General features: G+C 61.0%; 59 protein-coding genes and 1 tRNA gene (2 of these 60 cut by a window edge). 32 read left to right on the top strand and 28 right to left on the bottom strand.

The features are described from left to right. Positions 1-247: the 3' portion of a DNA helicase gene (locus tag EX00_RS30630; RefSeq protein ID WP_047466351.1), read on the top strand. The gene continues 467 nt to the left of window position 1, outside the view; only the last 247 of its 714 coding nucleotides appear in the window; its start codon lies off the left edge, out of view; its stop codon occupies positions 245-247. Between the two features lie 33 nt (positions 248-280). On the opposite strand, the gene EX00_RS30625 is transcribed toward EX00_RS30630, so the two are convergent. The 4 genes from EX00_RS30625 to EX00_RS30610 form a co-directional block, all read right to left on the bottom strand. After that, positions 281-1696, bottom strand: coding sequence for a sensor histidine kinase (locus EX00_RS30625; RefSeq protein ID WP_047466349.1), 1416 nt, complete (start codon positions 1694-1696; stop codon positions 281-283). After that, positions 1686-2354, bottom strand: a complete 669-nt coding sequence (locus EX00_RS30620) for a response regulator (RefSeq protein ID WP_047466348.1) — start codon at positions 2352-2354, stop codon at positions 1686-1688. Before EX00_RS30620 ends, EX00_RS30625 begins: the two co-directional genes overlap by 11 nt. A 293-nt stretch (positions 2355-2647) precedes the next feature. Then, complete coding sequence (locus tag EX00_RS30615; protein ID WP_052211031.1) at positions 2648-4438, bottom strand: alpha/beta hydrolase family protein; 1791 nt, start codon at positions 4436-4438, stop codon at positions 2648-2650. A 10-nt stretch (positions 4439-4448) separates the two neighbouring features. Beyond that, entirely contained in the window at positions 4449-5963 is a 1515-nt protein-coding gene (locus EX00_RS30610; protein WP_047466346.1) for a lipopolysaccharide biosynthesis protein, read from the bottom strand. 188 nt (positions 5964-6151) lie between these two features. On the opposite strand from EX00_RS30610, the gene EX00_RS30605 reads away from it, so the two are divergent. Further along, positions 6152-7006, top strand: a complete 855-nt coding sequence (locus tag EX00_RS30605) for a glycosyltransferase family 2 protein (RefSeq protein WP_047466343.1) — start codon at positions 6152-6154, stop codon at positions 7004-7006. On the opposite strand, the gene EX00_RS30600 is transcribed toward EX00_RS30605, so the two are convergent. The 3 genes from EX00_RS30600 to EX00_RS30590 all read right to left on the bottom strand — a co-directional run bounded on the left by EX00_RS30600 (position 6973) and on the right by EX00_RS30590 (position 9204). After that, a complete protein-coding gene (locus EX00_RS30600) occupies positions 6973-8166 on the bottom strand; it encodes a glycosyltransferase family 4 protein (protein ID WP_047466340.1) in 1194 nt (397 codons plus the stop codon). The genes EX00_RS30605 and EX00_RS30600 overlap by 34 nt on opposite strands. 267 nt (positions 8167-8433) lie before the next feature. After that, positions 8434-8760 (bottom strand): NIPSNAP family protein, encoded by a 327-nt coding sequence (locus EX00_RS30595; protein ID WP_047466338.1) that lies wholly within the window; start codon positions 8758-8760, stop codon positions 8434-8436. A gap of 207 nt (positions 8761-8967) precedes the next feature. After that, entirely contained in the window at positions 8968-9204 is a 237-nt protein-coding gene (locus EX00_RS30590) for an Lrp/AsnC ligand binding domain-containing protein (protein ID WP_039974084.1), read from the bottom strand. Between the two features lie 253 nt (positions 9205-9457). On the opposite strand from EX00_RS30590, the gene EX00_RS30585 reads away from it, so the two are divergent. Next, positions 9458-10447 (top strand): Ldh family oxidoreductase, encoded by a 990-nt coding sequence (locus tag EX00_RS30585; RefSeq protein ID WP_047466408.1) that lies wholly within the window; start codon positions 9458-9460, stop codon positions 10445-10447. Positions 10448-10452: 5 nt separating this feature from the next. On the opposite strand, the gene EX00_RS30580 is transcribed toward EX00_RS30585, so the two are convergent. From EX00_RS30580 to EX00_RS30565, 4 genes are all read right to left on the bottom strand, one after another. Beyond that, the gene (locus EX00_RS30580) at positions 10453-11778 is read right to left on the bottom strand and encodes a glucoamylase family protein (RefSeq protein ID WP_047466336.1); all 1326 of its coding nucleotides are present in this window, start codon (positions 11776-11778) and stop codon (positions 10453-10455) included. Between the two features lie 136 nt (positions 11779-11914). Then, the gene (locus EX00_RS30575; RefSeq protein ID WP_047466334.1) at positions 11915-12487 is read right to left on the bottom strand and encodes a TetR/AcrR family transcriptional regulator; all 573 of its coding nucleotides are present in this window, start codon (positions 12485-12487) and stop codon (positions 11915-11917) included. Between the two features lie 8 nt (positions 12488-12495). Further along, positions 12496-12960: a nuclear transport factor 2 family protein gene (locus EX00_RS30570; RefSeq protein ID WP_047466331.1), complete on the bottom strand. Its 465-nt coding sequence runs from the start codon at positions 12958-12960 to the stop codon at positions 12496-12498. Between the two features lie 88 nt (positions 12961-13048). Then, complete coding sequence (locus EX00_RS30565; RefSeq protein ID WP_047466328.1) at positions 13049-13912, bottom strand: DMT family transporter; 864 nt, start codon at positions 13910-13912, stop codon at positions 13049-13051. Positions 13913-14019: 107 nt separating this feature from the next. Here EX00_RS30565 and EX00_RS30560 point away from each other — a divergent pair, with 107 nt between their 5' ends. Beyond that, a complete protein-coding gene (locus tag EX00_RS30560; RefSeq protein ID WP_047466327.1) occupies positions 14020-15438 on the top strand; it encodes an aminotransferase-like domain-containing protein in 1419 nt (472 codons plus the stop codon). Positions 15439-15440: 2 nt separating this feature from the next. Here EX00_RS30560 and EX00_RS30555 read toward each other — a convergent pair whose 3' ends face one another. Further along, entirely contained in the window at positions 15441-15869 is a 429-nt protein-coding gene (locus tag EX00_RS30555; protein ID WP_047466325.1) for a VOC family protein, read from the bottom strand. A 106-nt stretch (positions 15870-15975) separates the two neighbouring features. On the opposite strand from EX00_RS30555, the gene EX00_RS30550 reads away from it, so the two are divergent. From EX00_RS30550 to EX00_RS30495, 12 genes are all read left to right on the top strand, one after another. Further along, positions 15976-16833 (top strand): LysR family transcriptional regulator, encoded by an 858-nt coding sequence (locus EX00_RS30550; RefSeq protein WP_047466324.1) that lies wholly within the window; start codon positions 15976-15978, stop codon positions 16831-16833. 103 nt (positions 16834-16936) lie between these two features. Next, positions 16937-17593, top strand: coding sequence for a response regulator transcription factor (locus EX00_RS30545; RefSeq protein ID WP_047466322.1), 657 nt, complete (start codon positions 16937-16939; stop codon positions 17591-17593). Beyond that, a complete protein-coding gene (locus tag EX00_RS30540; protein WP_047466320.1) occupies positions 17590-18969 on the top strand; it encodes a sensor histidine kinase in 1380 nt (459 codons plus the stop codon). Before EX00_RS30545 ends, EX00_RS30540 begins: the two co-directional genes overlap by 4 nt. Positions 18970-19071: 102 nt before the next feature. Then, entirely contained in the window at positions 19072-19764 is a 693-nt protein-coding gene (locus EX00_RS30535; protein ID WP_047466317.1) for an MtnX-like HAD-IB family phosphatase, read from the top strand. Positions 19765-19784: 20 nt separating this feature from the next. Further along, the gene (locus EX00_RS30530) at positions 19785-21206 is read left to right on the top strand and encodes an aspartate aminotransferase family protein (RefSeq protein ID WP_047466405.1); all 1422 of its coding nucleotides are present in this window, start codon (positions 19785-19787) and stop codon (positions 21204-21206) included. Between the two features lie 4 nt (positions 21207-21210). After that, entirely contained in the window at positions 21211-22164 is a 954-nt protein-coding gene (locus tag EX00_RS30525) for an arginase family protein (protein WP_047466314.1), read from the top strand. Further along, positions 22161-22514 carry a DMT family transporter gene (locus EX00_RS30520; RefSeq protein WP_047466313.1) on the top strand — a complete coding sequence of 118 codons (354 nt, stop codon included), beginning with the start codon at positions 22161-22163 and terminating at the stop codon, positions 22512-22514. The genes EX00_RS30525 and EX00_RS30520 overlap by 4 nt, the downstream gene beginning before the upstream one ends. After that, positions 22511-23383 (top strand): fatty acid desaturase family protein, encoded by an 873-nt coding sequence (locus EX00_RS30515; RefSeq protein ID WP_047466311.1) that lies wholly within the window; start codon positions 22511-22513, stop codon positions 23381-23383. Before EX00_RS30520 ends, EX00_RS30515 begins: the two co-directional genes overlap by 4 nt. Next, positions 23373-24188: an alpha/beta hydrolase gene (locus tag EX00_RS30510; protein WP_047466310.1), complete on the top strand. Its 816-nt coding sequence runs from the start codon at positions 23373-23375 to the stop codon at positions 24186-24188. Before EX00_RS30515 ends, EX00_RS30510 begins: the two co-directional genes overlap by 11 nt. After that, on the top strand, positions 24169-25317 hold the full coding sequence (locus EX00_RS30505) for a GNAT family N-acetyltransferase (protein ID WP_047466309.1): 1149 nt from the start codon (positions 24169-24171) through the stop codon (positions 25315-25317). Before EX00_RS30510 ends, EX00_RS30505 begins: the two co-directional genes overlap by 20 nt. After that, the gene (locus tag EX00_RS30500; RefSeq protein ID WP_047466308.1) at positions 25317-25745 is read left to right on the top strand and encodes an EamA family transporter; all 429 of its coding nucleotides are present in this window, start codon (positions 25317-25319) and stop codon (positions 25743-25745) included. Before EX00_RS30505 ends, EX00_RS30500 begins: the two co-directional genes overlap by 1 nt. Then, positions 25745-27076 carry an SAM-dependent methyltransferase gene (locus tag EX00_RS30495; RefSeq protein ID WP_047466306.1) on the top strand — a complete coding sequence of 444 codons (1332 nt, stop codon included), beginning with the start codon at positions 25745-25747 and terminating at the stop codon, positions 27074-27076. The genes EX00_RS30500 and EX00_RS30495 overlap by 1 nt, the downstream gene beginning before the upstream one ends. Here EX00_RS30495 and EX00_RS30490 read toward each other — a convergent pair. Together EX00_RS30490 and EX00_RS30485 are read right to left on the bottom strand one after the other, a co-directional pair. Then, entirely contained in the window at positions 27017-27865 is an 849-nt protein-coding gene (locus tag EX00_RS30490) for a MipA/OmpV family protein (protein ID WP_047466304.1), read from the bottom strand. The genes EX00_RS30495 and EX00_RS30490 overlap by 60 nt on opposite strands. A gap of 239 nt (positions 27866-28104) precedes the next feature. Continuing rightward, positions 28105-28746, bottom strand: a complete 642-nt coding sequence (locus tag EX00_RS30485; RefSeq protein ID WP_047466302.1) for a DUF1007 family protein — start codon at positions 28744-28746, stop codon at positions 28105-28107. Between the two features lie 265 nt (positions 28747-29011). Between EX00_RS30485 and EX00_RS30480 the strand changes: the two genes are divergently transcribed. After that, a complete protein-coding gene (locus EX00_RS30480; protein WP_047466298.1) occupies positions 29012-30439 on the top strand; it encodes an aldehyde dehydrogenase family protein in 1428 nt (475 codons plus the stop codon). 167 nt (positions 30440-30606) lie between these two features. On the opposite strand, the gene EX00_RS30475 is transcribed toward EX00_RS30480, so the two are convergent. After that, positions 30607-30681: transfer RNA gene (locus EX00_RS30475), tRNA-Gly, on the bottom strand. Positions 30682-30926: 245 nt separating this feature from the next. Between EX00_RS30475 and EX00_RS30470 the strand changes: the two genes are divergently transcribed. From EX00_RS30470 to EX00_RS30455, 4 genes are all read left to right on the top strand, one after another. Further along, positions 30927-31436: a prolyl-tRNA synthetase associated domain-containing protein gene (locus EX00_RS30470; protein ID WP_052211034.1), complete on the top strand. Its 510-nt coding sequence runs from the start codon at positions 30927-30929 to the stop codon at positions 31434-31436. A gap of 157 nt (positions 31437-31593) precedes the next feature. Further along, positions 31594-32571 (top strand): thioredoxin, encoded by a 978-nt coding sequence (gene trxA / locus EX00_RS30465; RefSeq protein WP_047466295.1) that lies wholly within the window; start codon positions 31594-31596, stop codon positions 32569-32571. Positions 32572-32795: 224 nt separating this feature from the next. Then, positions 32796-33458, top strand: coding sequence for an LON peptidase substrate-binding domain-containing protein (locus tag EX00_RS30460; protein ID WP_047466293.1), 663 nt, complete (start codon positions 32796-32798; stop codon positions 33456-33458). Between the two features lie 8 nt (positions 33459-33466). Beyond that, positions 33467-33655 carry a Trm112 family protein gene (locus tag EX00_RS30455; RefSeq protein WP_047466290.1) on the top strand — a complete coding sequence of 63 codons (189 nt, stop codon included), beginning with the start codon at positions 33467-33469 and terminating at the stop codon, positions 33653-33655. A gap of 83 nt (positions 33656-33738) precedes the next feature. On the opposite strand, the gene EX00_RS30450 is transcribed toward EX00_RS30455, so the two are convergent. Both EX00_RS30450 and EX00_RS30445 read right to left on the bottom strand, forming a co-directional pair. After that, on the bottom strand, positions 33739-34485 hold the full coding sequence (locus EX00_RS30450) for an SDR family NAD(P)-dependent oxidoreductase (protein ID WP_047466287.1): 747 nt from the start codon (positions 34483-34485) through the stop codon (positions 33739-33741). Between the two features lie 40 nt (positions 34486-34525). Continuing rightward, positions 34526-34918 (bottom strand): DoxX family protein, encoded by a 393-nt coding sequence (locus tag EX00_RS30445; protein ID WP_047466285.1) that lies wholly within the window; start codon positions 34916-34918, stop codon positions 34526-34528. A 154-nt stretch (positions 34919-35072) separates the two neighbouring features. Here EX00_RS30445 and EX00_RS30440 point away from each other — a divergent pair, with 154 nt between their 5' ends. Continuing rightward, complete coding sequence (locus tag EX00_RS30440) at positions 35073-35453, top strand: winged helix-turn-helix transcriptional regulator (protein ID WP_047466283.1); 381 nt, start codon at positions 35073-35075, stop codon at positions 35451-35453. Between the two features lie 64 nt (positions 35454-35517). Here the strand turns inward: EX00_RS30440 and EX00_RS30435 are convergent, their stop codons facing one another. Beyond that, positions 35518-36732 carry a ubiquinone biosynthesis hydroxylase gene (locus tag EX00_RS30435; protein WP_047466281.1) on the bottom strand — a complete coding sequence of 405 codons (1215 nt, stop codon included), beginning with the start codon at positions 36730-36732 and terminating at the stop codon, positions 35518-35520. Positions 36733-36815: 83 nt separating this feature from the next. Between EX00_RS30435 and tesB the strand changes: the two genes are divergently transcribed. From tesB to EX00_RS30405, 6 genes are all read left to right on the top strand, one after another. Then, positions 36816-37700, top strand: coding sequence for an acyl-CoA thioesterase II (tesB, locus tag EX00_RS30430; protein ID WP_047466278.1), 885 nt, complete (start codon positions 36816-36818; stop codon positions 37698-37700). A gap of 212 nt (positions 37701-37912) precedes the next feature. Next, entirely contained in the window at positions 37913-38263 is a 351-nt protein-coding gene (locus tag EX00_RS30425; protein ID WP_012652738.1) for a P-II family nitrogen regulator, read from the top strand. Between the two features lie 28 nt (positions 38264-38291). Then, a complete protein-coding gene (locus EX00_RS30420) occupies positions 38292-39647 on the top strand; it encodes an ammonium transporter (RefSeq protein ID WP_047466275.1) in 1356 nt (451 codons plus the stop codon). Between the two features lie 280 nt (positions 39648-39927). Next, positions 39928-42597 carry an FtsK/SpoIIIE family DNA translocase gene (locus EX00_RS30415; RefSeq protein WP_047466273.1) on the top strand — a complete coding sequence of 890 codons (2670 nt, stop codon included), beginning with the start codon at positions 39928-39930 and terminating at the stop codon, positions 42595-42597. Positions 42598-42735: 138 nt separating this feature from the next. After that, positions 42736-43386 carry an outer-membrane lipoprotein carrier protein LolA gene (locus EX00_RS30410; RefSeq protein WP_047466402.1) on the top strand — a complete coding sequence of 217 codons (651 nt, stop codon included), beginning with the start codon at positions 42736-42738 and terminating at the stop codon, positions 43384-43386. A 195-nt stretch (positions 43387-43581) separates the two neighbouring features. Beyond that, a complete protein-coding gene (locus tag EX00_RS30405) occupies positions 43582-44385 on the top strand; it encodes an exodeoxyribonuclease III (RefSeq protein ID WP_047466271.1) in 804 nt (267 codons plus the stop codon). Positions 44386-44606: 221 nt separating this feature from the next. Here EX00_RS30405 and EX00_RS30400 read toward each other — a convergent pair whose 3' ends face one another. Beyond that, a complete protein-coding gene (locus EX00_RS30400) occupies positions 44607-45062 on the bottom strand; it encodes a cyclic nucleotide-binding domain-containing protein (protein WP_047466268.1) in 456 nt (151 codons plus the stop codon). Positions 45063-45071: 9 nt separating this feature from the next. Further along, positions 45072-45755, bottom strand: a complete 684-nt coding sequence (locus EX00_RS30395; RefSeq protein ID WP_047466265.1) for a response regulator transcription factor — start codon at positions 45753-45755, stop codon at positions 45072-45074. A gap of 148 nt (positions 45756-45903) precedes the next feature. Here EX00_RS30395 and EX00_RS30390 point away from each other — a divergent pair, with 148 nt between their 5' ends. Together EX00_RS30390 and EX00_RS30385 are read left to right on the top strand one after the other, a co-directional pair. Next, complete coding sequence (locus EX00_RS30390) at positions 45904-46452, top strand: L,D-transpeptidase family protein (protein ID WP_047466262.1); 549 nt, start codon at positions 45904-45906, stop codon at positions 46450-46452. Positions 46453-46604: 152 nt separating this feature from the next. Then, positions 46605-47435 carry an aldo/keto reductase gene (locus EX00_RS30385; protein WP_047466261.1) on the top strand — a complete coding sequence of 277 codons (831 nt, stop codon included), beginning with the start codon at positions 46605-46607 and terminating at the stop codon, positions 47433-47435. A gap of 69 nt (positions 47436-47504) precedes the next feature. Here EX00_RS30385 and EX00_RS30380 read toward each other — a convergent pair whose 3' ends face one another. After that, positions 47505-48434, bottom strand: coding sequence for a LysR family transcriptional regulator (locus tag EX00_RS30380; protein WP_047466258.1), 930 nt, complete (start codon positions 48432-48434; stop codon positions 47505-47507). Positions 48435-48547: 113 nt separating this feature from the next. Here EX00_RS30380 and EX00_RS30375 point away from each other — a divergent pair, with 113 nt between their 5' ends. Beyond that, entirely contained in the window at positions 48548-49258 is a 711-nt protein-coding gene (locus EX00_RS30375) for a glutathione S-transferase family protein (protein ID WP_047466256.1), read from the top strand. Positions 49259-49351: 93 nt separating this feature from the next. Here EX00_RS30375 and EX00_RS30370 read toward each other — a convergent pair whose 3' ends face one another. Next, positions 49352-49858: a MarR family winged helix-turn-helix transcriptional regulator gene (locus EX00_RS30370; protein WP_047466254.1), complete on the bottom strand. Its 507-nt coding sequence runs from the start codon at positions 49856-49858 to the stop codon at positions 49352-49354. An 82-nt stretch (positions 49859-49940) separates the two neighbouring features. On the opposite strand from EX00_RS30370, the gene EX00_RS30365 reads away from it, so the two are divergent. Next, the gene (locus EX00_RS30365) at positions 49941-50843 is read left to right on the top strand and encodes an EamA family transporter (RefSeq protein WP_047466252.1); all 903 of its coding nucleotides are present in this window, start codon (positions 49941-49943) and stop codon (positions 50841-50843) included. A 69-nt stretch (positions 50844-50912) separates the two neighbouring features. Here the strand turns inward: EX00_RS30365 and leuC are convergent, their stop codons facing one another. The 6 genes from leuC to EX00_RS30340 form a co-directional block, all read right to left on the bottom strand. Then, positions 50913-52322, bottom strand: coding sequence for a 3-isopropylmalate dehydratase large subunit (gene leuC, locus EX00_RS30360; protein ID WP_047466250.1), 1410 nt, complete (start codon positions 52320-52322; stop codon positions 50913-50915). 81 nt (positions 52323-52403) lie between these two features. After that, positions 52404-52538, bottom strand: a complete 135-nt coding sequence (locus EX00_RS32185; RefSeq protein ID WP_007693803.1) for a hypothetical protein — start codon at positions 52536-52538, stop codon at positions 52404-52406. Between the two features lie 65 nt (positions 52539-52603). Continuing rightward, the gene (locus EX00_RS30355; protein WP_047466247.1) at positions 52604-53428 is read right to left on the bottom strand and encodes an amino acid ABC transporter permease; all 825 of its coding nucleotides are present in this window, start codon (positions 53426-53428) and stop codon (positions 52604-52606) included. Between the two features lie 34 nt (positions 53429-53462). Beyond that, positions 53463-54260, bottom strand: a complete 798-nt coding sequence (locus tag EX00_RS30350; RefSeq protein WP_047466245.1) for a transporter substrate-binding domain-containing protein — start codon at positions 54258-54260, stop codon at positions 53463-53465. A 214-nt stretch (positions 54261-54474) separates the two neighbouring features. After that, positions 54475-55029 (bottom strand): 50S ribosomal protein L19, encoded by a 555-nt coding sequence (rplS, locus tag EX00_RS30345; protein WP_047466242.1) that lies wholly within the window; start codon positions 55027-55029, stop codon positions 54475-54477. 317 nt (positions 55030-55346) lie between these two features. Beyond that, positions 55347-55560, bottom strand: partial view of an ornithine carbamoyltransferase gene (locus EX00_RS30340; RefSeq protein ID WP_047466239.1) — the final stretch only. It continues 659 nt past the right edge of the window; 214 of the gene's 873 nt are visible here — the last part of the coding sequence; its start codon lies off the right edge, out of view; its stop codon occupies positions 55347-55349.

Raw genomic sequence — 55560 nt, 5'->3', positions numbered from 1 at the left:
GCAGATACTCGACCAGAACCGGCAGAAACCTGAATTGATGGTTCAGGTCCGGGCGTTGAAGGCTTTTGCGCGCGAGAAAGGGCTGATCATCGTCTTCATCTCGCAGATCGACCGGTCCTACGAAGCATCAGTGAAAGCCTATCCCGATCTGGATGATGTCCGCCTGCCCAATCCCCTGGATCTGGCCCTGTTCGACAAGACGTTCTTCCTGAACAAGGGTGAGGTTCAGCTTCGAGCGGCTGGATAGTATTCTTTCCGGCTGCCGGTGGTTTGGAACCAATCAGACCGCCGGCAGCTTTACGGTCACCAGCAGGCCGCCCTCGGTCGCGTCGCCAAGGGTGACGGTACCACCGGCGCCGTCGACCACTTCGCGGACGATGGCAAGCCCAAGGCCGCTGCCCTCCGGTTCCGTGCCGATGATGCGATAGAAGCGCTCGAACACCTGGGCGCGTTCGGCTTCCGGAATGCCTGGGCCATTGTCTTCCACCGTCAACACGGCGTCGTCGCCATCGCGGGCGACGCCGACCGTGACCCGGCCGTTCGCCGGAGTATAGCGCAGCGCATTGTCGACGAGATTGACCAGCATCTCGCGCAGCATCATGCCGTCGCCCTCGACATGGATCGGTGTGCTGCCAGCTTCCAGCCCGAGATCGATATTGTGTCGCAGCGCTTCCTCGGCGAGGTTTTCCAGCACGCGCCGGGCGGTGGCGGCGAGGTCTATCGTATCGCTGCGCGGCCTGCGGCTGCCTGGTTCGGCCCGTGACAAAGTGAGAAGCTGGCTTGCCAGCCGTGTTACCTGCTTGGTGCTGGAGCGTAGTGCTTGCAGCGCCTCGTCGCGCTTGGCATTATCGCTCTCGCGCGCGGCGACGCTTGCCTGTGTCGAGATCAGTGCTAGCGGTGTGCGCAGCTGATGGGCGGCGTTGGAGACGAAGCGGCGTTGCGCCGCCATCTGGTTCTGCACCCGCTCCATATGGTCATTGAGGGCGTGGACCAGTGGCCGTAACTCGCTCTGCACCATGTCGGGTTCCAGTGGATCCAGCCGCTCGCGGCCACGTTCGCGCACCGCGTCGCGCAGCCGCAGCACCGGCGCCAGACCCCGCTGCAGGCCGATGATCGTCACCAGGCCGGCGATCAGCACCAGCACGAGCTGCTTGGTGAAGTCCGACAGCCATAGCCTGCGACGTATGGCGTACTGGCTGTTGTGGGTGACCGCGACGATGACAGAGATTGTGCTGTCGGCGCCGAGCCCGACGATCGGCTGGTTCAGCAGCATCAGCCGCACCTTGTCGGCGCGAAAAGTCGTGTTCTCGCCGGTCTGCTGCCTTTTTGGCTGCGGCAGGTCGGGATAACCGGCGATGAGGTTCCCCCAGGCGGTCACCACCTGATAGAAGACGCGATCGCCGTAGCCTGTATCGAACATTTCAAGGGCCGCTGGCGGAATGTCGACCTGCACGGTGCCGCTGGGGTCGACATGCACGGCCTCTGCAATGACGCGGGCCGAGGCGAGCAGCGTGTGATCGGTGACGAGATCGGCGGTGGCATTCGCCGACCGGTAGCTAAGGTAAAGATTGACGCAGATCGCTCCGATCAGCGTCAGCACCACCCAGGCGAACAATTGCGCCCGCAGGCTGGTGGTCAGCCCCGCGATAGCGCGGCTGAGGCGTCTTTCTTGCGGGAGGCTTTCATCATTGCGCATGGCGAAGGAGATAACCGAGGCCGCGCAGCGTGGCGATCTGCACGGCACTGCCTTCGAGCTTCTTGCGAACGCGGTGCACATAGATTTCGATGGCGCTGGTATCGGCGAGATCGTCGAAGCCGAAGACGCTTTCCGAGAGCGCGGTCTTGGTCACCGTCGTGCCGACCTTCATGACCAGATGTTCGAGCACGGCATGTTCGCGCGGTGTCAGTGCCAGCGTCTCGCCGCCGAGAGAGAATTGCCGCGTGCCGCCATCAAACACCAGGTCGCCGACGGCGATTTCGGGGGCGGCGCGATCATGGCCGCGGCGGACGGCGGCGCGGATGCGGGCTTCCAGCTCGGCGATTTCAAAGGGCTTGGCGAGATAGTCGTCGGCACCGCTGTCGAGCCCGGTGATCCGGCCGTCCAGGCTGGCATTGGCCGTGAGGATGATGACCGGCACCTTGTTGCCGCCCTGGCGCAGCCGCTTCAAGAGCGTCAACCCGTCGATTTTCGGCAGGGACAGATCGAGGATGACGACAGCATAGCTTGCCACTTTCAGCATATGTTCGGCGTCCTCGCCGTCATGGGCGATGTCGACCGCGTATTGCGCCTGACGCAGCGCCTTGCCGAGCCAGGACGCCAGTTCGCGGTTGTCTTCGACGATCAGGAGCCTCATGCGGCGAGTATACAGCAAGTGCCGGATGTTGCGAGTGTTTTGGCTATCCCGCCCCTTGCGGGCGGGAAAGCAAAATCAGCATTTAGCCGCAAGGCTAAGTGCTAGATTTTGCAAGGGCGGGGGTAGGCAGGGACGCACTTTCCTGCCGGAAGTAGCATGAGCAAGAAAAGACCCCCTCTCTTGCAATTTCAATGGCTTAGAAATTGCGCCGGGTTTTGAGTATGTGAACCTTCCTGTGCCGCAATTCCTAAACCAATGAAATTGCTTTCTCGCCCGCCAGGGGCGAGATGGCTTCACCGCCTGCCCAGCCTCAATCCCATCTCCCTCACCTCCCGCAAATACACCTTGCGCGCATAGGGCGGCGTCAGATTGTGGTCGGCGCCGGGGATGATGGTGAGGCGGATGTCGGGGAAGTTCCTGAGTGCTGAGGCGTCCTCGCCGAAGTGCTCGTGGAAATGATCGAGGCCGATATCGTGGGCGCTGTAGATCAGCGATATGTCGACCCGACGCTTGGCAAGTGTGCGGAAACCACCCATGACGATTTCGTGCTCGCCGGCGAAGAAGGGCAGGACGCCCAGCAGGGGGCGACCAAGCCGGACGGCGCGTCGCGCCAGCGCCGTGACGATGTTGCGTGCGGCACTTTTGGCGTCGATCTGGCCGCCATAGAGCCGCTTCAACGTTTCCAGTTGCAGGAATTTGTGGCCATAGGTCTCCAGCGAGCGCGGCACGAAGCGCAGGCCTTCGTCGACCGACTGGGTTTCATCCCAGAAGAAGGCGTAGGGGTTGACGGTGATCAGGCCATGGCATCTGTCATCGCGAATGGCGGTCTGGAAGGCGAGATAGCCGCCGCTGCAGCGGCCAACGGCAAAGGCCGGCAGCAGATCTCTGGTCTCCAGCAGGTCGAGCGCGGTGCTGACATCCAGGTGCTGGTCGCGTGAATAGAGCACCTGGTCGGGAGCGTCTGGCAGGGGTGGGCTGTCGGCGACGTTGGCGGTGTCAAATCGCAGTGAGGCGATGCCGTCGCGGGCGAGCGCGCGCGCCATGGTGACCGACGTCCGGCCCCAGCCGGCGTGCCGGTCGTAGGCTGTGGTCAGGAGCAGCGCGGTCGCGCCTGTCCGCTCGCCCATGGGTTCGCAGAGAATGCCGAAGAGGCGATCCCCTTCGCCGAAGCGCAGAGGCGTCTCGCGAAAGCCGTCGCCCTCAAGCGCTTCGGCGCGCGGTGCGTGGACAATCTTGCGTGTCGTCGTGACGGGCTTCGTTGCGATCGACTCTACCCAATCCAGAATCTTGCGGCCGGCGTCGAGCGGCATGGCGGCGATGGTTGGGTTCGACAGCAGCTCGTCATAACCGTCATAGGCGGCTTGTTCGATGCGTGGTCCGAGAGTCCCGAGATGGGTCGCGAAGTCGGCATCGCCCGGCCGGCCGGGCCGGGTCAGGACAAGGCAGTCCGGCGCGCTGATATGGTCGCGCGTCATCAGGTTGAGTGTCTTGACCGCGGCGGCAATGGCGTCCGGCATGCGCAGGCTGGCGACGGTGACGCCTTCGGTCTGGCGCTGTGCCTCGTCGAGCCCCATGCTCTCGTCGATCATTTTCGACCAGATGGTCAATTCGCGCAGATAGGCGCGGCCGGAAATGGTTGGTGCGAGAAGAGCAATGCCGTCTACGGCGGTGAGCCGCTCGGCAATATCAAGGGCAACCACGCTTCCGAGCCCCTGGCTCACCAGGATGAGCCGTTCGCAGCCCGACAGCGACCGTAGCGTTGCGGCGGCAGTCAGTGCTGTATCTTCCCAGAGCGCCAATCCTTGCTCCTGATCGGCAACGTCGAGCGCGTCACCGGTTCCGGCATAGTCGAAGCGCAGGCTGGCGATGCCGGCCTTGGCAAAATCCTCGGCGAGGATGCGCCAGAACTTGCGGGTGCACATTTCCTCGAAGCCCCAGGGGCTGAGGAACAGGACGGCCGTGCGGCTGGGCGGCGCGGCGGCGGGCATGAACAGGCCGACGGTGCCGGCGAAGGTCACCGGCACGGCGGCGGCCGTGATCTCTTTGACTGTGTCCACGTATTCGGCGGCTCCCCAACCAGCCATGATCGTCTCCTCACATTCGGCGCGGCGCCAGTAGCGCCAGTGCGTGAGCGGCTATCGGATGGGCGCGCCGTGGCAGGCGCGCGGCAATCTGCTGCATAACGGCGATATCCTCCGTCGGCACGGCATTCAGGAGCCGGAGTGCAAGGCCGTAGACCAGCGCGCCGGCGATGATGGCGCCGGCAAGGCCCGGAATGCCCGGCAGGACATGAAGAAAGCCATAGGCAGCAGCCGCGCAGAGCATGGCGGCGGCAGTGATCTTGGCGAGGCTGACGAACATGCCGCGCGTCGAGCCTTCGAATTCCATCAGGCGTACCATCAGCAGGCCCATGGCGGTGAAAGCCAGAAGCCGCACCAGGGCGGCGCCCTCGCCGCCATAGAGAGGCACGGCGATGAAGCAGCCGACGACCATGATGACGCTGGCGACGCCGCCGATGATCGTGCGTTCGCGCGTGCGGTCGATCGAATAGAGATATTGCGTGCAGATCTGCATGAAGACGTAAGGTACGGCCGTCAGCGACAAGAGCGCCACCATGCCGCCGCTGGGGCCGAAGGGCTTGCCGAAGATTGTCACCACCAGCTCGGGCGCGATCGCCGCAAGGCCAAAGCTCATCGGCAGGGTGATATAGGCAATGCTGCGCGCCACGCCCTCGAAGACGCGGATCGGCAGCTTGCCGGATGGCTGCGCGTGCATTTGTTCGGAATAATAGGGCAACAGGCTGCCGCTCAACTGCACCGGAAGCTGCAGCGCGAGATTGGCGAGCGACAGGCCGACGGCATAGAAACCGACCGCTTCGATGCCCCAGTAATGCTGAAGGAAAAGCAGCTCGATGCGGTTGAGGAAGATCGAGCTGTTGATGAGTTCGATTGAGAGAATGAGCGAGGAACTGACGAGCGCGCCGAGGCCAACGCCGCAGCTGTTGCGGCGGGCGATGGCGATCTTCAGGGTCGCGAAGAACATCGGCAGCTGGCCGATGGCATAGCCGGCAAGCGCACCGCTGACGCCGAAGAAGATCGCGCCTAACAGCACAGTGACAAGCTGTAGCGCCGAGCTTGTCAGGGTGATGCGCAGGAAGGTGCCGAGCTGCTGTTCGCCAATCAGGTAATTCTTGCTATAGGCGCCGAGCGACTGAAGAACGAAAAACGCGCCGGTGATGGCGATGACGGCGGATGCGTCGCCGGCCCAATGCAGTCGCTCCGTATCCCAGTAATAGGCGGTGTAGCCGACGAGCAGGATTACGGTTGCGAGGATCGTCGGCTGCAAGAGATAGGCGGCAAAGCCTAGTCGTTCCTCTGTCGAATAGCCCCGTCCCTTCAGCTGCGGCAGGATGCGCAGCAGCGTGACACCGGCGCCAAGCTCGGCGATGAGTGCGCCCGTTGTCGTCAGCCACAGCGAAAAAGCAATGATGCCGTTGGCCTCGGGGCCGAGCAGGCGGGCGGCGACGATCGAGCAGGCAAAGCCGGTCGCGAGCAGGGTCAGCCCCGCCACCGCGTTCAACGCCGAATTCGCCATGATGCTCTTCGTCATGAAGATTACCGTTCTCATAGTCGCAGAATGTGGCCGAGACTATTCGGCTCTTCATGGAGATAGCCTCTGCTCTATTTCATATGCCTTAATATTTACCGTCTATTCCTAATGTAAATTTTGTTTTTACTTCAGCTAATATTCAATTTCCCTGATATTGGCTGCTTTGCCGCTTGCCCAGAGGAACTTCATTGTTCAGCCTTATCGTCTGTACGATCGATCGCTTCGACCAGCTGGAACGGCTGTTCCTGTCGTTGAGGAATCAGCGATACGGGGATTTCGAAGTCATCCTCGTCGATCAGAACCCGGACGACAGGCTATCCCAGCTGGTCGGGCGGTTTTCACCCCTTTTCACCATCCGGCATATCCGCTCGGCCAAGGGGCTTTCGCGGGCGCGCAACAATGGAATGGCGGCTGCAGGCGGCGACTATGTCTGCTTTCCCGATGATGATTGCTGGTACGAGCCGGATACACTCGAGATGGCCGAGCGGCTGTTCGCCGCGCATCCGGAGCTTATCATCGTCACCGGCCGCACGCTTGACGCCGGCGGCGTGGCTTCCGTCAGCCCGACGGGCGAGGTCCCGCTTGCGGTGACGCGCTGGAATTATCTGAAGTGCGGCAACTCAAACGGCATCTTCGTCCGCCGCGCGGCGCTGGCCGACATCGGCGGCTTTGACGAAAACCTCGGGGTCGGCTCGGACACGCCGTTCCAGAGCGGCGAGGAGGCGGATTTTCTGCTGCGGGCGCTGGCGACAGGCAAGCGGCTGATGTTCTTTCCGGAATTGATCGTCCACCACGATCAGGTCACCGACGAATATGGTCCGCGACAGGTCGAGCGGGCACGCAAATATGGGCGCGGTTTCGGCGCACTGATGCGCAAGCAGCGCTTTCCGCTCGTTTATGTGGGTTATCGACTGTTGCGGCCCATCGGCGGCTGGCTGGCGGCGCTCGTCCGGTTCAATGCCGATGCGGCGCGCTACAAGCGCGCCTGGCTCATGGGAATTCTCGAGGGTTATGCCACCTGGCCGCGCTGGCGCAACGGTTGATGCCGTTCGCCCCTCGGGGTCATCGCGTCTGCATAGGCGTCCACATAGCGCTGTGCGACTTCGTCCCATGCATAGGCGCGAGCATCGCGGATCAACTCCTCGCGCAAGCTGAGGCCGTCGGTCTCAAGGCGCTCGAAAGCAGCGGTTAGGGTATCGGCGGCAGCTTGCGGATCTGAGAAGTCGGAGAGCATCAGCGCCGGATGTGTCTCGGCCAGCGCGACATAGGCGTCGTTCGTGTGCAGCACCGGCAGCAGGCCGGCGCTCATCGCCTCGATCGCTACCAGGCCGAAACCCTCATACTCCGAGGCGGAAGCGAAGAGAGAGGCGCGGGCGATGATATTGCGGATTGCGCTGTTGTCGATCGACACATGCAGCGTCACATGGTGGCCGAGATCGCGGGCGGCAATTTCCTGTTCCAGCGTCGGCTGGTCGAGATCGGAGGCGGCGCCGATGATGTCGAGATGCCAGTCCGGATCGCGGGCGGCAAGCTTCGTCATGACATCAAGCATGCGGTCGAGCCGCTTGTTGACGGAGAAACGGCCGATGGTGACGATGCGGCGACGGGCTTCGAGTGCGGCGCAATTGGCGAATTTGGCGACGTCGGCGCCGTTCTCGATCAGGCGGGTCCGGCGTCCGGCAATGCTCGAAAACAGCCGTTCGTCCGACTGGCTGCAACAGATCAGCTCGGCATAGGCAAGCGCCGAGAGCCGGGTCGCGGTGTTGAACCAGAGCTTCTTGATGGCTGCGAATTTCGGCGTGTGGAAGAAGCCGCCATGGGTGGTGGCGACCATCGGACGGCCATGAAGCAGCTTGCCCCAGGCGAGCGCGTCGAAGAAGAAATCGACGGCATGGACATGGATGAGGTCGGCGTCGGCGATATGCTTGAACACCTTCGGCGCCAGCGGGTAGCGGCTGGAGCCGGACCAGGGGATGCGGACGATCTCGATGCCGTCGATGGTTTCGCTCGACGCCAGCTCGCGGGCGGGATCGGAAAACAGGCTGTTGCAGGTCACGACGCGGACGCGATAGCCACGGCCGATCAGCTGCCGGCAGAGATTGGCGACCACATCTTCCAGCCCGCCCTTGTTGGGCAGGAACTGGCGCACGACATGCACAATCAGCGGTCCGCCCGGCTTCTGTGCCTGAATATCTGATGTCATCGATCTCGCCCTCGATCCTTGCTCCGCGCACCACTGCGGCGATCAGGCGCACGAAAGCGCCATCCGTTGATCAGCACGCAACGCTGCTCAGCGGACGGTTAAAAAGACCTTAATCGCGGGCGAAATGCCAAGCGGTTTCGGGCAAGAGGGTTAATATCATTCCGGCGGTTCGTTGGCGATAACCCAAGAGCCGCCGTTCTTCATCGCTTCCGCAAATGACCAAATCGGGTGGAATTCCAACTGGCGGCAAGCGGGATCGGTGGTGTCTTATTGTACCGCCGAAAAGGCGGTCGGTGACAACAGCTGGTTAGAGATATTGGAGAGGATTTGCCCGTCGCGCTCAGACTCGTCGCGGGCCTTAAGCCATGCAGGATCAGTGGTGAAAGCTTTCCATTTCACCTCGCGATCGGCTAGCGATTCCCAGGCGATGAGATAGGTGAGACGCTGGCTGTTTTCGTCCACGATCGTGGTGAAGAAACCCGCCTGCTTGATGCCGTGCTTGTCCCATATTGCCAGCGTATGTTCGGCAAAGCGTTTGAGCAGCGCGGGCAATCGGCCGGGCAGGCAGTCGTAAATTCTGATCTCGTAGATCACAGTCTTGCTTCCCTATGTCCCTTGAGAGCGACAGGTGTTTGGAACTTGCTCCCCTGCGCCTACAAACGTCAATATCCCTATTAGAACAGGCCCTGCAGGTATGTGCGAACCGCTATTCTTCTGTCAAGCTGATCGCCTGTGTTTAGGCGCGGAATCCCGCTGATTGGCCATGACGTTACAGCGATGCCCGTCCATCTTCTGGGCCCTTTAGAACGCCCTGAATGTTAGCGTCGTCAGCGAGCGGACGATGCCGGGGATATTGGCGATGTTGTCGTTGATGAACTTGCCGATCTCCTGCTCGTCCTTGATATAGACCTTCAGCAGCAGGTCGTAGTCGCCGCTGGTGGAATAGAGTTCCGAGACCAGCTCCGTCTGGTAGATGGCGTCGGCGACCTCGTAGGTCTTGCCGGGGGCGCATTGGAGCTGAACGAAAATGGGCTTCATGAGACGATCCTGCTTCTGTCCGCGGCCGCGATATCGGCCGGCGCTTTGCTCTATAATGGTCGAAAGCGCCATGGCCATGCAAGTTTTTCTCTGTCCACCGGATGTCGCTCTTATGATTTCCGCAGTCGGGCGACGGCGCCCGCCGGCAGGTTCGTCGTCGCGCGGGGCGAAGCCGGTCATTGTTGCATTGCGATAGGGACGGTCAGGGCGTAGGAATATCTTGCCCTCCTCATTCATTCCAAGGTCTCTCATCATGCATCTGTCGCTAGCCGAAGCCGAAACGCTGGTTGTGGAGGCCTTGCTGCGAAATCGGGTCAGCCCGGAGAATGCCCGCTCGGTCGCCATCGCGCTTGTTGCGGCGGAGGCCGCCGGGCAGGGTGGCCATGGCCTGCGCCGCGTGCCGGCTTATGCTTTACAGGCGAAGGCCGGCAAGACGGATGGTTTCGCCAAGCCGCAACTCACGCGTCCTTATCCCGCCGTGCTGCGCATCGATGCCGGCAACGGCTATGCCTATCCGGCGCTCGATCTCGCCGTTGCCGAGCTTTCCACCGTCGCCCGTGAACAGGGGATTGCGCTTGCCGCCATCAGCCGCTCGCATCATGCCGGCGTCATGGGGCTGACGGTCGAGCGCTTCGCTGATCAGGGGCTGGTGGCGCTGATGGTTGCCAATGCGCCGGCCTCGATGGCGCCCTGGGGCGGCAAGACGCCGGTCTTCGGCACCAATCCGATCGCCTTTGCCGCACCTTTGCCGGATGCCGATCCCATCGTCATCGATCTGGCACTGTCTAGGGTGGCGCGCGGCAAGGTCATGGCCGCGCGCCAGAAGGGCGTGGCGATCCCGGACGACTGGGCCTTCGACCGCGACGGCAAGCCGACCACCGATGCCGAGGAGGCGCTGGCCGGCACGATGATCCCCGCCGGCGAGGCGAAAGGCGCTGCACTGGCGTTGATGGTGGAGATTCTGTCGGCTGGCCTAACCGGCGCCAATTACGCCTTCGAAGCCTCGTCGCTCTTCGACGACAAAGGCCCGCCGCCCGGGCTCGGCCACACGATCATCGCCATCAATCCGGCCGCGATGAGCGCCGCCGACACGGCAAAGCGGCTGGCCTTGCTCGCGAGCGAGATCACCAGCGACCCCAATGTCCGCCTGCCCGGACGTCGCGGCCAGACCGCGCGGCGCGAAGCGCTGGCAAACGGGATTTCCATCGAAGACGATGTGATCGCCGCGATTGGAGCGCTTTAGAGCGCTCAGGCAATCGCGGGCTTTGCCTGTTTTTCGTCCAGCCAGCCGCCGGTGAAGCCGGCGCGGTCCAGGCCGCGGCGCAGGATCGGCGATTGGCGCATCAGGTTCCAGATCATCCCGCTGCGTTCGTTCTCGATCATCATCACGAGCAGGCCCTGGTCGATGGCGACGGAGCGGTCGTCGACCCAGCCTTCCGGACCGGAGCCCTTGACGCTCGGATTGAAGCCGCCGGGAAAGCGGCCGTCCAGGAGCAGGTTCGGATAGGTTGATAGCAGTGCCCTGGTGCCGTCGAGTGCTGCCTGGCGGTCGAAGGGCAGGCAGGAGAGCGGCCCCCAGGGCGCGATCGTGCCGTCATCGGGACCGAGCGGGGCGCCGCGTGCTGCATAGCCCAGAACTTTCGGGCTGTAGCGCCGGCTATGCTTGGTGCCGGTCGGGTTCGGGCCGTCGCAGGCTGACAGGCCCCAGATGTCCTTGTTGTAGCCGACGAAATGGCCGGGGTTGCGGTCGGTGTAATCGCGCTGAACGGCGATTGCTGTCTGCGTATTGCGGAAATAATCGATTTCCTTGTCGGCGATATGCCGGTCGCTGATACCGCGAAAGTCGATCCAGGCATGCGAGAACAGATGGATGAACAGCGGTCCCGCATAGAGAAACGGTGTGTCCTTGAACATCATCCAGGTGTAGGTCGAGGCGAAGGCGTCGTAGCTGGACGAGGGCATGGGGTGCGTGGGTGAGGCGAGCGCCAGCACATAGAGGAAGATCGCCTCGTCATAGCCCTGATAGCGCCAGCGCAGGAAACCGCTGCTCGGCTTCCAGCCCATGCTGATTGTCTGGCCTTTGTTCAGCGCCCAATGCCAGTCGCAACGTTCATAGAGGAACGTCGCCTGCGCGCGAATGTCCTTCTCAGCCTGGCTGGAGCCATTAAAATAGGCGGCCGCCGTCAAGACGCCGATCAAAAGAAGGCCGGTGTCGATGGTCGAGAGCTCGCTGTTCCAGGCGCGATTGCCGGTCTCCATGTAGAGGAAGTGATAATAGAAGCCGCGATGGCCGGTGGCGCCGCGCTCCTCGCCCTGCTGGCTCTCGGCGAAGAAATTGAGCGCGGTCAGTACACGCCTTGCCGCGTCCGCGCGGCTGATCCAGCCGCGTTCGACAGCGACCGGATAGCTCGATAGCGCGAAGCCGACCGCGGCAATGCTGCAATGGCTCGTCTTGATCGAGGTGTCCGCCACCAGCCCGTTTTCCGGATTGGTGTGCAGCATGAAATAGTCGAAGGCCGACCGTTGCAGTCGGTCGATCAGCGCATCGTCAGTGTCGTTGGTTTGTTGCAGCATCTCTATCCATCTCCTCGGCGCTCCCGTTTTCTGATGAGCACAGGAGCTTGGACAGTTGCAAATCAAAGATGATTGATGCTGCCATGCTTTTGTGGATGATTGCTTAAGATTTTAAGATGATGAGCGCCCGCGGGATTTATCGGCGGGCGCGAAGTCTAGCCTCCACCTGCTCTCTCAACCGCTCCAATGTCCTCCCGAAAACGCCGTCGTCGCCGAGCGCTCGCGCAAGCATCAATGCGCCCTGGATGCCCACGATCGTCTCTTCCGCGAGTGCGTGTGCCTCAGCGGCCCCGACACCGGCTCTCATCAGAGCACCGGCGAGCGCTTCGATCCAGCGTTTGAAATAGCCCTTTATCGCACCCGCGAAACGATCGCGTGTTTCATCGAGCGCGAAGGCGCCGATGAGGCAGATGCGGCGGCCGGAGCGGAAATAGGTGTTGGTGGTTTCCCACATTTGGGCAATGGCAGCGCGGGGTTCGTCCTCCTCGAGCGGCCTGAACATGTGCGTGACGAACCAGGCATCGATATTGGCCATGATTTCCGCCGCCATCTCCTCCTTGCCGCCGGGGAAGAAGTGATAGAGGCTGCCTTTCGACAGCTTGGTGCGGGCCGTGATGCTGCTCATCGACGCGCCCTCATAGCCGAGTTCGCGAAAGACTTCGGCGACGAGGGCAATAGCATCCGATTTTTCAAAGACAGTGCGTGTCATGACCCGCCTCAGAGGCCGAGATCGGACAGACCGGGATGCTCGTCGGGGCGGCGGCCGAGCGGCCAGTGGAATTTCCGGTCTTCCTGCTTGATCGGCATGTCGTTGATCGAGGCGAAGCGGCGCTGCATCAGGCCGTCGGCGTCGAATTCCCAATTCTCGTTGCCATAGGAGCGGAACCAGTGGCCGCTGTCGTCGTGCCATTCATAGGCAAAGCGCACGGCGATGCGGTTGCCGTCGAAGGCCCATAATTCCTTGATCAGCCGGTAGTCGATTTCTCTCGCCCATTTGCGGGCGAGGAACTCGACGATTTCCTTGCGGCCGCGCGGAAATTCGGCGCGGTTCCGCCATTGGCTGTCTTCGGTATAGACCTTCGAGACGCGCTCCGGATCACGGCTGTTCCAGCCATCCTCGGCCATGCGGACTTTGGCGATGGCGGTTTCGCGGGTGAATGGCGGTATGAGTGGAGTGACCATGGTTTGCTCCTGGTTAGACTAATCGGATTATAATAGACCGATCAGTCTAGTTGCGCAAGGCCGCTCCTCGCGCTTCCGTATGCGTGCTCTATCGCGCGAATTTCTTCGCGCCCACCACGCAGGCGACGACGCCAATGGTCACGACAAACATGGACCAGCTGACGCTCTCCTTCAGCAGCGTGGCGGCAAGCGCCAGGCCGAAGAAGGGCTGGAGCAGCTGCAGTTGCCCGACAGCGGCGATGCCGCCTTGCGCCAGCCCGCGATACCAGAAAATGAAGCCGATCAGCATGCTGAAGAGCGAGACGTAGATCAGGCCGATCCAGGCCGGCTCGCCGATGTTGTCGACGGTCTGCGGCATGGTGAAGAGAGAAAGTGCAATCATGGCCGGCAGCGACAGCACCAGCGCCCAGCAAATCACCTGCCAGCCGCCCAGCCGGCGCGACAGCACTGCGCCTTCGGCATAGCCGAGGCCGCAGACCAGGATTGCCGCAAGCATCAAGAGGTCGCCGACCGGCGAGGCGGAGATACCCTGCGCGAGCGCATAGCCGCAGACGATGGCGCTGCCAATCACCGAAAATATCCAGAAGGCCAGCCGTGGCCGCTCGCCGCCGCGCAAGACGCCGAAGATGGCCGTCGCCAGCGGTAGCAATCCGATGAAGACGATCGAATGGGCCGAGGTGACATGCTTGAGCGCTAGAGCCGTCAGCAGCGGAAAGCCGACGACGCAGCCGATTGCGACGATGATCAGGGAGAGGAGATCGCCTCGAACGGGGCGCTTCTCCCGAAAGGCGAACAGCAGGCAGAGCGACAGGATGCCGGCGATCGCGGCGCGGGCGACGGTCAGGAAGACGGGATCGAAATCCATCACCGCCACCCGCGTTGCCGGCAGCGAGGCGCTGAAGATCAGCACGCCCGTCAGTCCATAGATCCAGCCACTCGTCGTCTTGTCCATGCTCATGCTCCTGGTTGTCGTCCGCGATATCAACGAACTCGGCTGGTTATTCCAGAGACGGTGCAGTACAATTGGTATGAACTGTTATGGTATGAGGTATGGTACGGATGAGCGACTTAATTGCGGCGAGCGGGAGCGGCGGCACCCGCATCGAGGGCGTGATGGCGGCGATTTCGGAGCGTATCGCCGCGCGGAGCCTGGCGCCCGGCGCGCGGCTTCCTTCGGTGCGCAGCTTTGCCAAGACAATGCAGGTGTCGGTTTCCACCGTGGTCGAGGCCTATGAGCGGCTGGCGGCCGAGGGCGTGATCCGCTCGCGGCCTGGTTCCGGCTTTTATGTCTGCGGACCGCTTGCGCCGCTTTCTCTCTCCGAAATTGGCCCGAGGCTTGACCGCGACGTCGATCCGCTCTGGATTTCACGGCAATCGCTGGAGGTGGGTGAGGATGTGCTGAAGCCCGGCTGTGGCTGGCTTCCGCCCTCCTGGATGCCGCAGGCGGCGCTGCGCCGGGCGATGCGCAGCCTGGCGCGCGCCGAAGGCGGTGTTCTCACCGATTACGGAACGCAGCTCGGCTTGCCGCCCTTGCGCCAGCTTCTGGCACGGCGCATGGCCGAACACGGCATTGCCGCCTCGCCCGATCAGATCATGCTGACGGAGTCCGGCACGCAGGCGATCGACCTCATCTGCCGGTTCCTGCTCGAGCCCGGCGACACCGTATTGGTCGACGATCCCTGCTATTTCAATTTCCACGCCCTGCTGCGCGCCCATCGAGCCAATGTCGTCGGCGTACCCTTCACGCCGACAGGGCCTGATATTGCGCTGTTCGGCGAGGCGCTCGAAAAGCACAGGCCGCGCCTCTACATCACCAATTCCGCAGTCCACAATCCGACGGGCGCGACCTTGTCGCCGGTAACGGCGCATCGCCTGCTGAAGCTCGCGGATGCTTCCGACCTGATTATCGTCGAGGACGATATCTTTGCCGATTTCGAGCAGACGTCGGCGCCGCGCCTTGCCGCCTATGACGGGCTTGACCGGGTGATCCACATTGGCAGCTTCTCCAAGACCCTGTCGGCGTCGGTGCGTTGCGGTTTCATCGCCGCGCGGCCGGACTGGATCGACGGCCTTGTCGACCTGAAGGTGGCCACCAGCTTCAGCTGCGGCCAGCTTTCGGCGGAACTGTTGTTTTCAGCGTTGAAGGACGGCAATTACCGCAAGCATATGGAGGGGCTTCGGACCCGGCTTGCCAAGGCGATGGGCGAAACCGCCTCGCGCCTGGAGGCGATCGGCATTATCCCCTGGCTGAGGCCGCAGGCGGGCATGTTTCTCTGGTGCCGGTTGCCGGAGGGGATCGAGGCGGCCGATCTCGCCCGCGCCTGCCTTGCCGAGGGCGTCATCCTCGCGCCCGGCAATGCTTTCAGCCTGATGGACACGGCCGGCAGCTTCCTGCGTTTCAACGTCGCGCAATCGACCGACCCAAGGATTTTCGATGTGCTGGCGGCGGCGATGCGGACGTTGCGTCGCCGCGCCTAGCCCTATTTGGCAAACAGGCTGTTGATGTCGGCAAACGCCTTCAACTCGACGGCATTGCCGCTCGGGTCCTTGAAGAACATGGTTGCCTGTTCGCCGGGTTCGCCCCGGAAACGGATATAGGGCTTGATGACGAAGTCGATGTTCGCCTTGGTCAGCCTCTCCGCCGCGGCTTCCCATTCTTCCATCGACAGAACGACACCGAAATGGCGTACCGGAACGCCGTGACCGTCGACCGCGTTTGCTGCGACTTCACCGGTTTCCCGAGGGGCCAGATGGGCGACGACCTGATGACCATAAAAGTTGAAATCGATCCAGTCGGGAGAGCTTCTGCCCTCCGAACAGCCGAGAAGGCCGCCATAGAAGGTACGCGCGGCCGCGAGGTCATTGACGGGGAAGGCAAGATGGAAAGGGTGAAGGGGTGTTGCAGTCATCGTTCATCTCCATGGGGTGAAATCCAATGCCGCGATTTATAAGAAACATTTATTCTTATGAAAAACGATATATAATTATCGTGAGAAACAGGAAAAATTATCAATCGTGATTCCGGAACTCAAAACGCTGGTGGCGGTCGCCCGCTTCGGAACCTTTGCCGCCGCCGGCGATTGGATCGGACTGACGCAGGCGGCGGTCAGCGGCCAGATGAAGCGGCTGGAGGAAAAGCTCGGTGTCCAGCTGTTCGAGCGGACAGGCCGCTCGGCCACGCTGAATGCCGCCGGGCTGAGAACGCTCGAGCGGGCGAAAGACATTATCGCGAAGTTTGATGCGATCGCCGATCCATCGGATGAGAATAGGGGCGGGCGCCTCAGAATCGGTGCCATCGCCTCCGTCCAGTCAACCGTTCTTGCCCGCGCACTTGTGCTGTTTCGCGATCGATTTCCGAAACATCATATTCATATCGTGCCGGGGATTTCCCTTCATTTGCTCGATCTGCTCGATACAGGAGAACTGGACCTCACCGTGATCATCAAGCCCTCTTTCGGCATACCGAAGGATTTCGTTTGGCAACCCTTGATGCGTGAGCCGTATGTGCTGGCGGTCCCGAGCTGGATCGAAGGCGACGACTGGCTGGCCTTGCTGCAGGAGCAACCGTTCATTCGCTATGAGCGCAGCTCGTTCGGCGGCCGGCAGGTCGAACGGTTCCTGCGATCCTTGTCAATTACTGCCAGGGAATCGGTGGAGATCGATGACATCTCCGCGATGGTGGCCTTGGTGGGACAGGGACTTGGCGTGGCGCTGTTGCCGATGACCGAGGGGAATCTGCCTCTTCCGCCATCGGTCCGCCTGGTGTCGCTGGCTGACAGGACCTTTTACCGGGAGATCGGCATATTGAAACCGCAGGGAGATCAGCCGGAGATCGCGCATTTCGTCGATTACCTGGTCGGAGCTTTACGTTGAGATACCGTGGGGAACACGGTCGGCTCGACGGCTTTGCCACACGGCCGCTCCAATTGCGGTTCACATCGGTTGCATAATTCCCATCGGCGAAGTGAGATCGACCGTGCGTGTTCTGCTAGTTGAAGACGATAATATCCTCGGGTCATCCCTGAAGAAGGCCCTGGAGAAACATGCTTACGGCGTCGACTGGATGCGCGATGGCGAGTCCGGTCTCGAAGCTGCCCGGCATTCGGATTTCGCGGCAATCGTGCTTGATATCAACCTGCCCCGGCTCAGCGGCATGGAGGTCTTGAGAGGCATCCGGCAGAGGGGCAATTCGGTGCCGGTCCTGCTGCTGACGGCGCTTGATGCCGTGCGCCAGAAGGTCGAGGGGCTCGACGAGGGCGCCGATGATTATCTGGTCAAGCCGTTCGATCTCGATGAGCTGCTTGCCCGCATGCGCGCGCTGATCCGCCGTCGTGACGGACGAGTCGAGAGCGTCATCCGCTGTGGCGATATCGAGGTCGACCCTTCGGCGATGGTTGCCCGCAAAGGTGATGTCCAGGTTCACACCACGGCCAAGGAGTTTCATCTTCTGAAGCTTCTGATGGAGCGCAGCGGCCGATATGTGACCAAGAACGATATCGAATATGCGCTTTACGATGCCGAAAGCACGGTCGAGAGCAACACGATCGAGGTGACGATCTACAATCTGCGCAAGAAGCTCGGCAGCGATTTCATCAAGTCGATCCGTGGCGTTGGTTACATGATCGAGCGATGAACAATTCCACGCTCACCCGTAAACTCTTCCTAAGAATAGCGCCGGTCGTGGTGATAACGATCGGGGTGATTGCCGCTTTCGCGTTTAACAGTGCGACGCGCGAAATCGACAATATCTACGATGCCCAGTTGATCAATGACGCAAATGTGCTGTGGAGCTTGCTGCGTCACCCTCTGGAGAGGTCGCCCGATCGCGCTCCGAGGCAGGTCGACGACATCGACTTCAACATGGACAATCAGCTCGCCTTCAACGAGGACGCTGATGATTACGCCGATGCGCATATGTTCCGCGCCTGGGACGACGGCAATATCCGTTTCTACAGCAGCACGGCGTTCCTGTCGGACGTGCCGCAGCAGAAGGTCGGCTTCACCACCATCACCTATCGCGGCGAGGAGTGGCGCGTCTATTCGCTGCCGATACCGAATTCGACGATCGTGATGGAGGTCGGCGAAAAGATCGCCCTTCGCGAAACGCTGGTTTCCAACATCCTCCTCAACCTCTTCTTTCCGCTGCTGGTGCTGGTGCCGGTCATCGGCTTTCTCATCTGGCTCGGCATCAATAGTGGCCTTCGGACGATCCACGGGCTGGTGCGCCAGATCCGCACCCGATCGCCGGACGATCTCTCGGCTATCCCTGTCGAAGGCCTGCCACGGGACCTTTTGCCGCTCGGCCGCTCGATCAACCAGCTTCTCGAGAAGCTCGGCCATTCCCTGACGCTCGAGCGGCGCTTCTCCGATCTGGCGGCACATCAACTGCGCACCCCGCAGGCCAGCGTGAAGCTGTTGCTGCAGATGCTGGGCAGCAGCGACAGCGAGCAGGAGCGGCAGGCGATCGTCGCCGATCTCGTGGCCAGCAACAACCGCGCCATCCATCTGATCGAGCAATTGCTGCGACTGGCAAGGGTCAGCCATCATCCCCTCAACCCAACGCCGGTGCCGCTCTATCATATGGTGGCGTCGGTGCTGGCGGAGTTCGGCAACATCATCAACAGCCGGCAGCTCGATGTCGTGCTCGAGGGTGACGAGGCGGCGCAGGTCAAGACGGATGAATCGCTGCTGCGCATGACGGTCAGCAACCTCCTGGACAACGCTATCAAATACACACCGGTCGCCGGCAGGATCGAGGTCATGATCGCGGCTGGAAGCGGGCTCTGGCTGATATCGATCAGCGATAGCGGGCCGGGTATTCCGCCCGACGAACGCGAGGCCGTCTTCCAGCGTTTCTATCGGCTCGATACGCTGCACACCGAAGGCGCGGGGCTTGGCCTGGCCATCGTCGCCGATACGGCGGACCGGCTCGCCGCCGCGATAGAGTTATCGACGCCGCGCTGGGGCTCGGGCCTGCGTGTCGACCTGCGATTGCCTAAGGTGGAATAGAGTCAACTTTACCACGATTTCATCTTCGCATCATTCTCCCCTCATGCCTGGCTCATCCACGGTTGTTAAACACAACCCAAGGACAAGGCGAAAGGGCGGTTCATGCAGGTGTTTTGCGATTTTGATGGGACCATCTCCATCGAAGACGCGACGGATATGGTGTTATCCCGTTTCGCCGATCCAGAGTGGGAAGACATAGAGCGCCAGTGGAAACAGGGGCTGATGGGGTCGGGCGAGTGCATGCGCCGCCAGATCGCTCTGCTCCAGGCGAGCCGGCAGGATCTCGACGCCCTGCTGGACACCGCGTCCATCGATCCCGGCTTTGAAGAATTCCTGTCCTATTGCCGTAGCAGTGATCTGCCCGTTACCATCGTCAGCGACGGTGTCGACTACTTCATTCGTCGTATCCTTACGCGCCATGGCATCGACGACATGGCGATCGTCGCCAACGTGCTGACCTATTGCTTCGCCGATGGTCGCGAATCCTATTCCCTCTTCCCGTCGCCGACGGCAAACGGCTGCATGTCCGGGTCCGGCGTCTGCAAGTGCCGGGTCGTCAAGAACCCCGATCTGCAGATCTATATCGGCGATGGACGAAGCGATTTCTGCGTTTCCGACAAGGTCGATCTCGTCTTCGCGAAGGCCAAGCTCATCGACTACTGCGAAGACCGCGGCATTCCCCATGTCGCCTTCGAAACCTTCACCGACCTGCTTCCAAAGATGAAAGCCGTTCTTCCCGGCGTCACGCGCGGACAGCGCGGACAGCGCGCGCTGCTGCATTCAAAGACCGCATGAACAAGACCAAGAGGCATCTTATGAAAACCAATGTAGCCGAAGCCTTCAGTGGCGAGACGCAATTGCCGATCAAATCCGAAGAGGAATTGCGTATCCTCGAGGAGGCCTATTGCTCCCACGGCGATACCGTCCACTACACGGCAAAACCGAAATTCTTCGAAGAATGCGAAGGCTCCTTCGTCTACGACCGGACTGGGACGCCGTTCCTCGATCTGCAGATGTGGTATTCGGCCGTCAATTTCGGCTATCGCAATGAGCGCCTGAACAACGCCGCCCATCGCCAGCTCGACCGGCTGCCGCAGGTCGCCTCGCAGTATCTGCACCGCGAAAAGGTGGAGCTGGCGGCGATGATTGCTCAGGATGCCGAGCGCAAGTTTGGGCACAAGGGCCGCGTTCACTTCAACGTCGGCGGCTCGCAGGCGGTTGAAGATTCGCTGAAGCTGGTGCGCAATTACACCGGCGGCAAGAGCCTGATGTTCGCCTTCGAGGGCGGCTATCACGGCCGTACCCTCGGCGCTTCGGCGATCACCTCGAGCTACCGCTATCGCCGTCGCTACGGCCATTTCGGCGACCGGGCACAGTTCGTCGAGTTCCCCTATCACTTCCGCGGCCCGAAGGGCATGTCGAAGGAAGAGTATGGGCATTACTGCGTCCAGAAATTCGCCCGGCTGTTCGAGAGCGAATATAACGGCGTCTGGGATCCGAAGGCCGGCAAGTCGGAATATGCCGCCTTCTATATCGAGCCGATCCAGGGCACGGGCGGCTATGTCATTCCGCCGATGAACTTCTTCGCCGAGCTGAAGAAGGTGCTGGACGAACACGGTATTCTGCTTGTCGTCGACGAAATCCAGATGGGCGTCTACCGCACCGGCAAGCTCTGGTCGATCGAGCATTTCGGCGTCTCGCCCGACATTCTCGTCTTTGGCAAGGCGATCACCAACGGGCTCAACCCACTTTCAGGCGTCTGGGCACGGGAAGAAATGATCAACCCGACCATCTTCCCGCCCGGCTCGACGCATTCCACTTTCGCCAGCAATCCGATGGGGACCGCCGTGGCTCTCGAAGCGATGAAAATGTTGGAAGAGGAGGATTTCGGCACCGCCATCATGGCCAAGGGCGCCTATTTCCTCGACGGGCTGAAACAGTTGCAGAAGCGTCATGTGATCGTCGGCGAAGTCGACGGGCTTGGCCTCGCGCTCAGGATGGAGATCTGCAAGGACGACAGCTACACGCCGGACAAGGCGACGATGGACTGGCTTTGCGATGAAGGCATGAAGGGCGATCTTCAGGTCGGCGCCAAGATGTACGGCCTCGTGCTGGACGTCGGCGGCTACCACAAGAACGTCATTACCTTCGCGCCCAACCTGCTCATCACCCGCGAGGAGATTGATCTGGCGCTTTCCCTGCTCGATCAGCTTTTGACGCGCGCGGTCCGGAGATAAGACGGTGCAGCTCCTTCTTCTTCATCTCGATGATGCTTTGGAGCTGCAACCGGATTTCGTGCGCGCCTGCAAGCTTGCCGGCGCGCACCAGTATTTCGACAAGGGAGCCGGAAAAGCAGTCCGGCTCTGGGGCAAGCAGAATGCGCTTGCCGAACTCGCCCGCGATATTGCCAAGAGCACCCCCACGCTCGGCAAGGATCCTCAGCTCTGCTTCATGGGCTCGGGCGATTTTCATCATGTGACAGCCCTGCTTCTCGATGGAGCTCTGGAACGACAGCCTGTTGCGACGACGCTCATTCATTTCGATAATCATCCGGACTGGGTCACCTTCGAAGGCGGCATGCATTGCGGGTCCTGGGTCAACAGCGCTCTTGCCCATCGCAACATCCAGAAGGTCATCACCATCGGCGTTTGCAGCCGGGATCTCCGCAGCCCCGAGCGCAAGGGCGCCAATCTGCACTGGCTCGGTGAAGGCAAGCTGGAACTCTACCCTTACGAACATCCGCCGAGCCGGGTGCTGGCCGATTACGGAAGCGGCGCCAGCTACCGGCAGGACAAGGGCGCGCTGCACTGGAAATCCATCGCCGAGATCGGCGAGGACAATTTCATCGACCGGATGCTGAGCCGGATTCGTACCGAGGCGGTTTACCTGACGATCGACAAGGATGTGCTTGCCGCCGATGATGCGGTCACCAACTGGGATCAGGGCCGCATGCGGCTGCCCTATCTCCTGGCGCTGATCAGCGAAATCGGTAGCCGGCATCGTATCATCGGCGCGGATGTCATCGGCGACTATTCCGCGCCAAGCTATGCCGGCGATCTTCGCACCAAGCTGATGAAGCGGGCCGAGATCTTCATCGATCAGCCGCGCATCCGGCCGAAGGTCGAGACGACCAGAAACATCAACAGCGCCGCAAATCACGCGCTGCTCGAAGTGCTGGCGGAGTACATGGCATGAGCGGCAGCCTGACCCTTCCGATGCTTGGTCTCATCCTATTCTGCGTGCTGGCGGAAACGGCGCGCGAGGTCTGCTTCAAACAATCGGCGAACGAAAGCGCATTGCTTGTCGCGTTGACAAAGCCGGTCACATGGCTCGGCATCCTCTTCTGGGCGGTCGAGCTATTCGCCTGGACCGCCGTGCTCGAACGCGTTCCCCTCACCATCGCCTTTCCGCTGATGGCGCTGAGCTATGTCGTCGTCGTGCTCGCCGGGGGCGTGATCTTCAAGGAAAACATCAATCTCCGCCACGCGATGGGCGTGTTCCTGGTGACCGCCGGCGTGGCCTGTGTGGGAGTAACCGGACTATGAAAATCTTTGCTCATACCAGATGGGACGCGGCGCCGGTTCTGGCCGCCGTGGCGCATCTCGCCTTCGACGTCTACCTGATCGTCGGTTTCGAAAGCCGACCGCTATGGCTTTCGGCTGTTCTCGGCTGCCTCTATGCCGTGTCGATCTCGTGGAACATCAACAGCATATCCCATAATTTCATCCACACGCCCTACTTCAAGCCGCGCTGGATGAACTATGCCTTCAGCCTGCTGGAATCGGTCGCGATCGGTTTCTCGCAGACCTATTATCATTGGGTGCATATGCGCCATCACTCCGGCAACAGTGACCGGCCGGACGACAAGGGCGAGACGATCGACATGTTGTCGATCTATCGTCACGGCCGCAACGGCGAGCCGGAGAATGTGTGGTCCTACACCTTCCTGAGCTTTTTCCGCGATAGCCTCGGTGACATCCACAAGGCCATCGCCCGTCGCCGTCCCTTCGATGCGAAGTGGGGCCGGTTCGAGCTGTTCTTCTTCCTCGGTCTCGCCGCGCTGGCGTTGATCTATGACTGGAAGGCGGTGCTGTTCTTCGTGCCCTTCTATTATCTGGGCAACTGCCTGTCGTCGCTGAACGGCTACTACGAGCATCTGCACGGCGACCCGGATGAGCCGATCGCCTGGGGCGTTTCCAGCCACAAGCCGTTCTACAACTGGCTGTGGTTCGGCAATGGCTATCATGCCGAACATCATTACCGCCCGAAGACGCACTGGACGAAACTGCCGACGCTGCACGAGCAGATCAAGGACGAGCAGGAAAAGGCTGGTACGCATGTGATCAGCACCTGCCATGCGCTTGGCTTCATGGCCAAGGAGAACCGGCAGTCGGAGCTTTCTCATGAAAGCTGACGGGCTGAGCTTTTATCTGGAGGGCACCAATGGAAAAGGCGTCCTCCTGATCCACGGGCTGACAGGGGCTCCGGCCGAGATGAAGCTGGTTGCCCGCCAGCTCAATCGCAAAGGCTATAGCGTCTATGCACCGCTTCTGGCCGGCCATGGGGTGGATGCCGGCACGCTGCGGCGCTCGCGATGGGAGGACTGGCTGGACAGCGTCGTGCAGGCATCGTCGGTGCTTGCCGAGAGAACGCAGCAGGTCTTTGCGGCCGGTATCTGCGTTGGCGGCAAGCTTTCGATGCTGGCGGCCGAACGCCAGCCGGAAACGATCCGTGCCGTGGCGATCTATTCTCCCTGCTTTCATTATGACGGCTGGGATGTCCCCTTCTATTATCCGCTTTTGTCCTCGCAGATCAGCTGGTTGTCGCGCATTCCTTTTCTCGATCGTCTCAATTTCCGCGAGACCGCATCCCTCGGGATCAAGGACGAGCGCATGCGTCGGCTGATCGGGACTATGGCCGGGGAAGGCGTTCTCGAAACATTCCCCGGCAAGGGGCTGGTCGAAATGCATCGGCTGGGCAAGACCCTGCGCGGTCGGCTGCCGCAGATGAAGACGCCGACCCTGATCCTGCATGCCGAGGACGACGACCTCAGCAGCCCCAAACATGCGCGTTACATTTCCGATCACATCGGCGGTCCGCACGAGCTCAGATGGATCAAGGACAGTTACCACATGATCCATGTCGACCGTCAGCATCGGCAGGTGGCGGACTTCACCGCCGACTTTTTCGAGGCCAGCCATGCTCAAGCCCTTGCCTAGATATTTGCCCGCGCCGGACCGGGATCCTGTCGCCGAGGTGCATTTCAGCATCCGCGCCGTCGGCCGCGATGCCTGGAATGCCTGCTTTCGCGGTCAGGTCGAGGACTACGACTGCCTGCTGGCCATCGAGGGGGCCGGTTTCGACGGTTTCGACTGGCGCTACATCACCATCGTCGAGGACGGACGGGTCAGTGCCGCCATGCCGGTTTTCCTCTGTCCGTATGCGCTGGACACGACATTGGAGGACGGCCGGCTCCGCAAGGCCGTGCGCCGCGCGCGGCGGCGCTTCCCGGGCTTCCTGACGCTGCGCCTCGCCTGCCTTGGTTCTCCCTGCACGGAAACAGGCACGGTCGGCTTTCATCCCGATGTGCCGCTAGAGCGTCGCGCGGTGCTGTTTGCCGAGTTGTTGTCGTTCTTCGAGGAGCTTGCAGCAACGGAAGAATGCTCGCTGATGGGCATCAAGGACATTCCAGCGCCGGTCACTGCCGAATTCGGCGGCCTGCTCTCAGGCCGCGGCTATGCCTCGATCGGTGGCTTGCCGACCGCCTGGCTCGACGTGGATTTCAAGACGATCGACGAATATCTCGCCAGGCTTTCCTCCGGCACCCGCAAGGACATGCGCCGCAAGCTGAAATCCTTCGAGCAGGTCAGGGTCGAAATGCGGACGGATTTCGGCGATTTCCTGCCGGAGGTCATGGCGCTCTATCACGACACGCGCAATCGCAGCGAATGGCAGTTCGAGGAGCTCACGCCGGACTATTTCGAGGGCATCCTCGCCCGCATGCGCGGCCACTCCTTCTGTGCCTTCTATTTCCTCGAAGACAGGCTGCTGGCCGCCAATCTGATCGTGCATGACGAACACATCGCCATCGACAAGTTTTTCTGCATGGATGGCGAGGCGGGGCGGCCGTACAATCTCTATTTCCTGAGCTGGTTCACCAATCTGCGCTATTGCCTCGAACACGGGATCGGCCGCTATCAGAGCGGCCAGGCCTATTATGAAAACAAGGTGCGGCTTGGCAGCAAGCTGACGGCCAACACGATGTTCTTCCGGCATCGCAATCCTGTTCTCCAGAAGATATTGCGGCTGGTTTCGCCACTGCTTTCCACAGACGAGGCGGGCCAGTGATGTCGTCGATGCGTCTATCCTGGCTTGCCGTGCCGGTGTTGAACACGCTGTTCCAGTTCTTCATCAAGCACGGCGCCGAGCAATTGGGCGATGCGAGCGGGGTCGGCTGGTTATGGCAGGCGCTCGGTTCGCATTGGATCCTGGCGGCGATCGCCGTCGAGATCGGCTGCTTTTTCATCTGGATGAACGTGCTTTCCGAACTCGACCTCAGTCGGGCCTTCCCGCTTTCCGGCGTCAGCTACGTGCTGATCATCGCCACCGGCTGGTTCGTCTTCGGGGAGCCGGTCGTCGCACTGCAGGTGATCGGCAGCGGCTTGATCTTGACGGGTGTCTGGCTGATCGCGGGCGCTTCCGGCGAGGCGACGAGCGCGGACGACTGGCACACGAAGCGCGGTTCGCTGCGCCCCCACAGCAATGAGGATCGATAATGTCCGGATTGCCAGCGGAAGACCATCGTCAAAATACAATGGCATCCAGCCTTGCGGATTGGAGCCTGAAGCGAGCGCTCTCGAGCATCGTATCGCGGGGATCGCTGATCGTGATGACGGCGGGCGGTCGAGCGCTGACATTCGGCGATGGCACCGGCGAGCTCGTGTGTGTCCGCTTTACCGACAATCGCGCGCAATGGGCTTTCCTGATCGATGCCGATGCAAGGCTCGGCGAGCTTTACATGGATGGCCGCTTTCTCGTCGAACATGGCTCGCTCTACGATTTCGTAGCGATGATGCTGCGGGAGGCGCAGAACAGCACGCATCCGCTGATCGCCCGCCTCATCGATCATATCCGCACGAAGCTGCGGATTTTCCGTCATCGCAACCTGCCGAGACGCTCGAAGACCAATGTCGCGCATCACTACGATCTCGACGGCCGCCTCTACGAACTTTTCCTGGACGCGGACCGGCAATATTCCTGCGCCTATTTCGAGCATGCCGATCAATCGCTTGAAGAGGCGCAACTGGCCAAGAAGCGGCATCTCGCCGCCAAGCTGTCGATCGAACCCGACAACAGCATTCTCGACATCGGCTGCGGCTGGGGCGGCCTTGCGCTGCATCTGGCCGAGCAGGCGCCGGGCGGCTACGTGCTTGGTGTCACCCTGTCGGAAGAGCAGCATGATTATGCCTCGAAACGGGTGCCGGCCAGCCTCGGTGGAACGCCGGCGGAAGTACAATTCGCACTCAGGGACTATCGCAGCCTGACGGGCCGCTTCGACAGGATCGTCTCCGTCGGCATGTTCGAGCATGTCGGCCTGTCATCCTACCGGACCTTCTTCCGCAAATGCGCCGAGCTGCTGGAGGACGACGGCGTCATGGTCCTCCACACCATCGGCTGCTCGGCGACACCCGGCTTCACCACGCCCTGGCTCGACAAATACATCTTCCCCGGCGGCTACATTCCGGCACTTTCGGAGATCGTGCCCGAGATCGAGGCGGCGGGATTGTCGATCACCGACGTCGAGGTGCTGCGCCTCCATTATGCCTACACGCTCGAAAGCTGGCGTGAGCGTTTCATGGCGCATTGGGATGAGGTGGCGAAGCTCTATGACGAGCGCTTCTGTCGCATGTGGGAGTATTATCTTTCGACCGCCGAAGCCGCTTTCCGCTACGAGGATCTCGTCGTCTTCCAGATCCAGATCACCAAGCGCAACGACGTGCTGCCGCTGACGCGGAACTACATCGCCGATCATGAAGCGCACAGTGCCTCAAAAATCGATGTTGAAGGTTCTGTTGAGGGTAAAGCCGATCATATTCTGGTTGGGTGAGCCGAACTGCGAGGTGATTGGGCTGTCGGCGGCGTCGCCCACCAGGCGGTTATATTTCTCATAGACCTGCACGCTCCATGCGGGCGTGATCGTATAGGTCGCGGCCACCGTGAAGCCGACCGATTTCAGGCCGCCGTTGGCGTCGAAGGCGCTGACGTGGCCGTTTCTCGCGGCTTGACCCGCAGAGATGCCAAAATTGCTGCGCATATAGGTGGAGTTCGCCAGCGACAGGCGAGGCCCGGCGGACAGGACCAGCTTGTCGCCAACCGGCTGAAACCAATCGAGCGAGAGATCGGCGACCAGGCCGTCGCCGCCCCAAAGGGACTGGCGCACTTCCGTCCGCAGCCGGAGTTGATTTTCCATCAGCCAATATTGTGCGAAGCCGCCGGCGTCGAAATTCCAGCGCACCCTGCGCTCGCTCTGCAGATGCAGATTGTTGAGATCCAGGCGGTCATCCCTCAAGCCGACCACTGGACCGATTTCAAGGCTACCGAGGTCGAAGAGCGTATAGTCGAAATTGTCGTCCGGGGCGCTGTATTCAGGGGTATCACCAAGGCGGTAAAAGTCGAAAGACGGCATGGCGCTAAAGGAATAATGCTTCGAACCTTCATAAGTGGGGCCGTATTCCACCGTGGCGCCGAGCGTCACGACCCAGGTGCTGGAGGTGGACTTTGTGACTTCCTGCGCCATGGATGATGCGGGAAACGCGCCGATTGCACATATGGTCACCAGACCAATCCTGGTCAGCGCCAGCAACCGGGCGGAGAAAGATGTCTCAACTACCAACACTCTGACAACATCCGATCCCTGGGTGCCGCTGCGGCATTGTTAGCGCAGCTTACGGTTCCCAAAACAGCAAAAGTTCAAAAGCAACCGGTTATGGACGAATTGATCCTTTCCGGCGTCGCGATTGCGAAGGTACGGGCGAGAATAGCGGCGCAACATTTCATGAGCCTGAAAAAATCGGCGCCAAACACGGCGCTATCGTTTTTTCATCGTGACGGCATTCCCCGGTCCTTCGCATGGGATCAACACTGGACTTCCAGCCTTGTCGCGACGAGCAGCGAGTAGTCCGTTCCCTTGGGATCGCTGAAGAACATGCTGGTCAGCGCCGCCTGGTTCTCCGCCATGACTTCCTTGGGATTGGGCCTGATAACCTTGCGCTTGCAACGGCCGGAGGCCGGCCCCGATATGGTCATATCGTCGTCGGTGGCGAAGTCGACCGCTGTGTAGAGCGTCTTGTCATAGATCCCGAAGGACGTGGTTCCCTTGAGGAAGGTCTTCTGCTCGGGTCTCAGCGAAAAGGTCAGGGTTAGCGCCCCGTCCTTGTAATCGGCCTGGACCGCATCAGGCTTGGCCATCGGCACCGCTTTGCCGTTGCTGGTGACGTTCGTATAATAATTGTACTGCGCAAGCGAATCCCTGACCGTCTTGCCGACCGCCTTGAGTTCGCTCGCATTCAGGGTCTGATTGTCGCCCTTGTCGAAATCCATGACGACCGAGGAGGAAAACACCTCGTCAAAGTGCCAGATGTTGCGCAGTTCGCTGATCGAGCCGTCGGGCGCGGCGACAACCTCGAACTTTGCGTCGACGAAGATATGCGGATGGGCGAGAGCCGGGACGGGCAGGAGCGACAGCATCGCGAGCAGCAGGATTGTTTGTCGTTTCATGCAGGCTCTACCGTGATCTGTCCGCAGCTTGGATATCAAGACCTGAACGTCAATTGAGACTGATTTGAGACCCGGAAACGTTGAGCCACACGTCGCTCCTGCAAGCCCTCTGAATTCAACAGGATCTGCCAGAGAATAATGAACCGCGTGGTCCTGTAACGGTGGAATCTTCTGCCGGCAACGGACAATATGCGGCAGCGACCTCGGGATTGGCTCGCTATTCTGCTAATCGATCCGGGAAATACGAAAAGCGATGGAGACAGGCATGGAACACGCCCACAAATTCTATATCGACGGCAAATGGGTCGATCCCGAGGTGCTGCGGACGCTCGAGGTCATCGATCCGGCGACCGAGCAGTCCATGGGAACGATCGCCTTGGGTTCGGCCGCCGATGCCGAAAAAGCCATCAAGGCCGCCCGCGCCGCCTTCGACAGCTTCTCGCGCACGACGCGGGACGAGCGGCTGTCGCTGCTGAAGCGCATTCTCGAGATCCTGAGACGCCGCAACGACGAGATCGGCGACATCATTTCCCGGGAGATGGGCGCGCCGCTCGCCATGGCGCGGTCGGACCAGGCCGGTATCGGCATTGCCCATTTCGAAAAGACGATCGAAGCCTTCGAGGCTTTCCAGTTCGACTATATGCAGGGCTCCACCCGGATCGTGCACGAGCCGATCGGCGTCGTCGGCATGATCACGCCCTGGAACTGGCCGATGAACCAGATCGCCTGCAAGGTCGCGCCGGCGCTGGCGGCGGGCTGCACCATGGTGCTGAAGCCCTCCGAGATCGCGCCGTTCAACGCCATCATCTTCGCAGAGATTCTTGACGAGGCAGGCGTCCCCAAGGGCGTCTTCAACCTCGTGCAGGGCGATGGCCCAACCGTCGGTGCGGTGCTGTCGAGCCACCCGGATATCGACATGGTGTCCTTCACGGGCTCGACCCGCGCCGGCATTGCGGTTGCGCAGGCCGCCGCCCCGACCGTCAAGCGCGTCCATCAGGAGCTCGGCGGCAAGTCCCCGAATATCGTGCTGCGCAGCGCCGATCTGGAGGCAGCGGTTAGCGGTGGCGTGCGCCGCTGCTTCAACAATTCCGGCCAGTCCTGCAATGCGCCGACGCGCATGCTGGTGCCGGCGGAGCATATCGACGAGGCTGGTGCGATCGCCGCACGCGAGGCGGCATCGCTGGTCGTCGGTGCTCCCTCGGATCCGCGCACGGCACTCGGGCCGGTCGTCAGTGCTCTCCAGTTCGAAAAGATCCAGGCGCTGATCGCCAAGGGGATCGAAGAGGGCGCGGAACTGGTGGCGGGTGGACTTGGACGGCCGTCGCATCTCAACGCAGGTTACTACGTGCGCCCGACAGTGTTTACGCGCGTAACCAATTCCATGACCATCGCCCGCGAGGAGATCTTCGGGCCGGTGCTGTCGATCATCGGCTATGAGACTGAGGATGAGGCCGTGGCGATCGCCAATGACACGCCCTATGGCCTTGCCGCCTATATCCAGGGCGATCCACGGGAGGCGCGGGCGCTTGCCGGACGGCTGCGCGCGGGCACTGTCCGGCTCAACAACGCGGCTTGGGACGGAATGGCACCCTTCGGCGGCTACAAGCAGTCCGGAAACGGCCGCGAATACGGCAAGTTCGGCCTGCATGAGTTTACGGAAATCAAGGGTATCGTTGGTTACGACGAGGCCTGAGCGGGTTTAACAGCGATGGCCCTGGCGTCAGGCGACGTCAGGGTCGGCGGTCGTTGTGCTATTGTTCCACGACACATTTACGCCAAGCGTGGATGCTGGCCGTAACAGAGACGACACGACCGCCGAAAGGCGGTCATCATCCAACGAATTGTCATCTTGAAGAAAAATGGAGCGGGCGAAGGGATTCGAACCCTCGACCCCAACCTTGGCAAGGTTGTGCTCTACCCCTGAGCTACACCCGCTCATATCCACAACAGTCCGGGGTAGTGTGTTGGACCGTTCGGCGTCGTCTTGCGGCGACGGGCGCTATATGGCCCAATCGTTTTTTAAATGCAACAGGGAAATGACGGGGTCGCGAAGAAAAATTCGCGGTTTTTTTCAATGCCTACCGGAAAGGCCGGAAACGCCGGGCTTTGCCATCTCAAAGATTGCAAAGGAATTGTGGGCGACGTATCAGGAGCGCGTCAAATTTTCTTTGCGAGACGCCATGACTGAGAACAGCCCGAAAACCCGCGACGATCTTTTCCGTTTTCTGGACGGGTTGGGCATTTCCCATAGCACGAGGGATCATGCGCCGGTGTTTACCGTTGCCGAATCGGTATCGCTGCGCGACGAGATTCCCGGCGGGCATACGAAAAACCTCTTCGTGAAGGACAAGAAGGATAATTTCTTCCTTCTGACCGTCGAGGAGAACGCGACGGTCGATCTGAAGACGGTGCACACGCTGATCGGCGCCGCCAGCAAGGTCTCTTTCGGCAAGCCGGAAAAGCTCATGGAATACCTCGGCGTCATTCCGGGTTCGGTGACGGCATTCGGCGCGATCAACGACACGGGTGGCAATGTCACCTTCGTGCTCGATGCCGAATTGATGGCGCACGACATCGTCAATTGCCATCCCTTGTCGAACGATGCGACGACGTCGATTGCCGGCGGCGACCTGCTGCGTTTCATGGAAGCGACGGGTCATATGCCGCTAGTCTTGAAAGTGACGGGCTAACGCACGATTTTAGCGCTACAATGCGAGCGATATGACATATCTTCGAAGTGTGCTGTCGCTATGGCTATTTCATTGAGCAGGATCTGATCCAAAGCGACGCCCCGTTTTTGGGGCTCATGTTTTAAAAGTCCGGAATGCCGGCAGGCGGGAGACATCTATGAGCGGTTCGAACAATCCCTATAATGCGTCCTTCGGTGGCCAGATGTCGGCCTCTGCTTCCTTTGGTGCTGCACCTGTCGCGTCGGGCGGCGCTTCGCCGATCAAGGACACCACGACAGCGAATTTCGCCAAGGACGTTATCGAGGAATCGCGCAACCAGCCGGTGCTGGTGGATTTCTGGGCGCCCTGGTGCGGACCGTGCAAGCAACTGACGCCGGTGCTGGAAAAGGTGATCAATGAGGCCAACGGCCGCGTCAAGCTGGTCAAGATGAACATCGACGATCATCCCTCCGTTGCCGGCCAGCTCGGCATCCAGTCGATCCCGGCGGTCATTGCCTTCGTCGACGGCCGTCCGGCCGATGGCTTCATGGGCGCTGTGCCCGAGAGTCAGGTCCGTGAGTTCATCGACCGCCTCGGCGGTCCGGCTGGTGGCGAGGGCGATCCGGCAGCCGAGATCGCAGCGGTCCTGGAAGAGGCAGCCGGTCTTCTCGCCGGAGGTGATATCAATGGCGCCGCCGAGCTGTTCGGCGCGGTGCTGCAGGCCGATCCGGAAAATGCCAAGGCGCTTGCCGGCATGGCCGAATGCATGATCGCCGCCGGCCAGAGCCAGCGCGCCCGCGAGGCGTTGACGGATCTGCCGGAAACGCTCGCCAACGATGCCGGTATCCAGGCCGTGGTGAAAAAGCTCGATCAGATCGAGGAAGCCCGCAAGCTCGGCGATCCCGTGGCGCTGGAGCAGGAGCTGGCGGCCAATCCCGACAATCATGAGCAGCGCGTCAAGCTTGCCAAGATCCGTAATGTCGAGGGTAAGCACGACGAGGCTGCCGAGCATCTTTTGACGGTCATGCGCCGCGACCGTGCCTTCGATGATGACGGCGCGCGCCGGCAATTGCTGGAATTCTTCGAAGTCTGGGGGCCGAAGGACCCGGCGACGATCGCCGCGCGGCGCAAGCTGTCCTCGATCCTGTTTTCCTGACGCGTGGTTTGAGCGAGGGCATTCTCCCGGGAGCCCTTGCTTGCCTCGGCGATTGAATGGGAAAGCGAAACGCTTCGGCCTTTTGCCCGGAAAGGCTCTTGTGTTTTCGCGAGAGGAGGCCACATTGTTCTGTGGTGCGGCGTGGGATGGAGCAATCGCCGCCGAATATCGTTCCTGCGTATCTCAAGGGATACGCGGCAGAGTGATGTAGCGGGACGGAAATCATGCAAGTCGGTAATGCCAGATACCTGAAACCGAGCGACCTGCCGGAATCGGTGGTCATTTTTCCTCTCTCGGGCGCCTTGCTTCTGCCCACCGGGCAATTGCCGCTCAACATCTTCGAGCCGCGCTATCTCGCCATGTTCGACGCCGCCATCGCCGGCAACCGGCTGGTCGGCATCGTGCAGCCGGCGCTCGGCGAACCGTCGGAAACTCCCAATCTTTCGCATGTCGGCTGCCTCGGGCGCATCACCTCCTTCGCCGAGACCGGCGATGGCCGTTATATCACCTCGCTCACCGGCATCTGCCGCTTCCGGCTGATGGATGAGGTCACCACCGGTCACCAGCCCTACCGCACCTTCCGCATCGCCCCCTTTATGGCCGATCTCAAGTCGGCTGACGAAGAGCATAGCGTCGATCGCGCCGCGCTGCTGTCAGCCTTCCACGCCTATCTCGATGCCAACAAGCTGGAGGCGGACTGGCAGAGCGTCGAGCGCGCCAGCAATATGACTTTGGTGAATTCGCTGGCGATGATGGCGCCCTTCGAGCCCGCCGAGAAGCAGGCGCTTCTGGAGGCGCCCGACCTGAAGACCAGGGCGGAGACCTTCATCGCCATCATCGAAATCGTGCTCGCCCGCTTCGGCGACACCGATTCCGTGCTGCAATAGGATCTGCGATGGACATCACTGTCAGCAAGGTCGATCCGAAACTGCTCGACCTGCTCGTCTGCCCGCTCACCAAGGGGTCGCTGAGCTATGACCGCGAGAAGAACGAGCTGGTCTCGGAAAAAGCCCGGCTCGCCTATCCGATCCGCGACGGCATTCCGATCATGCTGATCTCGGAGGCGCGGCGCATCGAGGATTGAGGCCAGCTCTCTCTGGGAATGAACATGTGACCGGAATGACTGAAGAGGCGCGGCCTACGCTACGCCTCTTCTGCTGCTGAGGATCAGCGAGCGGTGTCGATGATTGCGCCGCCGTCGGGTGTAAGGCTGTATCCCGTGATAAACCGCGAGTCCTTGCTGGCGAGAAACAGGACGACCGGAGCGATGTCATCTTCCGGGGAGCCGAAACGGGCGAGCGCGTTGGTCGGCGCAGGAATATCCTTTGCCGCCGCTCCCCATGTATCCGCTATCGGCAGAACATTGTTCACCGTGATGTTGTCAACGCCCCATTCGCGCGCCGCGGTACGAGTAAGGGCACGCACGGCCTCCTTCGCCATGTTGTACGGGCCGTAGCCAGCGAGCCCGAGGGTGCCAGCCATGGAGCCGAAATTGATGATCCGGCCCTCTCCGCTTTTCTTGAGGTGAGGGTAGCAGGCCTGCATGAAGCGTAGATACGCGATCGGTCCTGTGTCGAAGTTCCGCTGTAGTTGCTCCACTGATAGGTCGATGACCGAAGACAGGACAGCAGAGCCATCGAATGCATTGTTCATGAGAATGTCGATGCGACCGTAGGCGGCCACGATCTTGTCGGCCGCAGCCTTAATCTGATCCGCCTCGCCAACGTCGCAGACAACACCGAGCGCGGTGCCGCCTGCTTCAAGGATGTCCGCAACGACATGTTCGACGCCTTCGGCTGTGCGCGAAAGGACAGCAACCTTTGCCCCTTCGGCCGCAAAAAGTTTCGCGGTGGCGCGGCCTATGCCACGGCTTGCGCCCGTGACGATCGCGACTTTTCCATCGAGTCGACCCATATTCATCTCCATTTGGTTGAGGCTTGTGATTGTCGCTGTCTCAACGCATCGCGGCGTGGACATAAGGGGACGGCACATCTCGGGCGTCATTCTGCGTAACGAACGAGATTACGAGGAGGGCCAGGCCAATTGCCGCGGGCAGAGCGCCGGTGGGCTTGCGAGCACCGAGATTTGCGAGGCCGGACAGCAGCAGATGATAGAAAATGCCGGCATAAGCGAGATCGCTGAGCGGCACACTGATGCGTGAAAGGATTGCGAGTGGACCGAGAACCTTTACGACGATCATGAACGGCACGAGAAAGGCAGCATTGTACCCGAGCTCTGCTAGAACCCGGCGAACCCAGTCTGCCCTGGTCGCGTACATGAAGGCTGAAGTCAGATAAAGCAGGGACAATAGTGCCGTGCTGATCCAGTAAGCGTAATATTCAGTCATGATTTCATCCTTGTCGCTGGTCGCCCAGCAACATTCTCATCCGTTGAGTATATCGTTTGATGCTGGAGGCTTTTTACAGCTCTCCTTGGTGCATGAATGGAAAATGTCGTCTAAGATCGATATTTGCAAGTAGGATGAATTACTTGCTGTTAGTATGGAAAAGCAGACTATGGCCGATGAAGAAGTCAATATGCATGAGGAAATGCGGCGCGCCTTCGCTCTGCTTTCCGGCAAGTGGAAGCTCGAAATCATGTGGCTGCTCAATCAGCGGATGTACAGGTTTGGAGAGCTGCGAAAGGCTATTCCCGGCATCACTCAACACATGCTGACGGCACAGCTTCGCGAGCTCGAAGCGGACGGACTTGTGTCGCGCACGGTCTTTGCGGAAGTTCCTCCACGCGTCGAATATGAGATCACGCAGAAGGCACGGGGACTCGGCCCTACGATGGAAGCGCTGACTGCCTGGTGGAGCGAGCATGGAAAGAGCGTTCCGGCAAAACCGAGCGCGCGTGGTCGGAAAGCCAGAAACGGTTGAGCGATCGTCGAGTCGATTGGCGGCGTGTTCCTACAGAAGCATGCTCTTCTTCGGCTCTAACCGTTCAGATCGCCTCGCCCGCCAGCAGCCGCGGATTGTCCTTGGCTTCCGTGCCGGCGGCCTGGCTGATGAAGAAGGATTTCAGCTTCGGCAGGCGATCGACGAGGCCGAGGCCGAAATCGCGGGCGACGCGCACGGGGGTGATGTCGTTGGAAAACAGCCGGTTCAGCACATCGGTGGTGACCCCCATGCGGAAGGTGTCGAAGCGCCGCCAGGTCTGGTAGCGCTCGAGAATGTTGATCGAGCCGATATCGAGGCCGAGCCGGTCGGCTTCGACCAGGGTCTCAGCGAGAGCCGCCACATCCTTGAAGCCGAGATTGAGGCCCTGGCCGGAGATCGGATGGATGCCATGGGCCGCGTCGCCGGCGAGCGCGAAGCGCGGCGCGACGAAGGCGCGGGCAAGGGTCAGGCCGAGCGGGAAGGCGCGGCGGTCGCCGACCGTGCGCAGTGCGCCGAGCTTGTGGCCGAAGCGGCGCTCCAGTTCCTCCTCGAACAGCAGGTCGTCGGAGGCGACCAGCCGGTCGGCGTCGGCGGTGCGCTCGGTCCAGACGAGCGAGGAACGGTTGTTCTTCAAGGGCAGGATGGCGAAGGGGCCGGAGGGCAGGAAATGTTCTTCCGCGCAGCCATTGTGCGGTCGTTCGTGCTCAACGGTGACGACGATGCCGGACTGGCCGTAGTTCCAGTTCACCGTCTTGATGCCGGCCATGTCGCGCAGTTTCGAGCGCACGCCGTCGCAGGCGACCAGCAGCCGCGTTTCCAGCACGCTGCCGTCCGAGAGTGTCAGCGTCACACCGGCGTCTTCCGTCTTGAAGTCCGTTGCGCTGACGCCGTGGCGGATCGTGATGCCGAGGCGCTCGCAGGCGCCGCGCAGGGCGCCGACCATGGCGACATTCGGGATCATGTGTGCGAAGGGCTGACCTTCCGTCACTTCGCCGTCGAAAGTGAGGAACACCGGGCGCACGGGATCGCTGGTGCGCGAATCGGTGACGATCATGCGGGTAATCGGCTGTGCTTCCGGTTCGATCTCGTCCCAGACACCGAAGACCTCCAGCATCTTCGAGGCGGCGGCGATGATCGCCGAGGCGCGGGTGTCCTTCTTCCAGGCGGCTTCAGAGGCTGCCTCGACGACCATGACGTCGAGATGGGGGGCTGCCTGCTTGACGGCGACTGCGGCGGCCAGACCCACATAACCGCCACCCACTACCAGCATGTCCAACATAGCGCTTCCCTGTGTCCTACTCTCACGTCCTGTTCTATATAGAACATCCCGTTCGTGGTTCCTACCGTTGGAGTTCATTCAAAATGTCGCGTGAGAACGAGAAACCGACCGCCATGCAAGTCATGCTCGCGACGCTGGATCTGGAAACGATCGAGATGAACCTGTTTCGCGGCAACAGCCCGCAGGTCGGCTGGCAGCGTGTCTTCGGCGGCCAGGTCATCGGCCAGGCGCTGATGGCGGCGCAGCGGACGGTGGCGGACGACCGTTTTGCCCATTCCCTGCATGCCTATTTCATGCTTCCCGGCGATCCCGCCGTCCCTATCCTTTATCAGGTCGACCGGCTGCGCGACGGCTCGAGCTTCAACACGCGCCGCGTGCTGGCGATCCAGCATGGCAAGGCGATCTTCGCGCTGACGGCCTCCTTCCAGATCGACGAGCCCGGTTTCGAACATCAGAGCGAAATGCCGAAGGTGCCGGCTCCGGAAGAACTGATGGACGAAGAGCAGATCAAGGAGCGTTTTATCGCCAACGCGCCGGAGACTGTGCGCCGCTATTGGGAGCGTAAGCGCGCGATCGAAATCCGGCCCGTCTCCATAGAGGATTATTTTTCCCGCTCGCGGCCGAGCCAACGGCAGGATATCTGGGTGCGCCTGACCGGACCGGTGCCGGATGACCGACTCTATCAGAATGCGGTGCTCGCCTATCTCTCGGACATGACGCTGCTCGACGCGGCATTGCATGTGCATGGAACCTCGGTGTTCGATCCGCGCCTGCAGGTCGCGAGCCTCGACCATGCCATGTGGTTTCACCACCCGTGCAAGCTCGACGACTGGTTGCTCTATAGCCAGGACAGCCCCAGCGCCTCGGGAGCGCGCGGCTTCACCCGCGGCAGTCTTTTTACGCGGGATGGTGTCCTGATTGCGTCGGTGGCGCAGGAGGGGCTGATTCGTAAAAAGGCAAATGATTAAATAAAGTGCAAAATTATAAAATTGCACTTTATTTGGGCGACAACTGCGCCGCGAACTGCCGCTTTATTAGGTTCCTAAAGTAATTACCTTATATATCAATGGGTTATAATTGTGTCACGAATCTGGCACGTCCTTTGAATGTGTATCTCCGGTCGCTGCTGAAATATGTCGGCGGCAAGGAGAGTCGGCTCCGTGCCGAGGGTAAACAAAGGATGGGAAACCAGATGAAAATTGTGATGGCCATTATCAAGCCGTTCAAGCTCGATGAGGTCCGTGAGGCCCTCACGGCTGTCGGCATCCAGGGCCTGACTGTGACCGAAGTGAAGGGTTACGGGCGCCAGAAGGGGCATACCGAAATCTACCGCGGCACGGAATATGCCGTCAGCTTCCTGCCGAAATTGAAGATCGAGGTCGCGGTCGCAACCGAAATCGTCGACAAGGCTGTCGAGGCCATCGCATCGTCCGCCAAGACCGGCCAAATCGGCGACGGCAAGATTTTTGTGTTTTCGATTGACCATGCCGTGCGCATCCGTACGGGCGAAACCGATTCAGAAGCGCTGTAAGACACGGCCGATCAGGGAGTTATTTGCAATGACGTTTTCTAAGCTTTCCTCCACTCTGGCACGGGTGGGTACGCTTTCTGCGGCCCTGCTTGCGCCGGCGATCGCTTTCGCGCAGGACGCAACGACCGCTGCTGCCGCGGCGCCAGTTCCGGACAAGGGCGACACGGCCTTCATGTTCATCTCCACCATTCTCGTCCTCTTCATGCTCGTGCCGGGCCTTGCTCTGTTCTACGGCGGCCTCGTTCGTTCGAAGAACATGCTGTCCGTACTGATGCAGTGCACGATGATCGGCGCGGTCGTCATGCTTCTCTGGGTATTCTACGGCTATTCCTTCGCCTTCGGCGGCGGCACCAGCCCGTATTGGGGCGGCACCGCCAAGATGTTCCTGTCCGGTGTCTCGACATCGACGACGGCGGCAACCTTCTCCAAGGGCGTCGTCATTCCGGAATTCATCTTCATGCTGTTCCAGATGACCTTCGCGGCCATCACGCCTGCCCTGATCATCGGCGCCTTTGCCGAGCGCATCAAGTTCGGCGCATCCGTTCTCTTCTGCGCGCTCTGGGCGACATTCGTCTATTTCCCGATCGCGCACATGGTCTGGGACTCCAACGGCATGCTGTTCAAGATGGGCGCGCTTGATTTCGCAGGCGGCACGGTCGTTCACATCAATGCCGGTATCGCCGGTCTTGTCGGCGCCATCCTCGTCGGCAAGCGCGTCGGTTTCGGCAAGGACATGATGGCTCCGCATTCCATGACGCTGACCATGGTCGGCGCTTCCATGCTCTGGGTCGGCTGGTTCGGCTTCAATGCCGGTTCGAACCTCGAAGCTTCCGGCGGCGCGATGCTCGCCACCGTCAATACCTTCGTCGCGACGGCAGCCGCCATCATCTCCTGGTCGGTTGTTGAAACCTTCACCCGTGGTAAAGCCTCCATGCTCGGCGGCGCTTCTGGCATGGTTGCCGGTCTCGTTGCCATCACGCCTGCCGCCGGTATTGCCGGCCCGATGGGCGCGGTCGTCATGGGCCTGATCGTTTCGCCGCTGTGCTACTTCTTCGTCTCCGTGGTGAAGAACAAGTTCGGCTACGACGACACGGCTGACGTTTTCGGCGTACATTGCATCGGCGGTATTTTCGGCGCTCTGGCGACCGGTATTTTCGCCAGCGCATCGCTCGGCGGCATCGGCTATGCTGAAGGCGTCACGATGAGCAGCCAGCTCATGGTTCAGCTCACCGCAGTCGTCACCACCATCCTGTGGTCCGGCATCGGTTCGGCCATCCTCTACAAGGTCGTGGACATCATCATCGGCCTGCGTGTAGCGCCGGAAGCCGAACGCGAAGGTCTCGACCTCGCGTCCCACGGCGAAGCTGCTTACCACAACTCCTAATCCAAGAGCTTGCGGCGGCGGGTAAATCCCGGCGCCGCTGAACTTCCCGTCGCGGCCTATTTCATCAAAAATAAGTCGCTCTTGGCCCGGACCTTGGTTCGGGCCTTTTTTTGTGCCGGTCAGCCTTCGCCGCACAGCCATAAATTTGCGGATAAGCCCGCCGCTGCATGCATGGTTAACATGCCATTAACCCTCCTCTGATTAGGTAGAGGTGACGTACTGGGTGAGTGGGCATGACGCCGATTCGCGCGTGCTTTCGACAACGAACGGGCTGGATATCATGGGCAGAAGCAATTCGGCAGCGCTGGGCGGTCCCCCCGACCGTTTCTCGCTTTCGGGGGTGGTTTGGCGGCAGGTGAGGGGTCTTATCGGCTTCGCGCTGCTGTTCCTGCTGGCGCTCGCGGTCGCTGCGCTCGCCACCTGGAACGTCATGGACCCCAGCTATTCCTATGCAACGAGCAACGCGCCGACCAATATATTGGGTTTTCCGGGTGCCGCCTTCGCCGACATCCTGATGCAGGCGCTCGGCCTTGCCTGCGTCGTGGTGATGCTGCCGGTCGTTGCCTGGGCTTTCGCGCTGATTTCCAACCGCAAGATCCATCGTCTGCCGGCCCGTCTCGGTGCCTGGGTCGGCGGTTCCATCGTTGCCGCCGGTTCCATCGCCTGCTTCCCCGCCCCTCCGACCTGGCCGATCCCCAATGGTATCGGCGGCGTCATCGGTGATATTCTCCTGCGCTTCCCGGCCCTTTTCATCGGCACCTATCCGAGCGGCGTCTTCGCCGCCGTGTTCGGCACGGTTCTCGCCATCCCGGCTGCCTGGCTCATGCTGTTTGCCGCCGGCCTGGTCGGCCGCAGTCTTCCGGAAGACGAGGAGAGCGAAGAGGATTACGAGGAAACACAGAGCCGCGCCCGCAGTGTCGGCGAGGATGATGAGGATGACGACCGCGGCGGCTTCCTGGCCTTCGGTGCGCTCATGCATTCCTGGTACAATGCGCAGGCCCGCCTTCGGCGCCTGTTCGGCATGGGTCCGCGCAAGCGCCGCGACCATGCCTTCGATGCGCCCTACGACTTTAACGATGACGAATTCGGCACGCTGAACGAGCCGGCGCGCGCCAAGGCGCCGGTTGTCCGGGGCGAGCGCGTCGAGCCGTCGCTCGATGGCGGCCCCACCCCGCGCCGCGTGGTATCCCCGCCGTCGATCAGCATGGGCGACGACGACGACGAGGATGATGATGCGTCCTACGAGCGCGATCCGCCACGTCCGGCGGGCATCCTGCCGGATGACGAGGAAGACGAGTGGGCGTTGCGCGCCGCTTCGTCAAAGGGCCTGGGCGGCCAGGCCGGCCCGCGTGTCATTCCAGCCGCCCCGCGGCCGAAGCCCGGCGCGCGCGCAGAGCGCGAAGCACAGACCTCCTTCATCCGCTCCTACGGCTTTCAGCTTCCCGCCGTGCACCTGCTTGCCGAGCCGAAGACCATCGTTCGGGATGCGACGCTATCCTCCGATGCACTGGAGCAGAATGCCCGCATGCTGGAAGGCGTGCTTGAGGACTTCGGCGTCAAGGGCGAGATTATCCACGTCCGTCCCGGCCCGGTGGTCACGCTTTACGAACTGGAGCCGGCGCCCGGCATCAAATCCTCGCGTGTCATCGGCCTTGCCGACGATATCGCCCGCTCGATGAGCGCGATTGCCGCTCGCGTCGCCGTCGTTCCCGGCCGCAATGCCATCGGCATCGAATTGCCGAATTCCACGCGCGAAACCGTCTATCTGCGCGAGCTTATCGCCAGCCGTGATTTTGAGACGTCCAAGGCCAGGCTTGCCATGGCGCTTGGCAAAACCATCGGCGGCGAGCCCGTCATCGCCGATCTTGCCAAGATGCCGCATCTGCTCGTCGCCGGCACGACCGGCTCGGGCAAATCCGTTGCCATCAATACGATGATCCTGTCGCTGCTCTACCGGCTGACGCCGGAACAATGCCGCCTGATCATGATCGACCCGAAGATGCTGGAACTGTCCGTCTATGACGGCATCCCGCATCTGCTTTCCCCGGTCGTTACCGATCCGAAGAAGGCCGTCGTCGCGCTGAAATGGACCGTCCGAGAGATGGAAGAGCGCTACAAGAAGATGTCGAAGATCGGCGTGCGAAACATCGACGGCTTCAACACCCGCGTCGAGCAGGCCGTCGCCAAGGGCGAAGCGATCAGCCGTACCGTCCAGACCGGTTTTGACCGGCAGACCGGCGAGGCGATCTATGAGACCGAGGAATTCGACCTGAAGCCCATGCCCTATATCGTCGTCATCATCGACGAAATGGCCGACCTGATGATGGTCGCCGGCAAGGATATCGAAGGCGCGGTGCAGCGCCTGGCGCAGATGGCGCGCGCCGCCGGCATCCACGTCATCATGGCGACGCAGCGGCCCTCCGTCGACGTCATCACCGGCACGATCAAGGCGAACTTCCCGACGCGTATCTCCTTCCAGGTGACCTCGAAGATCGACAGCCGCACGATCCTTGGCGAGCAGGGTGCCGAACAGCTCCTCGGCATGGGTGACATGCTCTATATGGCAGGTGGCGGGCGCATCCAGCGCGTTCACGGCCCGTTCGTCGCCGATGGCGAGGTCGAGGACATCGTCTCCTATCTGAAGACGCAAGGGTCGCCGCAATATCTCGAGGCGATCACCGCCGACGACGAGGACGACGAAGACGGTCACGGCCCGGCGGGCACGGCCAATCTTGCCGATTCGGACGACCCTTACGATCAGGCGGTTGCGATCGTTCTTAGCGACGGCAAGGCCTCGACCTCCTACATCCAGCGACGCCTCGGCATCGGCTACAACCGTGCCGCCTCGCTGATCGAGCGCATGGAGGAAGAAGGCGTGATCGGCCCGGCCAACCATGCCGGCAAGCGCGAAATTCTCGTTCCTACCAAGGCGGATATTCTGGATCGCTGAGGCCATGGGCCTCTTTTCCCGTCGTATATCCCGGCTATGTTCAGGGAAATTTGATTGCGGCCCACAACCGAGCATGGGCCGCTGCGCCATGAAGACGCCGATTTTGCGCGCCATGGACAAAGCATGAAGGAGAATTCGATGAAAAAGACCGATGCGCTGCCCTCGTCCCGCGTGACCCTGACCCGCCGCCATTTCCTTGGCGCTGTCGTGGCCGCGGGGGCGGCAAGCGTGGCGCCTGTCGCCGTCTTCGCGCAGGCGCAGGCCGCGTCCCTCAATCCCGGCGTGGCGCAGCAGATCGCTGATCACTTCTCGTCGATCAAGAGCATGAAGGGCGGCTTCCTGCAGATCGGGCCGCGCGGCGACCAGATGAGTGGCAGCTTCTTCATCCAGCGTCCCGGCAAGATGCGCTTCAACTACGACCCGCCGTCGCGCATGCGCGTCATCTGCGACGGCAACAACGTCCAGGTCATCAACGACCAGACGCGGACGAAGAACATGTATCAGCTGTCGAAGACGCCGCTGAGCCTGCTGCTTGCCAACAAGATCGATCTTTCCGCCGACATGGTGCGCAATGTCGAGGCGCAATCGGATCTCACCAAGATCACGCTCGGCAACCGCACCGTCTTCGGTGATTCGACCATCGCGATGATCTTCGATTCCAAGACCTACGACCTGCGTCAGTGGACGGTGATCGACCCCCAGGGCAAGACCACCGATGTCATCATCAACAATGTGAAGACCAATGTCTCGTTCGACGACAGCGTCTTCCGCATCGACTACACGCGCTGATCGCCGTCTCTGACTTCGGCAACAGGGGAAGCGCCGAATGGCGCTTTCCTTTCACTCAAAGCCGGTCTAAAGCCTTATCCTGACTAGAGCGTTTCACGGAATCGCTGAACTACTCTAGCTGTCTGTTTTGACGCAATCCCGGACGGAAAACCGCTGCGCACTTTTCCTGGAATTGCTCTAAGGAAAGGGCTTGGCATGGGATTTTCGATAGCGACCTGGAACATCAACTCGGTGCGGTTGCGCATGCCGATCGTCGAGCAATTCCTGATGCAGTCCCGGCCCGATATTCTCTGCCTGCAGGAAACCAAGGTTCCGAATGAGCTCTTTCCCTATGCGCCGCTGCGGGCGCTCGGCTATGAGCACATCATCGTCCACGGTCAGAAGGGCTATCATGGCGTCGCCATCGCCTCGCGGTTTCCGCTGACCGAGGATCATCGGCAGGATTATTGCAATGTCGGTGACAGTCGGCATATCTCGGCGATCTTTGAGCGCGGCGGTCGGCGCGTGCGGGTGCATAATTTCTACGTTCCGGCTGGTGGCGACGAGCCCGACCGGACGATCAATCCGAAGTTCGGCCACAAGCTCGACTTCATCGAGGAGATGAAGCGCCTGCATGCCAATGCCGAGCAGAATACGTCCGCCATTCTCGTCGGCGATCTCAACATTGCGCCGTTCGAGCACGACGTCTGGTCACACAAGCAGCTGCTGAAGATCGTCAGCCATACGCCGGTCGAGACCGATGGCCTGCTTGAGGTCATGAAGCGCGGCGCCTGGCTCGATCTGATGCGCCAGAATGTGCCGGAGAGCGAGAAGCTTTATACATGGTGGAGCTACCGCGCCAAGGATTGGGAAGCGGCCGATCGTGGCCGACGCCTCGACCACATCTGGTCGTCCTCCGACCTCGGCCCGCTGCTGCAGCGCATCGATATCCTGAAGGCCGCACGCGGCTGGGATCGCCCATCCGACCATGTTCCGGTGACCGCGCATTTCAATCTTTGAGACATTGGGGCCACCTCGATCCTTCGAGGCTCCAGCCTTCGGCCTCCGCTCCTCAGGATGAGGTGGTGAGAATCTCGCGGCTGGGCGAGACCATCGGCCCTGATGATAAGGATGTAGCTCGCCCCGCCCTCATGGTGAGGTGCGCAGGCTCCTGAGCCTGTCGAAGGGGCCGGAGCCTCGAACCACGAGGGTCGGCCTCGGCAGCCGCCAAGGCCGGAGTCTCAGGAAAAGCGCCCGAGCAGCGCTGCCGTTTGCCTGGCGAGGGCAGCGAAACTTTCTCGGATGCGATTCTGGATCAGCAGGCCGGCGTCGGGATATTCCTCGATCAGCCGGTGAAACAGCGCCCGCGTGATACGCATGACATCGGATTCCTCCAGCGCCACGGCTGTGTATTTGCGCTCCACGAGGGTGACCAGCGCCAGCTCGGAGAGCATGGTGCCGGCCTGCACCGTGGCTTCGACGTTCGACTGTCCGGAGGCATCGACGGTGGTGAGCTCGAAGCTGCCCTTGGCGACGACGTAGGCGCATTCGGCCGGGGATTTCTCCCTAAACAGGGTCTGGCCCGGCGAGACATGGCGACGGTCGGCGCCGAAGGCGATCAGCCGCAACGGCTCTTCGCCCATGCCGTGGAACAGCGGCAGTTGCGACAGCAGGCGGATATCGTCGGTCAGCGCCATGTTGAATGCCTATGGAATAATCTTGTAGCCGCCGTTTTCCGTCACCAGAATTTCAGCGTTGGAGGGATCGCGCTCAATCTTCTGGCGCAGGCGGTAGACATGGGTTTCGAGCGTGTGGGTGGTGACGCCGGAATTATAGCCCCAGACCTCTTCAAGAAGGATATCGCGGGTGACGACCTTCTGGTCGGCGCGATAGAGATAGCGGATGATTGCCGCTTCCTTCTCGGTCAAGCGGATCTTCTGGCCGTCTTCCGTGGTCAGGAGTTTCTGGCTCGGCTTGAAGAGATAGCGGCCGACGGTGAAGGTCGCGTCCTCGCTCTGTTCGTGCTGACGCAGCTGCGCGCGGATGCGGGCGAGCAGCACGGCGAAGCGGAACGGCTTGGTGACATAATCGTTGGCGCCGGCTTCGAGGCCAAGGATGGTGTCGGAATCGGTGTCATGGCCGGTCAGCATGATGATCGGCGACTTGAAGCCGTTCTTGCGCAGGAGCTTCACGGCTTCGCGGCCATCCATATCGGGCAGGCCGACATCCATGATCAGGAGATCCACGGGTGTGGCGCGCGCGGTCTGTACGCCCTTGCCGGCGTTCACTTCCTGCAGAACCGTGAATTCCTCGTAAAGCGACAATTGCTCGACCAACATTTCGCGCAGGTCGTTATCATCATCCACCAGTAGAATGGTGCGTGCGGTCATGCCGTTCCGGTCCTCGTTCGTTTGCCTCCCAAGTCCTACGCCAAATTGCGTTTTTAGCAAGTCGGGAGGCGGCTCAGGCTTGGTCGTCCAGTTGAAACTGCTATGATTTCAAATCAAATCACGCGCAAAGCAAAAACTTGTGAGAAAATTGGAAAAGACAAGGGTAGGCGGTAGGCGGACCGCTTCTGCAATCGTCGTTCGCCCCGCGCCGGGAAAGCCGACGCGTGCGTTGGTGCAGTTCGGGCCGCTGACGATCAGGGCGGCGATCGGCCGTTCCGGGCGCAGCACGCTGAAGCGCGAGGGTGATGGGGCGACGCCGATTGCGTCCATGAAGCTGCTTTATGGCTTCACGCGGGGCGATCATGTCCGCTTCCTGCGTACCCCCTTGCCGATGCGGCGCATCCACAAGGATATGCTCTGGTGCGACGAGCCGGAGGACGCCAATTACAATAGGCTCGTCAAGGCGCCGTTCAAACCGAGCCATGAGGAGATGCGGCGGCACGACGGGCTCTATGACATCTGCCTGGTGCTCGACTGGAACATAGGTTCGCGCCGGCGCCATCGGGGCTCGGCCATTTTCTTCCATCTGATCAAGCCCGGCTATGAGCCCACCGCCGGCTGTATCGCCGTCGATCTCAGGGACATGCGGCGCATCATCGGCTTTTTGCGGAAGGGCACGACAGTTCGCGTCCTTTGATGGTCATGCCGGGGTGATAATCGGGCAGTCTCGCCTTATATAGGTTTCCGGAGGGCGCATCGGTTGCGGTGCGCGGGGAAATCCCAGGCTTGTCGTTCGGGTTCGTTCGCGCCGTCACTCCATCCACGCCCAAGTCATTTTGGAGAGATATTGTGACCAATCAATCGACAATCACTTTCAACGACGGCAATTCCATTCCGCAGGTCGGCCTCGGTGTCTGGCAGACGCCGGAAAACGTCGCGCCCTCGGCCGTCAGCACCGCATTGAAGGCTGGCTATCGTCATGTCGACACCGCCGCCATCTATGAGAATGAAGACGGCGTCGGCGAGGGCATGCGCCAGTCCGGCGTCGCCCGCAAGGACATCTTCCTCACCACCAAGCTCTGGAACGAAGCCCAGGGGTTCGATACGACCTTGAAGGCTTTCGACGAGAGCCTGAAGCGGCTCGGCACCGACTATGTCGATCTCTATCTCATCCACTGGCCGGCGCCGCGCCGCGACCGCTACGCCGATACCTGGAAGGCTTTCCTGCGTCTCAAGGAAGAGGGCCGTGCCCGCTCGATCGGCGTTTCCAACTTCGCCAAGGAGCATCTCGACCGCATCATCGGCGAAACCGGCGTGACGCCGGTGCTGAACCAGATCGAGCTGCATCCGACCTTCCAGCAGAAGGCACTGCGCGAGGTGCATGACAAGCTCGGCATCAAGACGGAGTCCTGGAGCCCGCTCGGCCAGGGTAAGCTCTTGACCAACGCCGTGATCGGCAAGGTCGCCGCCAAGCACGGCCGCACGCCAGCCCAGGTGATCATCCGTTGGCACATCGACAACGGCCTGATCGTCATCCCGAAATCAGTGACCCCGAGCCGTATCGAGGAAAACCTCAAGGTGTTCGACTTCAAGCTCGATGCCGAGGATCTGGCGGAGATTGCCAAGCTGGATTCGGCTGGCGGACGTATCGGCCCTGATCCGCTGACGGCGACGTTCTGAACGGGCCATAGGGTTCGATTTCTGTTTGTTTTCAGAGGCCCGGGGCGTCAGCTCCGGGCTTTCGTCGTTTCATGAAGTGGTTTCCAGCATGTTGTTCGTCGCCGGCCGCTCGGCCTGCAATCCCTTTGCCAGAAACTCGACGACGGCGCGAACCCCCGGCAGTTGTCCGCGCCGGTGTGTGGTCAGGATCGAGGTGGCGACCGTGCCCGCCGTCCAAACAGGCAGCAGGCGAATGACCTGTCCGAGATCCATTGCCGTCTTGCAGCTGGCTTGCGGCAAACAGGCGATGCCGAGGCCAGCGACCGCCGCTCGTAGCAGCACCAGCGTCTCATCGGCGACGAAACGGCAGCGCGGCGATACGCTGATCGCGCCCTTATCGACGTGCTGGAGACGCCAGGCCTTCGCCGTTTGGGAGACAAGCAAACCGTCGTGATTTTTCAGCTCATGCGGATCGGCGGGACGTCCATGTTTATCGAGATAGCCGGGTGCCGCCACCAGGATCAGATCGTCCATCGAAACCTGTCTTTGCAGCAGCTCCGAATCCGGCAGCGGCGCAAAATGATTGCGCACGGCAATATCGAAACCTTCCTGAACCAGATCGACGAAACGATCGGTTGCATGGATCTGCAATGTGAGTTTCGGGTAAGCCGCGGCAAGGGCAGGGAGATGATCGGCCAGGAAGAATTGGGCAGCGGGAACCGACGCCGTGATCCTGACGATGCCGCTGGGCTCCACATGGCGCTGACGCACCGCGCTCTCGGCGGCTTCGGCCTCTATCAATGCCGCGAGCGCGTGTTCATAGAAGTCGCGTCCCGGATCGGTGAGCATGAAGCTGCGAGACGTCCGGTGCAGCAGACGTGTCTCGAGATTGGTCTCCAGCGCGGCGACGCGTTTGCTGATCGTCGATTTCGGCATGCCCAACCGCCGCGCCGCGGCAGCGAAGCCGCCACTGTCGACTGCCTGAACAAAGATCTGCAGATCATTGAGGTTGAGCGCCATCAGCAATGTCCATAAATAGAGACTTTTGGTTCGAATTTACCAGCCTACTCAATCAAAGTCTACAAATCCATATCTCCGATATCGAGGTTTGGCCTCGCTACAGGAGATGAAATATGGAACCGGTACTTTTCTACGGCGTCCCTTCGGGATGCTCCTTCGGATCGATCGTCGCGCTCGAATGGCTGGGCAAGCCCTACCGACTGTCCCGCATCGAGATGGTCAAGGATGACTTCATGAGCGGTGACTACCGCTTCATCAATCCCGTCGGCGAAACGCCCGCCTTGATCACAGGCGAGGGCGCCGTGCTGACCGAGAGCATAGCCATTCTCAATCATCTGGGTGTCGGCGGCATCGAGACCGGATTGGCATTTGCGCAGGGCACACCGGAATTCGACAGGCTCAACCGGATGCTGGCCTTTCTCAATACCGCGTTTTTTACCTCCTTCGGCCCGCTTTGGTATGTCTACGAACATGGCGGCGAAGAGGCTGCAAAAGCGGCATTGACAGACTATGGCCGCTTCAAGGTGCGCAAGGCGCATGCCGATCTCGAGGCGATGCTGGGTGACAAGCAATGGCTATTGGGTGACCATAAGACCCTGGCCGACGCCTATTTCATCGGTATCGGCAGATGGACCGACTATCATGATGTGGTCGATCGCGAAGACTATCCCAATCTGGCGCGGCTCTATCGGCAGCTTGAAGACGATCCGGCCGTGGTGTTCGCGCATGCCATGGAAGACGGAAGGTCGGCACAGTCGGCCGGCGGCTATCTCGGAGATATCAGTGTCACCGATGCGCTGAAGCGCGTCCGCCGAGAGGTTTAGAATCCGGCACGGATCTGGTCAGGATGGTGGCTGCTGACAGCGGTGGTTTGATCGTCTGGAATTCAAGCGGAAGTGACACCTTCCGCTTTTCATCTATCGATCTGGAGTTGCTAGCGAAGCTTCAAAGCCGGCTAAATACTTTCCAAGCAAGTTATTCAGGGCGTCCTTCTCCTCTTCCGTGAGGCTCGACACCAGCCGGGCCTGCGTCTCGACATGGGCAGTCACCGCAGCGTCGATCAATGCAAAGCCTTTTTCGGTCAACGACACCAGAAAGCTCCGGCCGTCATCGGGATTGGGGCTGCGGGCAACGAGGCCGGCTTTTTCCAGTTGATCGATGCGGTTGGTCATCGTGCCGGAGGTCACCATCATGGTGGCGATCAGGTCGTTGGGGGAGAGGGAGTAAGGCGCGCCGGAGCGGCGCAGGGTCGCCAGAACGTCGAAATTCGCCCTGTTCAGATCAAACTGTGCAAAGGTCTTGCCCATCTCGCGACCAAGGTGGTGGGCAAGGTTTCCGATGCGGCCGATCAGGCCCATCGGGGCGACGTCAAGGTCGGGCCGTTCCCGGTGCCATTGAGCGAGAATTTTGTCGATGCGATCCATGCGCAGACATCGCCACGGAACTATCTTGACGTCAAGGTATTTTCAGTTATCTTGAGATCAAGATAAATTTAAGGCTCGTGCCATGACCCGCAATTCCGACCTGCTGCTGACCGCGATCGCGCCGGCGATCTGGGGGAGCACCTATCTGGTAACGACCGAACTCCTGCCGGCCGGCTATCCGCTGACGGTCGCCATGCTGCGTGCCTTGCCGGCGGGGTTGCTGCTGCTTGTCATCGTGCGGCGGTTGCCGCATGGCATCTGGTGGGTGAGGTCGCTCGTTCTTGGGGCGCTGAATTTCTCGATTTTCTGGTGGATGCTGTTCATCTCGGCCTATCGGCTGCCGGGCGGGGTGGCGGCCACCGTCGGCGCGGTCCAGCCGCTGATCGTCATCGTACTCGCGCGCCTGCTGCTCGGTTCGCCGATCCGTGGTCTTTCCGTTGTCGCGGCGATTGCCGGTATTGTCGGTGTCGCGCTCCTCATTTTGACGCCGCAGGCAACGCTCGATTCGATCGGCATCCTGGCGGGCATTGGCGGCGCTTTCTCCATGGCGGCGGGCACGGTGCTCAGCCGCCGCTGGCGGCCGCCTGTCTCCCCACTCACCTTCACCGCATGGCAGCTGACGGCCGGCGGCCTGCTATTGCTGCCCTTCGCCCTGATGCTTGAGCCGCAGCTTCCGCATCTGACGGGCGCCAATATTCTGGGCTTTGCCTATCTCGGCCTGATCGGCGCGGCACTCACCTATATTCTCTGGTTTCGCGGCCTGTCGCGGCTGGAGCCGTCCGCCATCTCGCCGCTCGGCTTCCTCAGCCCGACGACCGCCGTGATCCTCGGCTGGTGGGTACTGGGCCAGCAGCTCAGCCCGATACAGATATTCGGTATCGTCATCGTGCTTGGCAGCGTCTGGCTCAGTCAGCGGGCGCAGCTGGCTCTGTCGGCTGAGAGACCAGCGCTCGCTGAACCCTCGACACTCACGTCGAAGCAATAGGGGCGGCATAAGGCAAACGAAAAAGGCGGCCCGGAGGCCGCCTTTTTGCATTCAATCAGCTGAAGCCGATCAGTTCCATTCGCGGATATCGACGAAGTGGCCGGCGATTGCCGCTGCCGCTGCCATGGCCGGCGAGACCAGATGGGTGCGGCCCTTGAAGCCCTGGCGGCCTTCAAAGTTACGGTTCGAGGTCGAGGCGCAACGTTCGCCCGGCTTCAGGCGGTCGTCGTTCATGGCAAGACACATCGAACAGCCCGGTTCGCGCCAGTCAAAGCCGGCTGCCTTGAAGATCTTGTCGAGGCCTTCGGCTTCCGCCTGCTCCTTGACCAGACCGGAGCCCGGAACGATCATCGCATCGACGGTCGAGGCAACAGTCTTGCCTTCGACGACCTTTGCGACGGCGCGCAGGTCTTCGATGCGGCCGTTGGTGCAGGAGCCGATAAAGACGCGGTCGATGTTGATCTCGGTCATCGGCGTGCCCGGCTTCAGGCCCATATAGTCGAGCGCGCGCCACTTGGAGGTGCGCTTGTTCTCGTCCTGGATCTCGTCCGGGTTCGGAACGATGCCCTGGATGGAGACGACGTCTTCCGGCGAGGAGCCCCAGGAAACGATCGGCGGCAGGGCGGCGGCGTCGAGTACGACGACGCGGTCGTAGTGAGCGCCTTCATCTGTCTGCAGCGTCTTCCAGTAGGCGATCGCCTGTTCAAGCGCTTCGCCCGTCGGCGAGCGCGGCTTGCCCTTGATATATTCGAAGGTGGTTTCGTCGGGGGCGATGAGGCCGGCGCGGGCGCCGCCTTCGATCGACATGTTGCAGATCGTCATGCGGCCTTCCATCGACAACGCGCGGATGGCTTCACCGGCATATTCGATGACGTAGCCGGTGCCGCCGGCTGTGCCGATTTCGCCGATGATGGCAAGGATGATGTCCTTGGCGGTGACGCCGGCCGGCAGCTGGCCGTCGACGCGCACCAGCATGTTCTTCGCCTTCTTCTGGATCAGCGTCTGGGTCGCCAGAACGTGTTCCACTTCGGACGTGCCGATGCCATGCGCCAGCGAGCCGAAGGCGCCGTGGGTCGAGGTGTGGCTGTCGCCGCAGACGATGGTCATGCCAGGCAGGGTGAAGCCCTGTTCCGGGCCGATGATGTGAACGATGCCCTGGCGCTTGTCGCTTGCCGAATAATATTCGACACCGAATTCGGCGGCATTGGTGGCGAGCGCCTCGACCTGGATACGACTTTCCTCGTTCTTGATGCCGAGATGGCGATCGGGCGAGGTCGGAACGTTGTGGTCGACGACGGCAAGCGTCTTTTCCGGGGCACGGACCTTGCGGCCGGTCATGCGCAGGCCTTCGAACGCCTGCGGCGACGTCACTTCATGAACGAGGTGACGGTCGATGTAGAGAAGACAGGTGCCGTCGGCCTGGCTGTCGACGAGATGGTCATCCCAGATTTTATCGTAAAGGGTACGTGGAGCGCTCATGGCTACAGATCCATATTGGCATTGTCGAAACGGGGGTCGAAATGGGGGTTGACGGCTCAGGACCGCCGGCCTTGGGCTTGATCAGCGAAGTCGGCTGTTGAGCGCGCCCGAAATCATCGCAAAGAATCGTGCCGGCAGGCGCTTGTGGTCCTGCAGCACAAAAATCGTGACGAATTGTCCGTCTTTGCTCATGATCCTAGTCATGGCGTTGCTCATATCAATTTTCCGATGTCTCGGCAATGCTGACGTTTGGCCGTAGAGGATTGTGATGACGCTCCACGTCAGCGCACATGCCGTTCCCGCATCCGCTTCTCGAACTTGCGCAGTACCAGCGACAGGCCGATCGTCAGGATCAGGTAAATATAGGCGAGGATCGAGTAACTTTCAAAGTAGCGGAAGGAGCCGGACGAATAGATCTTGGCGAACTGGGTGATGTCGGCGACGCCGAGCACCGAGACCAGCGAACTGTCCTTCACCATCGCAATGAAATCGTTGGAGAGCGGCGGGAAGATGACGCGAAAGGCCTGCGGCGCGACGACATGACGGAAGCGCCGGTAGCGTGACAGGCCGAGCGCCTTTGCCGCCTCGATCTGGCCGGGATCGACAGACTGGATGCCGGCGCGAAAAATCTCGGCGATGAAGGAGGCATAGGCGATCATCAGCGCCGCGATCGCCCGCCACATCAACGGCACATCGCGCACCACGAGAGGTTCGGTCCAACCGGCGGAGATGAGAGGAGAGGTGACGGTGTTATAGAGCGCGACGAAGGCGGGGGCGCCGACGAAGGCGATATAGGACAGCAACACCAGGATCGGGATGCCGCGAATGACCTCGACATAGAAGCGGGCGATCTGGCGCAGGATCACGCTGTCGGAGATGCCCAGCAGCGCAATGCCAAGACCGAGTGCCATCGCCAGCGAGAAGGCGACGAGCGTGACGAAGATGGTGGTGCCGATGCCCTGAACAATGGTCGTAAAGACTTGGGCGTAGAGGCCGCTGGTGACGATGGCGATTGCAGTGGCAATGCCGATGAGAATAAGGACGACCAACCACCAGGGAAAGTCGTCCTTGCCATGGTTCCCGCTCGGGCCTGCTTGCAGGGCCATCAGAGCGGGCTTCCGATTTCAGATTGCATCCGGCTTACTGGCCCATCTTGTAGTCGAGGAACCACTTCTTGTTCAGCGTCTCGAAGGTGCCGTCAGCCTTCAGGCTGGCGATGGCGGCATTGATCGGGACAACAAGATCGGAACCCTTCGGGAAGATGAAGCCGAAATCTTCGGTGCCGAGCGGGCCGCCGATCAGCTTCAATCCGCCATTCGAGGTGTCGACATAGCCCTTGCCGGCGGTGCCGTCGGTCAGAACCACGTCGACGTCGCCGGTCTTCAGCGCCTGCACGGTGGCGCCGAAGGTTTCGAACAGTTTGATGCGTGGGTTCTGCTCATTGCCGTCAAGCACTTCGTAGACGGCGGTGTAGAAGGGGGTCGTGCCCGGCTGCGCGCCGACCAGGCCGTCCTTGAAGGCGGAGAAGCTCTTGGCGTCGGTGAAGCGCTTTTCGTCGCCGCGCACCAGCATGAATTGCTGCGAGCGCATGTAGGGATCGGAGAAGTCGACCTTCTCCTTGCGGTCTTCCTTGATGGTGATGCCTGTCATGCCGATGTTGTACTGGCCCTGGGAGACGGCCTGGATCATCGCATCCCAGCTCGTGTTCTGGTATTCGACCTTGAAGTTCAGCCGCTTGGCGATCTCGTTCATCGCGTCATATTCCCAGCCGATGGCCCTGCTGGTTTTGGGGTCGACGAATTGCAGCGGCGGATAGGCATTCTCGGTGACGACGACGACGGTCTTGCCGTTCAAGTTCGGCAGGTCGGCGGCGAAGGAGGCGAAAGGTGCTAGCACCAGGGCCGTGAGGCCCAGAAGAAACGAACGACGGAATGCCATGGAAATTCCCCTTATAGCGTGTTGGAAAATTGTCATATTTTTAAAGCCGATGGCAAGGCTATTGCCACGGTCGTCACGATAAAAACAGAAAAGCCGCTCCAAAGCTGGTGGCTTATGGGGAATTTCTCTTCGCGCCCAGCTGCCCTTGGTTGCCCCAAACGAAAAAGGCGGCCCGAAGGCCGCCTTGATGTCCACAATCCGAAAGGATCGAGATTTATTCTGCTGCCGGTTCAGCGGCTGCTGCTGCTTCCGCTGCAGCGGCGGCTTCGGCTGCTGCCTTTGCTTCGGCGGCTTCAGCTGCTGCCTTCTCGGCTGCGAGAGCCTGGGCTGCGGCAACCTTTTCGGCTTCGATACGAGCCTTTTCCGCGAGAAGGGCCTGACGCTCGGCGTCGTTGAGCTTGCGGGCGCGGGTGCCGGTGTTTTCAACGATACGGGCGGCCTTGCCGCGGCGGTCGCGCAGGTAATAGAGCTTGGCGCGACGGACCTTACCACGGCGAACTATTTCGACGCTTTCGATCATCGGCGAGTAAACCGGGAATACGCGCTCGACGCCTTCGCCGTAGGAGATCTTGCGGACCGTGAAGTTTTCCTGCAGACCGCCGCCGGAGCGGGCGATGCAGACGCCTTCATAGGCCTGGACGCGAGTACGGGTGCCTTCCGTGACCTTCACGTTGACGCGAACGGTGTCGCCAGCGGAAAAGTCGGGGAGCGTGCGCTTGGCTTCGATCTTGGCGGCCTGTTCGGCTTCCAACTGCTGAATAATGTTCATGTTATCAACCTTCGTTGTTGCTTCAACAGCCAGAGCGCCCTGAGTGCTCTATCCCTGGTCGGACCTTGCGGCCTCGCCTCGGATATATGCCTGTAAAGGCAGGGGCGAATGCGTCTGCTTTTCTTTGGTGGTTGATGGGAAATTTCCCATACCGGCCGCGCACATACCCTATTGCCGTGGGTTTGTCACCCCTTGGCGGGGGAATTTCATGCGCATGAGGCAGCTTTTTAGGCGTTTCGCTGTGTGAGCGGCGTCTGGGCAACTTAAATACTAAGCGATGGCTGTCTACGTCGAATTTAGTGTTTGTGTCAAAAACCTCAAGCCACGATCCATTCCAGCAGCGCGTTCTGTGCATGCAGGAGAAAGGCCTTGGCCGCTTTGCTCTGGTACGCCCGATGGGTCATCGCGTCCGTGGTGACCTCCTGTCCCCTGGCGACGGGCGGGCAGGGGAGGAAGATCGTGTCGGGGCGGCACTGATCAAGGATGGCGGCCGATACCCGGTAGTCCCGTAGCTCGGCTTGCGCGGTATCA

Origin of the sequence: Martinezella rhizogenes, assembly GCF_000799715.1 — a bacterium.
Lineage (GTDB): Bacteria > Pseudomonadota > Alphaproteobacteria > Rhizobiales > Rhizobiaceae > Rhizobium > Rhizobium rhizogenes_C.
This window is presented reverse-complemented; position numbering and strand designations above follow the sequence as displayed.

Excerpts from the sequence above, each read along its gene's own strand:
- EX00_RS30625 (WP_047466349.1), bottom strand. The coding sequence starts at position 1,696 with ATGCGCAATGATGAAAGCCTCCCGCAAGAAAGACGCCTCAGCCGCGCT.
- EX00_RS30620 (WP_047466348.1), bottom strand. The coding sequence starts at position 2,354 with ATGAGGCTCCTGATCGTCGAAGACAACCGCGAACTGGCGTCCTGGCTC.
- EX00_RS30615 (WP_052211031.1), bottom strand. The coding sequence starts at position 4,438 with ATGGCTGGTTGGGGAGCCGCCGAATACGTGGACACAGTCAAAGAGATC.
- EX00_RS30610 (WP_047466346.1), bottom strand. The coding sequence starts at position 5,963 with ATGACGAAGAGCATCATGGCGAATTCGGCGTTGAACGCGGTGGCGGGG.
- EX00_RS30600 (WP_047466340.1), bottom strand. The coding sequence starts at position 8,166 with ATGACATCAGATATTCAGGCACAGAAGCCGGGCGGACCGCTGATTGTG.
- EX00_RS30590 (WP_039974084.1), bottom strand. The coding sequence starts at position 9,204 with ATGAAGCCCATTTTCGTTCAGCTCCAATGCGCCCCCGGCAAGACCTAC.
- EX00_RS30585 (WP_047466408.1), top strand. The coding sequence starts at position 9,458 with ATGCATCTGTCGCTAGCCGAAGCCGAAACGCTGGTTGTGGAGGCCTTG.
- EX00_RS30580 (WP_047466336.1), bottom strand. The coding sequence starts at position 11,778 with ATGCTGCAACAAACCAACGACACTGACGATGCGCTGATCGACCGACTG.
- EX00_RS30575 (WP_047466334.1), bottom strand. The coding sequence starts at position 12,487 with ATGACACGCACTGTCTTTGAAAAATCGGATGCTATTGCCCTCGTCGCC.
- EX00_RS30570 (WP_047466331.1), bottom strand. The coding sequence starts at position 12,960 with ATGGTCACTCCACTCATACCGCCATTCACCCGCGAAACCGCCATCGCC.
- EX00_RS30565 (WP_047466328.1), bottom strand. The coding sequence starts at position 13,912 with ATGGACAAGACGACGAGTGGCTGGATCTATGGACTGACGGGCGTGCTG.
- EX00_RS30560 (WP_047466327.1), top strand. The coding sequence starts at position 14,020 with ATGAGCGACTTAATTGCGGCGAGCGGGAGCGGCGGCACCCGCATCGAG.
- EX00_RS30555 (WP_047466325.1), bottom strand. The coding sequence starts at position 15,869 with ATGACTGCAACACCCCTTCACCCTTTCCATCTTGCCTTCCCCGTCAAT.
- EX00_RS30540 (WP_047466320.1), top strand. The coding sequence starts at position 17,590 with ATGAACAATTCCACGCTCACCCGTAAACTCTTCCTAAGAATAGCGCCG.
- EX00_RS30535 (WP_047466317.1), top strand. The coding sequence starts at position 19,072 with ATGCAGGTGTTTTGCGATTTTGATGGGACCATCTCCATCGAAGACGCG.
- EX00_RS30530 (WP_047466405.1), top strand. The coding sequence starts at position 19,785 with ATGAAAACCAATGTAGCCGAAGCCTTCAGTGGCGAGACGCAATTGCCG.
- EX00_RS30520 (WP_047466313.1), top strand. The coding sequence starts at position 22,161 with ATGAGCGGCAGCCTGACCCTTCCGATGCTTGGTCTCATCCTATTCTGC.
- EX00_RS30515 (WP_047466311.1), top strand. The coding sequence starts at position 22,511 with ATGAAAATCTTTGCTCATACCAGATGGGACGCGGCGCCGGTTCTGGCC.
- EX00_RS30510 (WP_047466310.1), top strand. The coding sequence starts at position 23,373 with ATGAAAGCTGACGGGCTGAGCTTTTATCTGGAGGGCACCAATGGAAAA.
- EX00_RS30505 (WP_047466309.1), top strand. The coding sequence starts at position 24,169 with ATGCTCAAGCCCTTGCCTAGATATTTGCCCGCGCCGGACCGGGATCCT.
- EX00_RS30500 (WP_047466308.1), top strand. The coding sequence starts at position 25,317 with ATGTCGTCGATGCGTCTATCCTGGCTTGCCGTGCCGGTGTTGAACACG.
- EX00_RS30495 (WP_047466306.1), top strand. The coding sequence starts at position 25,745 with ATGTCCGGATTGCCAGCGGAAGACCATCGTCAAAATACAATGGCATCC.
- EX00_RS30485 (WP_047466302.1), bottom strand. The coding sequence starts at position 28,746 with ATGAAACGACAAACAATCCTGCTGCTCGCGATGCTGTCGCTCCTGCCC.
- EX00_RS30480 (WP_047466298.1), top strand. The coding sequence starts at position 29,012 with ATGGAACACGCCCACAAATTCTATATCGACGGCAAATGGGTCGATCCC.
- EX00_RS30470 (WP_052211034.1), top strand. The coding sequence starts at position 30,927 with ATGACTGAGAACAGCCCGAAAACCCGCGACGATCTTTTCCGTTTTCTG.
- trxA (WP_047466295.1), top strand. The coding sequence starts at position 31,594 with ATGAGCGGTTCGAACAATCCCTATAATGCGTCCTTCGGTGGCCAGATG.
- EX00_RS30460 (WP_047466293.1), top strand. The coding sequence starts at position 32,796 with ATGCAAGTCGGTAATGCCAGATACCTGAAACCGAGCGACCTGCCGGAA.
- EX00_RS30455 (WP_047466290.1), top strand. The coding sequence starts at position 33,467 with ATGGACATCACTGTCAGCAAGGTCGATCCGAAACTGCTCGACCTGCTC.
- EX00_RS30450 (WP_047466287.1), bottom strand. The coding sequence starts at position 34,485 with ATGGGTCGACTCGATGGAAAAGTCGCGATCGTCACGGGCGCAAGCCGT.
- EX00_RS30445 (WP_047466285.1), bottom strand. The coding sequence starts at position 34,918 with ATGACTGAATATTACGCTTACTGGATCAGCACGGCACTATTGTCCCTG.
- EX00_RS30440 (WP_047466283.1), top strand. The coding sequence starts at position 35,073 with ATGGAAAAGCAGACTATGGCCGATGAAGAAGTCAATATGCATGAGGAA.
- EX00_RS30435 (WP_047466281.1), bottom strand. The coding sequence starts at position 36,732 with ATGTTGGACATGCTGGTAGTGGGTGGCGGTTATGTGGGTCTGGCCGCC.
- tesB (WP_047466278.1), top strand. The coding sequence starts at position 36,816 with ATGTCGCGTGAGAACGAGAAACCGACCGCCATGCAAGTCATGCTCGCG.
- EX00_RS30425 (WP_012652738.1), top strand. The coding sequence starts at position 37,913 with ATGGGAAACCAGATGAAAATTGTGATGGCCATTATCAAGCCGTTCAAG.
- EX00_RS30420 (WP_047466275.1), top strand. The coding sequence starts at position 38,292 with ATGACGTTTTCTAAGCTTTCCTCCACTCTGGCACGGGTGGGTACGCTT.
- EX00_RS30415 (WP_047466273.1), top strand. The coding sequence starts at position 39,928 with ATGGGCAGAAGCAATTCGGCAGCGCTGGGCGGTCCCCCCGACCGTTTC.
- EX00_RS30410 (WP_047466402.1), top strand. The coding sequence starts at position 42,736 with ATGAAAAAGACCGATGCGCTGCCCTCGTCCCGCGTGACCCTGACCCGC.
- EX00_RS30405 (WP_047466271.1), top strand. The coding sequence starts at position 43,582 with ATGGGATTTTCGATAGCGACCTGGAACATCAACTCGGTGCGGTTGCGC.
- EX00_RS30400 (WP_047466268.1), bottom strand. The coding sequence starts at position 45,062 with ATGGCGCTGACCGACGATATCCGCCTGCTGTCGCAACTGCCGCTGTTC.
- EX00_RS30395 (WP_047466265.1), bottom strand. The coding sequence starts at position 45,755 with ATGACCGCACGCACCATTCTACTGGTGGATGATGATAACGACCTGCGC.
- EX00_RS30380 (WP_047466258.1), bottom strand. The coding sequence starts at position 48,434 with ATGGCGCTCAACCTCAATGATCTGCAGATCTTTGTTCAGGCAGTCGAC.
- EX00_RS30375 (WP_047466256.1), top strand. The coding sequence starts at position 48,548 with ATGGAACCGGTACTTTTCTACGGCGTCCCTTCGGGATGCTCCTTCGGA.
- EX00_RS30370 (WP_047466254.1), bottom strand. The coding sequence starts at position 49,858 with ATGGATCGCATCGACAAAATTCTCGCTCAATGGCACCGGGAACGGCCC.
- EX00_RS30365 (WP_047466252.1), top strand. The coding sequence starts at position 49,941 with ATGACCCGCAATTCCGACCTGCTGCTGACCGCGATCGCGCCGGCGATC.
- leuC (WP_047466250.1), bottom strand. The coding sequence starts at position 52,322 with ATGAGCGCTCCACGTACCCTTTACGATAAAATCTGGGATGACCATCTC.
- EX00_RS32185 (WP_007693803.1), bottom strand. The coding sequence starts at position 52,538 with ATGAGCAACGCCATGACTAGGATCATGAGCAAAGACGGACAATTCGTC.
- EX00_RS30355 (WP_047466247.1), bottom strand. The coding sequence starts at position 53,428 with ATGGCCCTGCAAGCAGGCCCGAGCGGGAACCATGGCAAGGACGACTTT.
- EX00_RS30350 (WP_047466245.1), bottom strand. The coding sequence starts at position 54,260 with ATGGCATTCCGTCGTTCGTTTCTTCTGGGCCTCACGGCCCTGGTGCTA.
- rplS (WP_047466242.1), bottom strand. The coding sequence starts at position 55,029 with ATGAACATTATTCAGCAGTTGGAAGCCGAACAGGCCGCCAAGATCGAA.